Below are 41,926 nucleotides of genomic sequence, written 5' to 3' on the forward strand. Positions count from 1 at the left end.
AAATTCTATCGCTTTAGAGAATGGTTGACGTATAAATGCAATGAATATGGTATCGAATTAAGAATGGTACATCGTTTTTATCCTAGTTCGAAAACATGTTCTTGTTGTGGATATAAAAAAGTTGAACTACGTTTATCTGATAGAATTTTTAAATGTGACAACTGCGATGTTGAAATGGATAGAGACTTTAACGCAAGTCTAAATTTGAAATATGCAACAGAATATACGATCATCACATCTCGATAACGTATATATGTAGGGTGGGCTACATCCGAATTTACGCTTGTGGAGTGCTATATCAAATTGTGGTAGCGAGTAAGTGGCGAAGCGAGGCACATAGAAGCAAGAATGATCTAACGTAGATGATTATGTTTGTCTATGTTTTTAGTTGCAGATAGACATGAAGTATAATGTATTAATTGTTGATGATCATTTCGTTGTAAGAGAAGGTCTAAAATTAATAATAGAAACGAGTGATTCATTTCAAATCATAGGTGAGGCTGAAAATGGGGAAGAAGCTCTTTGTTTGATAGAGGAAAAGAAACCAGATGTCATTTTAATGGACTTAAATATGCCTAAAATGAATGGTTTAGACACAATTGAACATTTAAATAAAAAACAGGATAAAACTCCAATTATTATATTAACGACCTATAATGAAGACGAATTAATGATAAAGGGAATTGAATTAGGAGCAAAAGGATACTTATTAAAAGATACTGGTCGTGACAATTTATTTCGGACATTGGAGGCGGCTATTAGGGGCGAGACCTTACTACAACAAGAGGTTATGGAAAAAATCGTTAATTATAAAAGGAAACAGGTACATATAAATTCTTTTGAAAAGCCTAATTTGACAGAAAAAGAACTTTTTGTTCTAAAAGCCATCGCACGTGGATATAAGAACAAAGAAATTGCATTTGATATGGGAATAGCAGAACGAACAGTAAAAGCGTATTTAACCAATATTTATAATAAACTAGGTGTAAATTCACGATCAGAAGCGGTAGCTATATCTATTGAAAAGAAATTAATTCATCTTTAAAACATGAAATATTATAAATGCCCAATCGTACATGGAAGGCTTGCCCTTTTGTACGATTTTTTTATTTCTTCTTCATGCTATGCTCAGAAAGTATCGAAAAGTTACATGTTTGATAATGTTAATTTCACAAGTGAGCTTCAAGAAAGATTGAAACAATACAATCTCATTAGAAATACAGAAGCTTCTAATAGAGAAAGGAAATAGAATCATTAAATGATAACTTTGTTTTTGATTTCTACAGTCATTTTCTTTGTTTGGATTCAAATTAAGCCTCGAAAAATAAAATGGATAGATATTTTCATTTTCCAAATTGTTGCAGGGATTGTAATATACACGATGCCTTATCCAATGACCTGGGATTTACAAGCTGAGCTGTTGGCTATTTCACTCTTTGCTTTTGGTATTGGCGTTTGGCAAGGGAGTGTCATGGAAGTCTATTATGATGATGGGATTTTATATATCAAAAGTGGAAGACAGTATGTAATCTCTTGGATCTTCTTAATAATCGGCCAGATGGTTATTATGGATGTATTTGAAGGAGGACTTCCATCATTAGGGAATGTAGCATGGTTCCTTTTATTTAGCGTTGTTATTGCATCTGGAATAAAAAGCTGCATTATATATATGTTCTGTAAGATATGTAGTAAACAGTAATATATGAATTCGAAAAATATTCTATAAGCAATCAATGAGATTCCTTTTTGATTCAATAATCGTATTTATAGATGTAAATTCAGTTTGTTATATCGAGTTTAGGCGTGTAAGGACAGATTGTATACAATGCTGTAAATGAATTAAAAATGCTTGAAGAAGTGGAGGGGGAGTTAGCGCAAATGCTTCCATATGGTTTCATTGACATATTGTATAGGTTTGGTTGGCAGATAAATTTGAGTTTTAGTCCCCAAAAAGCTGATATGAATCGAGAATTTCCAGGAATTGAAGATGTAACGGAAAAGAATAATATTCAGTCTGTTGATTATATTGATACAAAAATAACGGTAGATTCTGTCACACATAATGATAAATATGTAACAGGCTATGCGAAACCGTATTCAACAATCGTATTAATGAATGGTGATGTACTTATTGGAAGTGGTCGAGTTGATAAATATGGGAAGTTTCGTATACATACGTATCATCACTTAAAAGAACATTCAATTATAACAGCTCAAGTGATATTCGATGGTTCTTATCAAGAGAGCGTAATGATTCATGTTAATTGATTACGAAAATCCTACTTATTGCGTCGTAGAAAAGTAAAATAAAAAAGAAGCAACGTAAATAAATGTTGCTTCTTTTTATTTATTAAGCCGATTCCCTCTGAACTCTCTCAAGCAAACTAGCCAACACATGCGTACGATATGATTCTAATTTTCTACCTTCGTAAGTACGGATACCTAATTTTTTTAGTTCTTTTACATACCAACCTTTGCTTCCGAAATACATGTAATCGCTCCCCTTCATTTTTTGGTGTAGTTTATTGGTTCTGATTGTTACTTGGAGGTACGGGAAATAGATGAAGGAAATGAATTTCGTATGAAAATGGTTAACTTTGATGCAAAAGACATATATACTAAAGGTAGTATATAACGAGGTGGGCACGACGTGATTATAGAGAAGCACGAAATTCAAATTGACCAAATTACGAGCGGAAAGGTGAATATATTTACTTTCTACCGAAATCGAAAGCAAATTGACGATCCGTTTTTAAAATTGCAAGAGCCATCGCTTACGGCGAACTACTATTTCCATTTTCATTTGGATATAGAAGGCCTTCATCTTCTGCAGGAAGAGTTCCAGGGCGTATATCCGTACGACGGGAATGGAAGCATTCACGACTGGACGGAAAAGATGAAAGATGAACTGCAGCGCCAAATTCAAACTGGAAAGTGGAATAGACGCGTGCGTATTGGTAACCGGATTCTAGATGTGGTATTTACGTGGTGTGATGAAGATATAGTATAAAAAAGAAGCGGATGACGCTTCTTTTTTAGCGCTGGAATAAAACGAGCTTTCCTGCGGAAGATGTGCAGCGATGTGTTTTTTCATACAATCCTTTTTCTCGTAAAATGGATTCGCCTTTTGACTTCGCTTCTGCTTCTGTCGCTACCTCAAATGATTCGTCTAGCACTTTTGAACCATCTTTTTCAAAGACTGTTAGAACGTATACTCCCATGAAAATTCCCCTCCAAAGATTAAAATCAGAATCTTATAACTATTTTGTCATAAATCGCTAGAATATGCAAAGAAATATGTGACATTGCGTGGTAAAATAAAGTGAAACTTTGGTCAGTGGTTTGTACTGACCATTAGTCTTCACCAATCGGGCTTTTACGGGCAGTTTATCTCCTGTTTAACTTCTTTGTTTTTGTTAGACTTTGAAGTAGGAGTATTACTGCCCGTTAAAGCGGGGTAAAGTGAAACTTTTATCGGATAAGGAAAGGATCGTTTATTTGTGAAACAAGTGAAGTTTATACATGCGGCGGATTTACATTTGGATAGTCCGTTTAAAGGAATGGAAATGAATGTGCCGTCATCTGTTTGGGAAAGAATGAAGCAAAGTACGTTTCAGTCGTTTGAGCGTATTATCGATAAAGCAATTCAAGAACGCGTTGATTTTGTGCTACTCGCGGGAGATTTATATGATGCGGAAACGAGAAGTTTGCGTGCGCAAGTGTTTGTGAGAGAGCAAATGAAGCGCCTTTCGCAGTATGAGGTTCCAGTTTATATCATTCATGGTAACCACGATCATTTAGGCGGAAGCTGGGCGGCCATTGAGTTTCCTGAAAATGTTCATGTGTTTACAGAACCATATGTAGAAGCGAAGCCATTTTATAAAGATGGTGAACTGCTTGCATCTATTTATGGGTTTAGTTATCTCCAGCAAGCTGTCACAGATAATATGACAGCGCAGTATGAAAAAATGAGCGATGCGCCTTTTCATATTGGGATGCTTCACGGGAGTGTAGAAGGCGATGCGGAACATAATCGTTATGCACCGTTTCAAATTCGTGAGCTGAAGGAAAAAGGGTTTGATTATTGGGCTCTTGGTCATATACATAAGCGCGAGATTTTAGCAGAGGAGCCTTATATTATTTATCCAGGCAATATACAAGGGCGTCACCGGAAGGAAACGGGAGAAAAGGGGGCATACCTCGTTACGATTACAGAGCGAGGTACGGATTGTTCGTTTTTTGGTACGGCGGATGTAGTTTGGGGAGAAATAGAAATTCCTATCGATGGACTACAAACAGTTGATGACCTTATGACAGTTTGTACGGAAGCGTTGAATGAGGGACGCAAGGGAGAGGAAGGAACTCTTTTGACAGTCGTGTTTACTGGGCAAGGACCACTCGCTTCTTATTTGCGCGATGAAAAACGAGTGGAAGAGATTTTTCATATTTTAGCAGCGGGAGAAGAGCGCAGGGATTTCGTGTATGTGATGAAGTGGAAGAATGCGACGATTTCATTTGTGGAAACGGAGCGGTTAAAAGAGGAGAATCATTTTGTTGGTAGTGTACTGCAAGAACTAGAATCTTTTACAAATATGGATGCGGTGCTTAGGTCAATTTGGACCTCTCCTGTCGCGCGTAATGTGGTTGAGTCTTTTTCAGAAGAGGAGAAAGCAGAGATTCAAAAGGAAGCGGAAAATATTATATTAGAGCAATTATTCCAGCAAGAGAGGGATAAAAAATGAGAATTGAAAAACTCCATATTTACGGTTATGGGAAATTAGAAAATGTGGAAATGGATCTTTCATTGCTGACAGTGTTGTACGGTGAAAATGAAGCGGGAAAATCAACGATTCGTTCGTTTATGAAGAGTATTTTATTTGGATTCCCAACGAGAGGACAACGGCGGTATGAGCCGAAAGAAGGCGGGAAGTATGGCGGCGCCATAACGGTGCTGACGGAGCAGCATGGGAGACTCAAAATCGAGCGCCTTCCGAAAACGGCTGCTGGGGAAGTAACGGTCTACTTTGAAGATGGAAAAACAGCTGGAGAAGAAGTACTGCAGACTGTGCTGAGCGGGATGAATGAGCACTTGTTTGATTCTGTCTTTTCGTTTGATATGCATGGCCTTCAAAATATTCATCATATTGGAGAAGCTGAAATCGGAAATTATTTATTTTCAGCGAGTGCAGTTGGAAGTGACGCACTTCTGCAGCTAGATAAAAAGTTAGAAAAAGAAATGGAGCAGCGTTTTAAGCCAAATGGTCGTAAGCCCGAGATTAATGCGCTGCTGCAAGAAATAAAGAAACTCCAGGAAAAGCTTCATGCGTGGCAAGGGAAGATTGGTACGTATGAAAAGGTGATGGGGCAGTTAAAAGAAAGTGAAGGGCGCCTTGCTCATATTCGGAATGAAAAAGAGATGGCAGAAAGGCGTAAGCAAGACTATGAAGTATTGGCCACGCTGCAACCGCTTGTCATTGAAAAGCGTGCATATGAAAAAGCGTTAGAAGAGCAGAAGAATCCGTTTCCAGTTCGAGGTGTGGAGCGTTATGAAACGATCAAAGCAAAGCTTGAGCCGCTCGGCGTGCAACTGGATTCAATCCAAAAAAGAATGGAAATGGTGCAATCGGAACTAGATGGGATAGAAGTACAAGAAGAGCTACTGCAAAAAGATAGTTATGTAGAAGAACTTCTTATGCAGCATATGTCATATGAAAATGCGCGCCAAGAAATGCGTGATATTACAGTAAGTACCCGAAATATGAAAGAAGAGATAGAAGAGCTTGAGCAACAAATTGGTGCTACTTTTGAAAAGGAAAGTATACTGTCATTTGACACAAGCCTTGCCGCAAAAGAAATGATAACGCAAACGGTGCAAAAGGCGAGAGAATTAGACAAGCGGAAAGAGCAGCTTGATGAGCGTTTTAAAGTAGCCCAAGAGCAATTAGAAGAACAAGAGGAGAATGTAAGGCACATTCAAAAGCAAATGTTAGCGGATGAAGAGCGGCAGAAACTTGTAGAAAAGGAAAAGGCGTTTCAAGGTACAAGTTTTATTGGGACTAGTAGTCAATATGAAGAAAGAATGAAAAGTGCGCAGGAAAAGAAAAAGCGTTGGCAGAAAGTCTGTTTCTTTTTGTTAGCTATTAATACAGTGATTTTGCTGACAAGTGTATTGTTAGATAACCGTACATTGTTATTTACGAGCGTTATTGTTTTTGTTCTTATTGTACTTGCCCTTGTTTTATATAAAGATAATGCTTCAGATAGCTTACAAGCGGAACTGCTTACATTGCAGCAAAGTGCAGGGGGAAGGCAAAATGAAGAGGCGCTATCCATTCGTTATCAATTAGAAAAAGATGAAGAAATGCGTAAATTATTTGAGCGCGAGTCTTATAAGTTGCAACAAATAGAACGGGCCTATGATAAAGTGGTTTCTGCATATGAAGAATGGGAGCAGGATACGTTTCATGTGGGAGAGCAAGTAGAGACATATCATGCACGCTATTCTTTCCCGCGCTTTTATACATATGCACATATATTGCCGGCATTTGAACGTATGGAAAAGATGCAGCAGTTATATCGTGAAGTAGGAAAGTTGTTGGAGCGAAAAGGAATTTTATATGAAATGATTTCGCAGTTTGAACATAAACTAGAGAACGTTATGAAAAATACAGATTTTGATCATCTTCATATGATTCGTGATCGTATTCAAAAGGAAAAAGAAAAAGGGCAAAAGAAGGAACAACTTTTAGGAAAGCTTGCTGATTGGAAAGAAGAACGAGAAGTACTGCAACATCAAGTACATCAGCTCATACTAGAAAGAGATGCGCTATGGAGAGTGGCGGAAGCTACTGATGAAGAAACGTTTTTAGAAGCTGGCAAGAGAGCAGAAAAGCGTGAAGAGGCAGAGAAGCAAGTAGAGCGGTTATCACCTCAAATTGATATGCTAGAAAAGCGTTTAACAAGTTTATCATTAGTGGAACACTACCAAGTGGAAGGGTATGAAGAAAACTTAAATCAAGAAGTGCTTCATATACGAGACTTCCTTTCAGAAGAGAAGAAATTGACGGAGCGCATTGCGGAGTACCGCGTAGAGATTGCGAATTTAGAAGAAGGCAGTACGTACGGTGATTTATTACATGAATGGGAAATGAAAAAATCACAAGTACGTGAGCAAGTGAAGAAATGGGCTGCATATGCCACGGCAAAAACAGTGTTAACAAAAACGAAGCAATACTATCATGAAGTACAGCTGCCACGTATTTTACAAAAGGCCGAGGAATATTTTATATACTTAACAGGCGAAAAGTATAGTAAAATATTTTCACCATCTGAAGCAGAGCCGTTTATTGTAGAGCGGAGTGATGGGATTCGTTTTTACAGTCATGAACTCAGTCAAGCGACAGCGGAACAACTCTATTTATCACTAAGATTTGCGTTAGCGCGGACGTTTGAACATGATTATCCATTTATTATTGATGATAGCTTTGTGCATTTTGATGCGATAAGAACAGAACGAACAATCCAGTTAATAAAAGAAATTGCGAAGGATAGACAAGTGATTTTCTTTACATGTCATGCCCATCTATTATCATTCTTTACGGAAAAACAGATTATAAAATTATCACGTGAGCGTAAAGAAAATAAGGTGTAGTGTGCTATACTAAAAGTACTTAAGTTGGTGGAGGAATCAGAATGAAAAAGAAAATTGCAGAGTATGAAGTTGGTGAACAAGTCGATATCTTCCTGCTAATTAAAACGGCGACAAAAGGTATCGCGAGTAATGGGAAGCCATTTTTAACAGTAATCTTACAAGACCAAAGCGGCGATATTGAAGCGAAGCTATGGGATGTATCACCTGAAGTAGAGAAGCAATATGTAGCGGAAACGATTGTGAAAGTAGCTGGGGATATTCAAAATTATAAAGGGCGCATTCAACTTCGTGTGAAGCAAATCCGCGTTGCAAATGCGAATGAAGTAACAGATATCTCAGACTTTGTTGAAAAAGCACCAGTGAAAAAAGAAGATATGGTAGAAAAGATTACACAGTACATATTTGAAATGAGAAACCCAAACATTCAGCGTCTTACAAGACACTTACTGAATAAACATCAAAATGAATTTTTAGACTATCCAGCAGCGACGAAAAATCATCACGAGTTCGTATCAGGACTTGCGTATCACGTTGTATCGATGCTTGATTTAGCGAAAGCAATTGCAACGCTATATCCATCTTTAGATAAAGACTTACTGTATGCAGGCGTTATTTTACATGACCTTGGAAAAGTAATTGAATTATCTGGTCCAATTTCAACAACATATACACTAGAAGGAAACCTGCTCGGTCACATTTCCATCATGGTAAACGAAATTGGAAAAGCAGCCGATGAACTGAAAATTGAAGGAGAAGAAGTATTAATCCTTCAGCATATCGTCCTATCTCATCACGGGAAAGCAGAATGGGGGAGTCCGAAACCACCATTAGTAAAAGAAGCAGAAATTCTGCATTACATCGATAATTTAGATGCGAAAATGAACATGATGGATCGTGCCCTAGGACGTGCGAAACCAGGTGAATACACAGAGCGTGTCTTTGCCCTTGATAATCGTTCGTTCTATAAGCCTTCTTTTCATAACTAAATAAAGTGAAACTTTAATCAGTGGTTGGGGGCTTCATCCTCCCACCACTGATTATTAGTGATCACCAATCGGGCTTTTACGGACAGTTAATCCCTCACCTCATTTCTTTGTTTTTGCTGATTTTTGAGCTGGGGATCTTACTGCCCGTTAATGTGAGAGAATACTTATTAGGCAAGTGATTTTAGCGTAAAGCTGAGGTCGCTTGCCTTTTTTATTTTTTAAAGTGGGGGAATAGGAAAGCTATCTCTTATGAGTCGGGTTTTAATTGTGTCTTAAAAGGAGAATATTCTGATAATTATTTTTCAATTAACGGAAGGGGAGGATTTGATATACAATTTATGTAATTGTGTTAATATTCAGAGTATTCGAGGTGAAACATAAGAGGGAGGAATCATTATGAGTGCACATATAGTTACGAAAGATCAAATTAAGCATTCATTAGATATTTGGTATCAGTCAATGTTGCAACAGCAAGTGGAGAAAGCGACACGATGTAAAGAAGAGATTGATAATAAAATTAATCATGTAGAAACAGATCAGGACGTATTATTGTATTATGCATTACTAAATTTTAGATATCATACTCTAATTGACTGGGGGGCAGTTAAAGAAGATAGTTTTGACCAGGTAGAATTTTTTGAGGTTCCAAAAGAGGGGTTTCTGGCATATTATTATCATTTTTTGAAAGGCTTTCATTGTACTTTAACTTCAAATTATAAAGAAGGAAAAGAACATTATGAACAAGCTGAAAAACTTTTAATGTACGTTCCTGATGAGATTGAAAAGGCAGAATTTAATTATAAACTAGGGGTACTAAACTACCACATTCACCAACCTTTATTAACAATTAAGCATGTACTTAAGGCAAAAGAATTGTATGAGAAGCGGTTAAGTTATAAACTTAATCAGTTAGAATGTGATGTCACTTTAGGACTAGCAAGTATTACCTTAAAACAGTTTGAACAAGCTGAAGAATATTTTGTAAAAAGTTTAGAATTGGCCAAGAAACAGAATCATGAAAATTTAATTATATTGCTTCGCTACAATCTAGGTTTTCTCTATGCAAAACAAAATTTATCAGAAACGGCTATACGTTACTTAACAGATGTTTATAACAATGAGGAACCATACCATAAGACATTATTTTTGTTAGCGCAGGAACACTACAAGATAAATCAAATTGAGAAAGCTAAAGCATTTTTAGAAGAAGGTATTGAGATAGCTGATATTGAATATGCACATCATTTTCGCATAATACAAGCTTTATATGATATAGAATATAAGCAGAACCTAGAATCTGCTATTATTGCAGGTATTAATTATTTTGAAACACAACAACTATATGGTTTTATTGAAGAGTACGCAGGGTATCTTGCAAAACGCTTTTATGATGAAGGTAATCACGAAAAGGCTAGTAAGTATTTTAATACTGCATATGAAGCAAGACAAACACTTATACAAAGGAGTGCATTGAAATGAAAAAATTATTAATGGGTACTGTTAGTTTTATAGCTGTTTTAGGTATAGGTACTTTTACGGATTCATATTCATCACAAGCAGATCACGGACGTCCGCCAGCACTGCAAATACCTGATTATGCACCTACATACAGTGTTGACGATTATAATAACATGCCTAATTTTGACCACGGTAGACCACCTATGGTGAACAATCACGCAGACCTATAATAAAAAAGAAGAACGTTTACCCTCACAAATAAGCGTTCTTCTTTTATTTTGCGCTTTATCTCCAGCGCCATGCGATCGTTGTATCTTCTATGTAAATAGCCGGTATATCGATCCCTAAGTATTTACTTTCATTTTCATCTAAAATAGACCAATTACTTTCCGCTAAAAATTCTGGATCTGCGCTGTTAAAATCAAATTCAGTGTCTTCATCAACCATCCCGCGAAAATATTCATGAAATGGCTTACTATTTTCATTTAAGTGAATCGTCCCATACATCCACGGTGTATCTGCGGATACTTCTGTAATATCACCTAATTCAATATCTTTAAAATATAGTTTCATATGGACACCCGCTTGTCTGTGAATTTTATGTAATTCTCTAGTATTTTCTTCTTTAATTCCATACTTATTACCTATTTTATTATAGATAGTTCATTTAACTTTCATTAACAATAATTTTACTAATTCTCCATTTGCATCAAGAGGATCAATAATGTGTAAAATTTCACCTTTTCTCATCGTACTTTTATGATGCTATCCTCCAGCAGCTCCTGCTCTATTTATATTCCCGTGAAACATATGTTCAACGGTGCCATTGTTATTATAAATAGAATGAGGATGAGATTTAAAACGGATTAAAGAATAAGAAAGTATCTTTAGCTTGTCTAAAATCAGGCGTATCAAATTTAGGTCGCAAATCACTTCCGTCAGCAAAAGCAAATCGGTCTTTCAATGGTAATTGGCTCGAGTTTGTCCGTAACGAATAGCATGATTATAAATTTAAAAATAAATGTTATAATCACCAAAAATAAAAGGCGTGAGCTATCTGGCTCACGCTTAAGAAGGATTGTAATTTAAATGTTGTTGTAAAAGTTAATTTTTTTAGTTGTTATCTTTATACATTTTTTGTGCTTGTCCCCAAACCTCAATTAAATTTCTAAGTTCAGTTGTTTCGATTTTACATACATTAGGATCATGGATAGAATATAAATCTACAAGTATAGTTTCATCCTTTTTTACTTGAATTGCACATAATGTACCTTGAAATTCATTATATTCTTTTAGGTTATTTAATACTTCATCGATTTGTTGTAACCACCATTTAATTGGAATCCCTTGGATATCGTTTTCTAAAAATGTTGCTACAATTTCTAGTTCTTTTGGTAATTCTATTTTTAAAGAATCTAAGCCTTGATTTTTTGTTACTTTATATATGTATTTCACTTTTTGTTACCTCATAATCTTTAATACATTGGATAAACAGTTATAATCTTACCATTTCTTATAAGACTACTGAATGATGTTTGATAGAATCATCTCAAGCTTTTAGTAGAGTAGAATTTAAATTTCTCTGAAAAGAATTGACTTACTTTTTGTTTGTAACTATAATGATTACAAGTAAATTAAATAGTATGAAAGAAATTAAATAAAAGAAATATTCCAGGTGCATTCTCATTTAGAGAGAGAGCGTGTTTTTTTATTATTGTTGTAACTTATTTAGTTACAACAGTGTAGCTATAAAATGCTGACAAAAAGTGAAAGCTTATGTTAAGTGTATTTTTTTATGACTCAAAGTAGCGGAAAGGAGACAATCAACTTGAAACGATTAAAGTTCTATATTATTAGTGGCATTGCGCTTCTATTATTAGTAATTGTTAATATTGTCGAAAAGCCAACAGCAAAGGTAGAAGAAGTAAAGGATACAGTGGTAACAAAACTAAATACAGAAGAAAAAATGGCGGAAATCGACGGACAAACGATCTATTTTAAACAGATTAGTGAAGGAAAACCGCCGCTGCTTATGCTTCATGGCTTTGGAGGTTCTTCTGATGGATTCCGTGATATTTATCCGGAACTCGCGAAAGATCATACGATTATTGCGGTTGATATTTTAGGATTCGGACGTTCTTCGAAGCCGATGGATTTTCAGTATTCATTCCCGGTGCAAGCAAATTTATATTATAAGTTAATGAAAAAACTAGGCTATGATCAGTTTGCGGTGCTCGGTCATTCGATGGGGGGAGAGATTTCTCTTAATTTAACGTATTTATATCCTGAGGCGATTACGCATCTTATTTTAGCGGACTCGACAGGAATCGAATCTTTCCGGCAAAAAGGAGATACTCAAAAGCCAAAATTATCAGCTGATATAAATACGGTATCTACTATTACGGATTATGATAAAAATGAAGTGAAAAATAGAAGAGATGATAAAGAACATTATCGTGAACTAACGAAAATGAGAGAGCGCCGCATTGTGATGGATGCAGATGCGATTCAAGTGCCCACATTAATTATTTGGGGGAGAAATGATAAAAGCGTGCCATGGAAAAATGGTGAGACCTATCACCAATTATTCAAAAATAGTACATTCCATATAATCGAAAAAGGATACCATGCGCCGTTTCGTCAAGAGCCGGAAGAGTTTATGGGATATGTCCAAGCTTTTTTCGAAAAACATGCGAATCATTAACCAGTGTTTCAGTATGAAAAAGGGAAGGTAATAGATTCTTGTTTATGTCGTTATTTGCTGAATGGTCGATATCCTTTGTCGAATCGCTGATATATTTCAATTTGCGCCGATATATGGTGAGAAACGGTCGATATATTTGAAAAATCGCCGATAAAATTTCTCTACACCCTGAAAAAGGTTCTACTGAAGCAAGCAGAGCCTTTTTTGTATGTGTAATTGTCAGAAAAATATTTCTCAATATTTTTTATGTCGTAATTTTTAAAATATATTGAAAATTAAATAACCAAACAATATTATTTAAATATCGACAAAAAACGATAATTCGCAGGACATAGGGAGGGAATGGATTGAAAAAGAATAAGAAGTTAAAACCTTTATCAGTATTAGCAACAGCGGCAGTGCTAAGTAGTACGTTTGCATTTGGAAGTCAGGCAGCGGCTGAAACGCCATCATCATCGTTGCCGATTGATGAGCATTTAATACCGGAGGAACGTTTGGCGAAAGCGTTGAAAGAGCGCGGAGTCATTGATAAATCAGCATCACAAGCTGAGACATCAAAAGCTGTAGAAAAGTATGTTGAGAAAAAGAAAGGGGAAAACCCTGGAAAAGAGATTGTTACAGGAGATAGTTTGACGCAAGAAGCTTCTGATTTTATGAAAAAAGTAAAAGATGCAAAGATGCAAGAAAAGGAACAAGCAGATAAGCCAGCAGTAGGACCAGTAGCTGGTCAAGATGCAGGAATGAATCCTAGGAAGTTAAACGGGAAAGTTCCGACTACACCAGCAAAACAAGAAGAATATAATGGGGCAGTTCGCACAGATAAAGTGCTTGTTTTACTTGTAGAATTTAGCGATTTCAAACATAACAATATTGATCAAGAACCAGGATATATGTATTCGAAAGACTTTAATCGTGAGCACTATCAAAAAATGTTATTTGGTGATGAGCCGTTTACGTTATTTGACGGATCAAAAATTAACACATTTAAGCAATATTATGAAGAGCAATCAGGTGGTAGCTACACAGTTGATGGAACTGTAACGGAATGGTTAACTGTTCCAGGAAAAGCTTCCGATTACGGTTCAGATGCTGGAACTGGTCATGATAATAAAGGGCCTTTAGGACCACGTGATTTTGTGAAGGAAGCATTAAAAGCAGCGGTAGCAAAAGGGATTAACTTAGCGGACTTTGACCAATTTGATCAGTACGATCAAGATGGTGATGGAAATAAAAATGAGCCAGACGGCATTATTGATCATTTAATGGTTGTGCATGCGGGTGTTGGACAAGAAGCTGGCGGCGGTAAATTGAAAGATGATGCGATTTGGTCTCATCGTTCAAAACTTGGATCAAAACCATATGCGATTGATGGAACAAAATCTTCTGTTTCAAATTGGGGCGGAAAGATGGCGGCATACGACTATACAATCGAACCTGAAGATGGAGCGGTTGGTGTGTTTGCTCATGAGTACGGTCATGATTTAGGTTTACCAGATGAGTACGATACAAAGTATACAGGGAACGGTGAGCCAGTTGAATCTTGGTCTCTTATGAGTGGCGGTAGCTGGTCTGGGAAAATTGCCGGAACAGAGCCAACAAGTTTCTCACCACAAAATAAAGAGTTTTTCCAAAAAAATATGGGTGGCAACTGGGCGAATATTTTAGAAGTAGATTATGATAAACTTCGTAAAGGTATTGGGGCTGCAACATATATCGACCAAAGTGTTACGAAGTCAAAACGACCAGGGATTGTTCGCGTGAACTTACCTGACAAAAATATTAAAAATATCGAAGCAGCATTCGGTAAGCAGTTTTATTACAGTACAAAAGGGAATGACATGCATACATCACTTGAAACACCAGTATTCGATTTAACAAATGCGACAAATGCGAAGTTTGATTACAAGGCATTTTATGAGCTTGAAGCGAAGTATGATTTCCTTGAAGTGAATGCAATTACGGAAGATGGAACAAAAGTGCGTATTGATAGAATTGGTGAAAAAGATGTAAAAGGCGGTATGGATACAACTGAAGGGAAATGGGTTGATAAGTCATACGATTTAAGCCAATTCAAAGGAAAGAAAGTAAAACTACAGTTTGAATATGTAACAGATATTGCAGTGTCTTACAAAGGGTTTGCTCTAGATAATGCAGCATTAACTGTAGATGGTAAAGTTGCGTTTTCAGATGATGCAGAAGGACAATCAACAATGATGTTAAAAGGATTTACTGTATCTAACGGATTTGAACAGAAAAAACATAATTACTATTTAGAGTGGAGAAATTATGCTGGTTCTGACACGGCATTAAAACATGCGCGTGGTCCAGTATTTAACACAGGAATGGTTGTATGGTATGCGGATCAAAGCTTTACAGATAACTGGGTAGGCGTGCATCCAGGTGAAGGATTCTTAGGAGTAGTAGATTCTCATCCAGAGGCAATTGTAGGAACGTTAAACGGACAACCAACTGTGAAGAGCAGTACACGTTATCAAATTGCAGATGCGGCATTCTCATTTGACCAAACGCCGGCATGGAAAGTAGATTCACCAACTCGCGGAATTTTTGATTATAAAGGATTGCCAGGGGTTGCGAAATTTGATGATTCTAAGCAATACATCAACAGCATTATTCCAGATGCAGGACGTAAGTTACCAAAACTAGGATTAAAGTTTGAAGTAGTAGGTCAAGCGGAAGACAACTCTGCAGGTGCAGTTTGGATTCATCGTTAAAATGAAGCTAGGAGCAGTACTCTTAATGGGTACTGCTCTTAGAGTTTGAAAAAGAATGTATGGAAAAGAGTCATAATCTTGTCCTTCCTCTCATACAGTGAAACTAACAAGGCTTGTCTTAGGAAAGGAAGGAAATCAAGTGGAAACTTTACCATGGTGGATTTATCTTGTTATTATCGGGATTGTCGTAAGTGGCTACATGGTTTTATATACTTCTAAAAAAGAGCAAGAGATGGATAATGAGTTTATTGAAAAAGAAGGCGAAGTATATATGAAGCGTTTAGAAGAAGAGCGCGAGAGACGTAATCAAGAAAGTGATAAGGATTCTGTGTTGCTTTAATTGAAAAATATATATCAATAGCAGCTGCCCCTAAATTAGGGGCAGTTTTTTATATCGGCGGAAAGTACGAATATATCAGCGATTTTTCAAATATATCGACCGTTTCTCATCCTATATCGTCGATTCGACATAGGATATCGACCATTCGACGCCGCGCGACAAGAAAGGGAGCTAAAAATTTCTCCTACTCGCTTTTCTTTTTACTTAAATTGTGTACTATAAGAGGTAGAATGACGTAAAGAAGGGGATTTTTAGAATGGAATTTCATGAACAAAAGATTTTGCCAGCTGTTCGGCAGATTAAAGATTTAGAAAAGTTATTACATAGCTCGTATGAGTATATTGTTATTTTAGATATTCATATCGGTCAATTGAAGAGTGTTGTGGCACTGGCGAAGCAGCATGGTAAAAAAGTATTTTTACATGTTGATTTAATTCACGGATTGCAAAGTGATGGACATGCGACAGAGTTTTTATGCCAAGAATATAAGCCGTATGGATTATTGTCGACAAAGGCAAGTGTCATTATGAAGGCGAAGCAAAAGGGCGTTGTCGCGATTCAGCGTATCTTTTTAATTGATTCGAGTGCGATGGAGAAAAGTTGCAATCTGTTAGAAAAAACGAAACCGGATTATATTGAGGTACTTCCGGGCGCTTTAACAGGTGTGATTGCTGAAGTGAAAGAACGAACCGGTGTGCCGATTTTAGCAGGCGGATTTATCCGTACGGTGGATGATGTAGAAAGAGCGTTAGAGGCTGGTGCGACAGCGATTACAACGTCGAAAAAAGAACTATGGAAACATTTCCAAAAATAGTGTCGAAAATGTGAAAAAATTTTATTGACACCGCTTTCATTTGAGGTTAACATTATAGACAAGTTAATAAACGTGACGGAGAAAAGAAGAGATCCACATTTCATTGTTTCTATATTGTTATATAGAAACGTGTTAGCTGTGGGTCTTTTTCTTTCGAAAAAAACGAATGGCCATTCATTTTCTCTCTATCACATTGGAATCATTTAAATTGATTGTGGAGGGATTTTATGTCAGCATTTTTAGGGGAGTTAATAGGGACAGCGTTGTTAATCGTTCTTGGTGGTGGCGTTTGTGCTGGTGTAAGTTTAAAGAAGTCGTTTGCTAAGGATTCTGGTTGGATTGTTATTACGATGGGATGGGGCTTGGCAGTTGCCATCGCAGCATATGCAGTAGGATCAATTAGTGGAGCACATTTAAACCCAGCATTAACAATTGGACTCGCATTTAAGGGAGCGTTCCCATGGAATGATGTACCAGGTTACATTGTAGCGCAAATGATTGGGGCAATCATCGGTGCAATTATCGTATATTTACATTACTTACCGCATTGGAAAGAAACAGAAGATCCATCTGCAAAGTTAGGCGTTTTTGCAACAGGACCAGCAATTCCGAACACATTTGCAAACCTTTTAAGTGAAATGATTGGAACATTCGTTTTAGTATTTGGTATATTAGCAATTGGTGCAAATAAATTTGCGGATGGTTTAAATCCATTCGTTGTTGGTTTCTTAATTGTAAGTATCGGTTTATCATTAGGTGGAACAACAGGGTATGCAATCAACCCAGCTCGTGACTTAGGTCCGCGTATTGCACACTTCTTCCTTCCGATTGCAGGAAAGGGCGGATCAAACTGGAAGTATGCATGGATTCCGGTAGTAGGACCGATTTTAGGTGGATCACTTGCAGGTTTATTCCATCAAGTTGTATTTGAAGGAAAACAAAATGCAGCACTTATTTATGTGATAATTGCAACTGTGATTGTACTAGCAATCTCTTATATGACAAGCAAAAAGAGCGGAAGCAATACAAATAGTAGAAAAGTAGCATAAGGGGGAACTAATTATGAAAAAATATATTCTTTCATTAGACCAAGGAACAACAAGCTCACGTGCAATCCTTTTTAATAAAGAAGGTAAAATTGTTCATTCAGCTCAAAAAGAATTTACACAACATTTTCCAAAGCCAGGCTGGGTAGAACATAATGCGCAAGAAATTTGGGGATCTATCTTAGCAGTTATTGCAACTTGCTTAAGTGAAGCAGATGTAAAACCAGAGCAAATCGCTGGTATCGGGATTACAAACCAACGTGAAACAGCGGTTGTATGGGATAAAGAAACTGGTAAACCAGTTTATAACGCAATCGTATGGCAATCACGCCAAACAGCTGAAATTTGTGATGAGTTAAAAGAAAAAGGCTATAGCGATATGGTTCGCGAAAAAACAGGTCTTTTAATTGATGCATACTTCTCAGGTACGAAAGTAAAATGGATTCTAGATAACGTTGAAGGTGCAAGAGAAAAAGCGGAACGCGGCGAATTATTATTCGGAACAATTGATACATGGCTTGTATGGAAATTGTCTGGTGGGAAAGCGCACGTAACAGACTATTCAAACGCATCACGTACATTAATGTTTAATATTCATGACCTAGAGTGGGATGATGAGCTTTTAGACATGTTAACAGTACCGAAAAGCATGCTTCCAGAAGTACGTCAATCTTCTGAAGTATACGGTCATACAATTGATTATCATTTCTTCGGTCAAAATGTACCGATTGCAGGTATCGCTGGTGACCAACAAGCAGCGTTATTTGGACAAGCTTGCTTCGGTGAAGGTATGGCGAAAAACACGTACGGAACTGGTTGCTTCATGTTAATGAACACAGGTGAAAAAGCAGTTGCGTCTGAGCATGGTCTATTAACAACAATTGCATGGGGTTTAAATGGTAAAGTTGAATATGCATTAGAAGGAAGTATTTTCGTAGCAGGTTCAGCAATCCAGTGGTTACGTGACGGCATGCGCATGTTTAAAGATGCAAGTGAAAGTGAAGAATACGCAAATCGCGTAGAATCAACAGACGGCGTATATGTTGTTCCAGCATTCGTAGGGCTTGGAACACCGTACTGGGATAGTGAAGTACGCGGAGCGGTATTTGGCGTAACGCGCGGTACAACGAAAGAACACTTTATCCGTGCAACGCTAGAGTCATTAGCATACCAAACGAAAGATGTATTATGCGCAATGGAAGCAGATTCTGGTATTAAACTGAAAACATTACGCGTGGACGGCGGAGCTGTTAAGAATAACTTCTTAATGCAGTTCCAAAGTGATATGTTAGATGTGCCAGTAGAGCGCCCAGAAGTAAATGAAACAACGGCTTTAGGGGCAGCATATTTAGCAGGTCTTGCAGTTGGATATTGGGAAAACCAAGAAGAAATTAAATCGCAGTGGAATATGGATAGAAGCTTTGCACCAGCAATGGAAGCAGAAACAAGTGAAGAGCTATATGCTGGCTGGAAAAAAGCAATTGAAGCAACAAAAGCTTTTAAATAATCATAAACAGTGTTATAATGATGATAAGTTAATAATTCGGTAGGAGATATGGAGAGACCACAACGCGCTATAGAAGCGATTTCTATAGCGGAGTTTGTGGTCTCTTTTTTCGTATAAATAGGGAGGAATTACCATGAAATTTTCAAGTAAACAACGTAAAGACGTATTAAACGGAGTAAATAAACAAGAATTAGATGTGATCGTAATTGGTGGAGGTATTACTGGTTCTGGTATTGCATTAGACGGAGCAACACGCGGTTTATCAACGATTGTGTTTGAAATGCAAGACTTTGCAGCAGGTACATCAAGTCGTTCAACGAAACTTGTACACGGTGGTTTACGTTATTTAAAACAACTTGAAGTGAAAATGGTAGCAGAAGTTGGGAAAGAGCGTGCGATCGTATATGAGAACGGTCCCCATGTAACAACACCAGAGTGGATGTTACTTCCGTTCCATAAGGGCGGCACATTCGGTTCATTTAGTACATCAATTGGTCTTCGTGTATACGACTTCTTAGCAGGTGTAAAACGAAGCGAGCGTAGAAAAATGTTTAGCCGCGAAGAAACAATGAAGAAAGAACCGCTTGTAAAACAAGAAGGTCTAAAGGGCGGCGGTTACTACGTAGAATATCGTACAGATGATGCACGTTTAACAATTGAAGTAATGAAAGAAGCAATTGAGCACGGTGCAAAAGCAGTTAACTATGCAAAAGTAGACGGTTTCTTATATAAAGATGGAAAAGTATGTGGTGTACGCGTTATCGACTTATTAGACGGAGAAGTATATGAAGTGTACGGTAAGAAAATTGTAAATGCAGCTGGTCCTTGGGTAGATACACTTCGTGAAAAAGATAATTCGAAAAAAGGAAAAGTATTGCAATTATCAAAAGGTGTTCACTTAGTTATCGACCAAAAACGTTTCCCGCTTGGTCAAGCGATCTATTTTGATACACCAGACAAACGTATGGTCTTCGCGATTCCGCGCGGCGGGAAAACATATGTAGGTACAACAGATACGTTCTATGATAAAGACGCAGCAGTACCACAAATGACAACAGAAGATCGCACATACATCATCAATGCGATCAACTATATGTTCCCAAGCGTAAAAATTACTGAAAAAGATATTGAATCAAGCTGGGCTGGTGTTCGTCCATTAATTTATGAAGAAGGTAAGAGTGCATCTGAAATTTCTCGTAAAGATGAAATTTGGACTTCTGAATCTGGCTTAATTACAATTGCGGGCGGTAAATTAACAGGATATCGCAAAATGGCAGAGATGGTAGTAGATTATGTAACGTCTCTATTACAAAAAGAAGATCACAGTTCTTATCCGAAGAGCGAAACGAAACATATGCCAATCTCTGGTGGTCATGTAGGTGGTTCTAAACAATTACCAACATTCATTGCGAAAAAAGCTGGGGAAGGAACAAAGTACGGTTTAACAACGCAGCAAGCAGAAGAGTTTGCGAAATTCTATGGTTCTAACGTTGATATTCTCTTTAACTTAGCAAAAGAGCTAAAAGCAGATGCAAAAGAGTATAACATGCCGTTAGACGTACTTGTACCGCTTGTATACGCGATGGATTATGAAATGACAGTGAAGCCTGTTGACTTCTTCGTACGCCGCAGAGGGGCTGTATTCTTCAACATTCACTGGGTATACGATTGGAAAGAAAACGTAATTGCGTATATGGCAGCAAAATTAGGCTGGAGCAAAGAAGAACAAATGAAATATACAGCTGAACTAGAGAAAGCATTAAGAGACGCTGTAGTGCCTGTAGATCAGCAAGAGCAAGCGGCAGCATTAGCATAAGAAATGAGGAATAAAAGAGTGCGTGCCTAAGGGGAGAAAACGCCCTTCAGGCACTTTTTATAAAGTGAAACACATTTTTTATGTTTTTTTTTATGGTTTTTTTGTTATAATAACATACGGGTTAAGGGAAGACTTTTATCTTCCCTTGTGTTTTTATCTGCATCTAGCTTTTTGCTAGATGCTTTTTTTATAATATTTCATTTCTAAAAGAAATAAATCGTAAAACAAAAAAAGTCTACATAGAGATCTAATTTCCTCAAGATGTATGAAATGAGAGGGGACACGGATATGTGGAAGGAATGGATAAGAACGATTTCAAAAGAGTATGTGTTTCATGCGCCTGCTGATGTAAATAAGCTTGAAGAAATGAAGGCCATATTCAATCTAAAGCTTCTGGATGAATTACAGAGTTTGCTAGAAGAAACAGATGGTGTAACCGATCGATATGGATGTCATCTCGTTTGGTCGACAAGCCGAATGGTAAAGGAAAATGTAAATCTTAGAAGTTACGAGGAATTTAAAGACTTATATATGCCTTTTGATGGCTTATTATTCATTGCAGATGCAGGGAATGGTGATTTATTTGGGTATTCCATTTTAAACGGCTCTATACAAAAGGCCGATATTTATGTATGGAATCATGAAAATGATAGTCGTACTTGGGTTGCTCCTTCTTTAAAGAAATTCATTGAATGGTGGAGTAATGGAACAATTCGCATTTAGTAATACCCAACTAAAAAAGGGTAATAAAATAAGCTGTCAGGAAAGACCTGACAGCTTATTTCATAAGAATTATTTTTTCTCTTTTTCATCAGCTTTTGGAGTTTCAAAGATATCTTTTAAATCTTTATCGTTAACTTTCACGTCAGCTTTTTTCAATTCTTTCTCTTGAAGTTTAGCCATGAATTCGCCATCTTGCATCTTTTTCGCAACAAGTTCTTTTTTGATGTCAGCTTTTGCTTGATCAAATGTTTTTTCTTGTTCTTTAATATCAGTTACTTTAATGATGTGATAACCGAATTGTGATTTTACTGGCTCACTTACTTCGTCTTTTTTCATTTTATATGCAGCTTCTTCAAATTCTTTTACCATTTTACCAGGTCCGAAGAAACCTAAGTCGCCGCCTTTTTCTTTTGATCCTGTATCTTCTGAGTATTGTTTTGCAAGTTCTTCAAAAGATTTACCTTGTCCAAGTTCTTCTTTTACTTTTTTCGCAGTTGCTTCATCTTTTACAAGGATGTGGCTTGCCTTAATTTCAGGTTTATAATTTTCTTTTAGTTCTTTGTCAGTGATACTGCCTTCAATCGCTTTTGTCATTGCTAATTCAGCGCGAACGCTTTCTTTAAATGATTTATCCGTAAATCCTTGTTGTTTTAGAGCGGCATCAAATTGATCACCAAGTTGCTTCTTATACTCGTCGTATTTCTTGTCAACTTCTTTATCATCGATTTTATAGTTTGTAACAAGTACTTTTTCTAATACCATACCATTTAAAATTTGTTTACCAGCTCTGTCTTTCATCTTTTCATAAAATTCGTCTTTTGAAATGTCACCAGCTTTAGAGGTAACGATTTTATCAGCTGATCCACATGCTGATAAGGCAATCAAACTTGTTGCTGCTAAGGCAAGCATAGCTTTCTTCATTCAATAAACACTCCTACTATTATGTATTTTTAATTCATCCCGCACAAATAAACATTTTTGTTCATAAGAGCCCGATTAAGTCTCACTGGTTTGCTTTTTTATAAGGTAAAAAGCCTTGCTTAACAGGGCTTACCGAGGCTGAGGATGAAATCTAGCTGAAGGTAATTTTATTCTATAGTATAAGCAATATGTACAAAATTTAATATATCATATTTCGACGTCTTTTCCTATTGATAAAGAAAAATTGCCCATTTGTTTATGATGATTGTCAGATTAAGGAGAGAGTACCATATTGGGCGATTGTGCATATAAAGGAAAGAGGAGGGATGGGGGAATGAATTCATCACTTATTATTTTATTGCTTGTACTGTTTATTTTATTGGTTATAGTAGGTATAATTTGCTTATAGAGGAAAAAAGTGAGGAAGGGACTTCCCTTCCTCACTTTCCATGAAATATAATTTCTATATAACTAGAAATTAATAGAATCGTAATACATACATTAATCACTCGAAAAGCGCTCGTTTGGCGTCTCTCGGATAGTTGTTTTCGCACGCAGAGTGTATGCGTCAGGAAATTCGTGTAGAATAGAACAATAAGTGCAAATGTGACAAAAACAATTTCTATAAGAGTCACGAGGAGATACCTCCTTTTGGCCAAAATACATATACTTTTATATATTGTATCATACGATATTTTGTTCGTGTTATAAAATTCAGAAATAGAAGACATTGTGTTAGAAAGTGAGGGAGAAAATGGACGTTGTAAAGAGACTAGAACAAGCTGAATATTATGTAGAACTTCTTTTTCAAATGATCGACGAAGATAAGTGTCCATTTTATTCTTTAATTATAAAGAAAAAAGCTCGTAAAAAGGATATTGAACGTATACTGAATCTTTGTGAACAATTGAACGAACAATACATAGCAGAGAAACAAGAAGGCTTACTTTTATTTGATACTCTTTTGGAGCAGTTTGAAAAAGCGCTTCCACATCAGCTCGAAGTAAACGAGACTGCAGAAGCGCTCCATAGACAAGGCTTATTTCAGCCAATTATGCAAGAATTTTTACGCATGACAGCAAAAAAATAATCGATTTTATTTTTTAACTAATTTTTGATCGTGTTCCGTAAAATTTTCCTCAATATCTTCTAGTGATTTCTCAAAAATATCGATAAAATCCTGTCCATAAATGTTTCTTAAAATCGCGATTAATTCGATATTTTCTGGGAACTTACCGTAGAAGTTTCGAAGAGCAAGAGCGCCATTAAAGACCGAATTATTTTCAGGGTCATACTCCTCCATTAATTGCAGCAGCAATTCTTCCCCTTTTGGTGTAATTTCAATATACGTATTTCGCTTATCATCTTCTTTCTTTGAGAATACAAGATAGCCGCGCTCTTCAAGTTTTTTAGAAAAGTTAAATGCCGTCGATACGTGCATCACGCCAAACTTTGCAATCTCAGAAATAGAAGCCCCTTTCAAATGATAAGCAATGGTTAAAATATGGTGCTCATTAATGTTTAAATCGTATGGTTTAATCCACTGTTGCCAATCTTTTTCTACACATTTCCATAATGCTTTTGATAATTGAGCAATGCGTTGGCTAAAAATCATTGCTTCTTTGACCGAATAATCTTTTTCTCCACTTTTCATGTACTCACCCACTTTAACATTCTTTTTCATTAGTATCTATTATGCCAGTAAAATAAAAATTAATAAAGTCTTTTTGTGAGAATTGTGAAAATTTTTCGGAAAAATTATAATTTTGTACAAATCATGCATAGTTGTGGAAGCGTTTTAGGTGTCGTAACTATAAGTGTCATCTTCACATCGTAATGGATAACATATATTGTAAATGCATAAAAACACGACATATCTATGTGATATGTCGTGTTAGGACAAATATTTATAAAAAATATTTGTTATATGCAAAAACTAAGAATGGAACATCGTTTACGCTTTTTCTGGAACTGCTTGTTGCAATTTTTCAATTGATTTTTGAATGTCTAAAATCTCTTGTTCAATATGAAGTTTGTTTTGAGAAATATCTTGTTTCCATGTGGAAAGCGTATCTTGCATATCATCTTTTAATTCTTGAAACACTTCTTTACCTTCTGAAGCTGTTTCAACAATTTGGCGTTTTAATAATTTCGTATCAGCTGCAATATCTGATAACGTTTTTTTCACATCATTTCCTTTTTCTTTTAGCTTACTGCGCATATCTTTACCAGAAGAAGGAGTTGAAAAAAGAACGGCTAGTCCAGCGACAGCGCCACCGCAAATTAAACCTGTTACAAAAGATTTAGCTTTTGACATAAAAGGAAACCTCCTTATTTTTTGTTCATATTCATGATGTATAAAACGATGCATATGCTTAAGACAAGGGGGGATAAAAGTGAAACTCGTGACAACGATTTGCTTTATCGTAAGTCTTTTCTTTCTTGTACGTGCTATGCATTTACTGTTATTTGTAAAACAAAAAAGATCGTATCCTCCAGCATTTTGGGTGAAGAAACAAGCCATGCAGTATATGTCTTTTGGAGGAATAGGCTTGTTATGTACAATTTTATTTTATATGCTACTATAGTCTATTTTACACTATTTGCAATGGTACTTGCGATGTTTTGTAAATTTTCCGTCGTATATTCATTTTGGTGTGATTTCCAAACAGCGCCAAAACCATCGTTTTCACCGTAGCGTGGGATTAAATGGAGGTGGAAGTGGAATACAGTTTGTCCAGCTTTTTCACCGTTGTTATTTAGAAGGTTAAAGCCAACTGGGTTAAATTCAGATTTAATCGCATTTGAGATTTTCGGAACGACAGAAAAAATGTGTGATGCAATTTCTGGCGTTAAAGCAAAAATGTCTTGCTTATGTACCTTTGGAATAACAAGTGTATGTCCTTTTGTCACTTGACTAATATCTAGAAATGCAAGTACATGCTCATCTTCATATACTTTTGAGCAAGGAATTTGTCCTTCAATAATTTTACAAAAAATACAATTATCCGCTGTATGATTCATTGTCCTCATCCTTTCAAGTAGGTCTTAGCCGTATTTTACCATACTTACATAGGAGAACAAACACGAAAAACAGGAAGCTGACTCAGCTTCCTGTTTTCTGAAGAGGGATTGAAAAAGCATTTCATTTAATCTACCGTTCACAGACACCTCATTTATTTAGGAAATATGTGACAATTCGGCTTGTATTCTGCCGTAGACACCCCATTTACAATGAAATGATAATCCTTTATAAAATGAACTTGTTTATTTTATAAAACAGTATATACTCTCCTCGAGACACCCCGTTTCTAAAATAAAACAAATTATCTGGTTTCGTGTAAATTTTCTTTGTCCATTATGGACACCCCATTTCATGATGATTTCGCTAGGCTATATTCATCAACTTGGTGGCTGCTTTTTCAATGTGTTCCTTCTTCACTCATTATGATGTCCCGTTTCAGAAATGGTATGCAAAGAAATTAATTTTTTTGAAGAAATTTAGGTACTATGTAGTATCTTTTGTTTTTTGGTAAGATAAATATATACATTCGATTGAAGGATACGCTTTTCTAAGCGGATGAATATAAAGAAGAAAGTGGTGTCATATGGGACAGTTATTACATGTGGAAAATGTCACAGGAGGATATACGAAGCGGCCGGTGCTGCAAGACGTTTCATTTTCTGTGAAAAAAGGTGAACTTGTTGGCTTAATCGGTTTAAATGGAGCAGGTAAAAGTACGACCATCAAACATATTATCGGGTTAATGGAACCGAAAAAAGGAAGCGTTACAATTAACGGAAAAACAATTCGAGAAGATATGACTGCATATCGATCTAGTTTTTCATTCATTCCAGAAACACCTGTATTATATGATGAGTTAACGTTAGAAGAACATTTGAAGTTAACAGCGATGGCATATGGTGTTGATGAACAACAATATGAAGAACGTGTTCAGCAACTATTAAAAGAATTTCGAATGACGAATCGTTTAAAATGGTTCCCGGCTCATTTTTCAAAAGGGATGAAGCAAAAAGTAATGATTATGAGTGCGTTTCTTGTTGAACCATCGCTTTATATTGTCGATGAACCTTTCGTTGGACTTGATCCGTTAGCGATTCAATCACTCCTTCAAATGATGGACAAGATGAAAAAGAGTGGTGCTGGCATTTTAATGAGTACCCATATTTTAGCGACAGCAGAACGTTACTGTGATTCCTTTATTATTTTACATCAAGGTGAAATCCGTGCGAAAGGAACACTATCTGAGTTGCAGTCACAATTTAACATGCCAGGTGCAACGCTAGACGATATTTATATTGCGTTAACAAAGGAAGAAGATTATGAATAGCAAAGCGTTATGGAAAGAACGGTTCAAGTATTTCTTAAAAGAAGTTCGTACATATAGTAAGTATGTTTTTAACGATCATTTAAAATTTATTTTTGTATTTATCATTGGAGCAGGTGCGTATTATTATCAGCAATGGCTGCAAACACTGACTCCAGCATTTCCGACCGCGCTTGTTATGGCGGTGCTACTCGGGCTTGTATTAACGGCAGGATCGATTCAAACGTTATTAAAAGAAGCAGATCTTGTGTATTTGCTTCCAGTTGAAGAAAAATTAAAGCCGTATTTTACAAAGGCGTTTCTCTTTACATTTATGATTCAGCTGTATGTAATCGCAATCGTATCAGCTGCACTTGCTCCGCTATATTTCCAGCAGATGAAGCAAACAGGCGGTGCTTACATATGGATTGTGGTCGCACTTGTGTTAGTTAAAGCATGGAATTTATTTGTAGCATGGGAAAAATCGTTTTTAACAGATCAAGGCATGCAGCGCGCGGATTGGTTCATTCGCTTTTTATGTAATGGATTATTTGTGTACTTTCTTGTCGAGCGTACTTCAGTGATTTACACCGGAGTCATCCTCTTTGTAATGGTTATCTATCTTGCCTTCATGTATCAAAAGGTAAAAGGAAAACCGCTAAACTGGGAATATTTAATTGCAGAAGAAGGCAAGAAAATGATGTTTTTATACCGCATTGCCAACATGTTTGTTGATGTACCAGCATTAAAGGAGCGAGTATCACGCCGAAAATGGCTTGATTTTGTGCTTTCAATAATTGGTGAAAAACGTACATATTTATATTTGTATACACGTACATTTTTAAGATCTGGGAATTACTTTGGTCTATATATTCGCTTGCTTGCGATTGGCGGTGTGATTCTTTACTTTATACCGTTTTTATATGGACGTTTTATTGTAAGTATCGTATTTCTATACTTAATTGGTTATCAACTATTAAGCCTTTGGAAACACCATCGTTTAAAGCTTTGGCTTGATTTATATCCGGTGACCCATGAAGAAAAGAAAAAGGATTTTCTGAAATTGCTCAGTGCAATTTTATGTGTTGGCAGTATTGTATTTACAATCATATTTGCTTTCGCAACAAAAGATATCATCATGACTTGTGTTGTACTTGCCATTAGCATAGCTTTTAGTATCGGTTTTGTTTATCAATATGGCGTAAAACGTATCGAACGTTTAAATTGAAAGGAATGAACTTATGACTGAATATGAAGAGAAGGTCATAAAAGAATTGCAGCAGTGGAAACATACAATCATGAAAGATTCTTCTATGATGACTCGTTTTTCAAAAAAGGTACAAACGAAAGTACAACAGTTAATCCCAGAAAAAGTGCAAAACGTGCTAACGGAAACAATAAAAAAGATGGTACAAGGGATTAGTGCTGGATCTCATTTTATAAAACCGAAGTTAAAAGAAACAGACTGGTCCTTGCAAAGAAGAGATGAAGAAGTGTTAAAGAAAATGGATGAGTACAAAAAGATTGCCGCAGCAGAAGGCGCTGGAACAGGAGCGGGCGGCTTTCTTTTAGGGCTTGCCGATTTTCCGCTTTTACTCAGCATTAAAATTAAATTTTTATTTGATGCCGCGACTCTATATGGATTTGATACGAGCAAAGAAGAAGAGCGTCTTTTTATCCTGCATGTATTTCAACTTGCTTTCTCAAGTGATGACCATCGCAAGGAAATATGGAAAGCAATTGAAACGTGGGACACAGAGAAAGAAAATCATATGGACTGGGAGAAATTTCAGAAAGAGTACCGCGATTATATCGATTTAGCGAAGATGCTACAGCTTGTGCCGGTCATTGGTGCGCCGGTTGGGGCGTATGCGAATTATCAATTGTTGCAACGCCTTGGCGAAGTGACGATGAATTGTTATCGTTTGCGGTTGCTTCAGGAGAAGAGAATATCGATTTGATGTATGGTTTTGAAATAAAGTTGTATGCTTTCCCCTTTGGTTATGCTTACCAAAGGGGATTTTTATGTGTAAAAGAAGAATATCTGAAGTGGGAACGTGGATGAGGCTTTCGTTTAAAAGAGTATTATCTCAATCATTCAAACTGAACAAATGATTTCTATCTATAAAAATTTATTAGAAATTTATTTTTGTATCGTATCCTTTCAATATAGCTTGAAAGGAGAATTCTATGAGACAATTATGTAAAGTGTTAAAGCGTCTATTTGTTATATGTATTGGGGTTATCTTACTTGTGTCAGTATCTGTTTTTCTATACCATAACTATCAATTAAGTAAGGAATCAGCATTCATAAAAAATAAGGGAACATTCGTTAATTTGAATCCTAAAAAAATGAATGTATATAGTGAAGGCAGCGGTGAGGATACATATGTATTTATGTCTGGATCTGGGATAGCTGCTCCTGTTTATGAATTAAAGGGACTATATAGTAAGTTTTCAAAAGAAAACAAAATTGCTGTTATTGAAAGAGCTGGTTATGGATACAGTGATGTTTCTCACGATGACAGAGATATTGATACAATATTAGAACAAAGTAGAAAAGCGCTCATACAAAGTGGAAATAAACCTCCGTATATATTAGTGCCACACTCTATCTCAGGTATCGAAGCGATTTACTGGGCACAAAAATACCCAAATGAAGTAAAAGGAATTATTGCTGTAGATATTGGTTTACCTAAGCAGTACGTAATTCATAAAACGGGGCTAGTGGATTCATTAAAAATAAGAGGAATAAATATTTTAACGAAACTAGGTGTACACCGTCTTATTCCTTCTGTTACTTATAATCCCGAAGTGATTCGGCAATCTTTTTTAACTGAACATGAAAAAGAAATATATAAAGCGCTATCATATAAACAATTTTTTAATGATGATATGGAGCAAGAGTTTTTACAGAGCTACAATAATGGTAAAAAATCAGTTAACCTACCGTTACCAAAAGAAACACCTATTTTATTTTTAGATGCGATCGCTGAGCAAAATAAAAATTCGAAATATACAAAACAAAAAAACAAGGATTATGAGGAGTTTGCAGGCCAATTATTAATCGCAGATGTAATGAAAATTCAAGGTACGCACAGCATTTATTTATACGAGCCTGATGAGATATATAAGCTTGCTATGGATTTTATCAATAAAAAAGTAGAAAAAAATTAAGAGATTTTTATTTTAAAAATGAAAGGTCTATGTGATGAATGGATATAAAATTTTAATTGTTGAAGACGATTTAATGATTGGAGATGTATTACAAAAAATTTTGCGACGCGAAGGGTATAATGTATGTTGGAAGAAAGATGGGAAAGAAGTTATTGATATCATCCATGAGATAGATTTAGTCATAATGGATATTATGTTGCCAGGTGAAGATGGCTATCAAATTACAAAGAAAATAAAGAATCTGGGATTAAATATTCCAATTATTTTTTTATCCGCTCGAAGTGATATGGACAGCAAACTTCAAGGTTTGACAATTGGAGAGGATTATATGATAAAACCATTTGACCCTAGAGAACTATTATTAAGAATGCAGAAAATGCTAGATAATCGATATGGTACTTTTACACAAATCAAACATTTATATATTGATTCTGAGCATAAAAAAGTTTTCAATCATAACTTGCATCATGAAGTTGCTTTTACTGCGATTGAGCGTAAAATATTTTTCTATTTATATGAAAATAGGGATCGTATTTTGACCAAAGAACATTTCTTTGATTATTTATGGCAACTTGAAGATCGGAATCAAAATATCGTGAATGTGCACATAAAAAAAATAAGAACAAAGATTAATGATAACACAGGTGAAATTATTCAAAATATATATGGAGAAGGGTATAGATTAAATACCTATATAAAGAAATGAAATTAAAGAAAAAATACCAGTTTTTGTTGTTCTCAGCTGTTATAAGCGTACCATTTTTATTACTATTGATTAGTATCTTGATGTCAGTCATTTATAATATTGCTTTTAAAACGAAAAATAATGACATTCCTTTTCATGAATCTTTTGCATATCCTACAATGCTTGTCGTATTTTTTTTATCACTATTATTGTTAGCCGTTTTATTTTCGAAATCCATTCATTCACTATTAAATAAAATAAATATATTGAATAAAACCATTCGAAATTTAGCCAGTGATGAAAAAATTCCGAATAAATTAGATGTTAAAAACAACGATGAAATAGGGGAACTCATTAGGTCGGTAAATTTATTAATTGAAAGAACTACATATCGAGAATTAGAACTTAAACAACAAGAGGAAATAAAAAAGGAACTTTTAAATAAATTAAGACATGATATTAATACACCTTTAACAGCTGTTAGGTTACAATTATTCTATTTAGAAGGTCAATATCATGATCAATCGCCAATACTAGAGTCATTATATCAACAAATACAGTATATTGCTGAATTAACCAATGAATTTAACTTACAATCTACTGATAAATTAGAGAGTTCTTATGTTGTAAATCATGAGGTGAATATACATCATTTATTAGAAGCGATGGTTAAAAAGTGGGACTATTTGTACAGTATTCATGATATTGAATTAATATATAATCCAATAAATAACGATTTAATATGGACGAGTAACGATTTATGGATTCAAAGGTTATTTGATAACATTTTTCAGAACACGTTAAATCATTCAAAAGCTAAAAAACTTGAGATAACCATTGAAAATCATGTTGTTTCTATTAGGGATAATGGAATTGGTTTCGATATGAATGAGAAAAGTGCAGGGCTAGGGTTAAAAATCATTCAAGATATATCTAGAATGCTCGATATAAAATATACGTTACAATCAAGTGAAGACGGGACTATATTTTGTTTTACAACAAGTGAGAAAAATATATAGAGTTTAACAATATTATTTCGAATCTACATGAAGAAAGCTTTCGCATTTTGTGAAAGCTGTTCTTTCGTTGCAAAGTCTATTTTTTTATTTTATAATTTACTTACCGACCGTTAAGTAAAAAAGGAGTAGCTATGGCAAAAAATTTACAAACATCAAAAAATATAGTAGAAGCAGCTTTTAAACTGCTGGCAGAGCAGGGCATTGAAAAGATGAGCCTGTCTATGATTGCAAAGGAAGTTGGAATATCAAAACCAGCTATTTATTATCATTTTCCATCTAAAGAAGCGTTAATTGATTTTTTATTTGAAGCAATTTTTGCAGATTATTATTTCTCAGCGTACTTTGCAAAAGAGCAGTACACAAAGAAGAATTTTGAAGAGCGATTAATAGAAGATGGTCTGCATATGTTATCAGAATACGAAGAAGATCCAGGGACACTCCGCGTGCTAAATGAATTTATTTTAACCGCAGTACGAAATGAAAAGTATCAGAAGAGATTATTTGAAGTGCAGGAAGATTTCTTAAACGGTTTTGCAGATTTACTAAAGAAAGGTGCAGACTTAGGCGTTGTTTCAAAAGAAAAAACGGAAGAGAAGGCCCATATGTTAGCATTAGTGATTGATAATATGAGCAATTCGATGTTAATGGGATTCAAATTAAATTATAAAGATATTTGGACTGAGAGTGTGAAAAGTGTGCGAGTAAGTAGATAAGCACAAATTGAAAAACTGATAAAAAGCTTTCTTTTTAGGGGGAAGAGAGGATCCGCCCATGGCTAGAAGCGGTCAGAGCCCTTTTTGACCCCATGCTGAGTGAGAACAGAAGGAGATCTCTTTTGTTTTCGAAGTCGCGATGTGGATGCTCGGAAATCAATGAATTGGTAGAGAGGAGCGAGAAATATGAAATTTCGAAAAGATTGGTGGCTTGGTTTTCTTGGGTTCATTGGAGTGTATAAACTGCCGAATGTAATTGATGCGTTTCAAGGCGAGAAGGATTGGACGTCATTGATTGGACTCATTTGGTTTATTTGGTTCGGTTATTTCATCCCAGAGAAGAAAGAGGATAAAAAGAAAGAAATGTAAAGGAATGTTTCTCTTTTCCTGTAAAGTTTTGTAAACTTATAGAGTAAGATAATTTGTATATTCGATTTTTAGATTTGGAGTGATTAGATGCAGCCATTGGAAAATGAAATTCATCCTGATATGGTCAAAGTTTGGAAAGCTCGTGTTTTAATTGAGCTAGGTATAAGTATATTAGTCATCCTTGCTTATCTCTTTTTCATGATTAAGTTCAATTGGTGGGCTTGGATCTTGTATGTTCTTATTGGATTGACGGTTGTGTATACACCGTTTGACTATTTTATCTTTCCGAAAATACGTCAGCGTTACTATAGCTATCGGTTAAATGATGAAGAATTAGAAATTCAGCACGGTATGTTTACAGTTAAGCGTGTATTAGTTCCAATGATTCGTGTACAACACGTTACAATTGAACAAGGACCAATTATGAGAAAACATGGTCTAGCAGAATTACAAATTTCAACAGCAGCTACTTCTCATAGTATTCCAGGTTTAAAGATGAGAGAAGCGGAACAGTTGAAGCGTCAAATTGGAGAACTTGCGAAGGTGAGTGATGAGGATGTATAAGAGGCAGCATCCGATCACGATGTTATTGGAATTAAAAATAAAAGACTTTATACCATTTATTATTTTTCTGTTTAGTTTAAAAGGGAAATTCCCGTTTTGGTATTTAGTGCCGTTAGGCTTTTTAGGGATTTCTATTATCTCAGTTATTGTGAATTGGTACTATAAAGTATACTGGATCGAAAATGATGTGCTGCACATTAAACAAGGATTGTTTGTGAAAAAAGAAAGCTATTTGAATAAAGAACGTGTTCAGACGATTAATACAAGTTCAAGTATATTGTATCAAGTATTAGGTTTAACAAAGCTAAAAATTGAAACAGCTGGCGGTGGTGACGAGCCTGAAGTAAGTTTAGCTGGTATTACAACTGATGAGGCAAAAACATTAATTGCGATGTTAAATGAACCGGCAGAAGGTCCTATAGAAATAGAAGAGAACCCTTCACAAATTCATGTGGAAGAGGAAAATAAAACGGAATATAAGTTGACTTGGAAAGAGATTTTATTAGCTTCTGTGACATCTGGGCAATTTGGTTTGTTATTTTCTCTATTGTTCTTTGTTTATTCCCAAGTAGATGAATATATCCCAAAATGGGTTGAAAAAAGGGTAGAAACATATGTAATGGATAATGATGTTTTTGGTTGGATTTATATGGTTGCGATATTACTTGTTGTTTCTTGGATCGTCTCCACGATAGGTTACGCTTTAAAGCATGCGAATTTTACCGTGCATCGGAAAAATGATGAAGTTCGCATTTCACAAGGGCTTCTAGAAAGAAAAGAACTTGTGTTAAAATTGCATCGTATTCAAGGGATTACGATAAAAGAAGGGATATTCCGTCAACCATTTGGTTACTGTTCTGTTCATGTGGAAGTCATTCAAAACAATGAAAAAGGTGAGGAGAATGTTACACTCCACCCGGTTATTCGAAAAGATCGCGTCGCAGAATTGCTTGCTCACCTGCAGTTGCCATATGAACTAAACTCTAATATTACAGCCTTGCCAAAAACGGCACTGCGCCGCTATTTGTTAGATGGTTTTCTTTTCTTTTGTATATTAGCAGTTCCGATTACGGGCGCAAGTATATATTTTGAAAAATACTTTATGATTTGGACACTGTTACCTTTGTTTGTACTACTGATGTCACTTGGTTATGCGACATTCCGTGCAGGTGGTTACAGGGTAGAAGAGGAACAGTTAACGCTTGTGTATCGTAATATTGCTAAATATACAGGATTAGTACGAAGAAGACATGTACAGTCAATCGAGAAAACGCAGTCTTATTTTCAGCGGGAAGCTCATTTATGTTCGCAGACGTTCTCTAGTGCATCCACAAATTATAAATTAGAGCATACGCGTTTAGAAGATGCAGAGCGTATGGTGGATTGGTATAAGAATAAATAGGATACAAGGGAAAAGTAGCACAGACGATTTTTTGTCTGTGCTACTTTTGGTTTTGCTTGGTAAATGATTGATTTGATAACTATATAAATCAGAATATTCATTTATTTGATTGTGATTATTATAATGATATGGGATAATTTAGTAAAACGAGATAGGATGAAGAGAATTGGGGTGATATCATTATGCTTATTTTTGTTGTATTGAAAGTGGTATTGAATTTTCTATTAATTGGATTGATTGTTTTACTTAGTATTACATGGACAAAAATAGAGAGGTTTTTGAATGAAACTCTATTGAAAGGTGTTTCTAAAAAAGCTAAAAATTTAATGCAAATGGTATTTGTGATGCTAATCGAACTTATGATTATATGTATCATTTCATTCAATTGGAGTATTTCGTTTCTTGATGCGTTGTTTGTGGGAAGCCTTGTCCTATTATGCTATGTATGGTTAGTACCTTATTCTATTCACTACAGGCAAAATATTGCTAGAGTAACTGACAAGCATTTTAGTGGAGGAGTAGAATTAGGTGAAGTGACCCCATATCGGATGAATTTTTCTGCATTCAATTTGGCGAGTTTAGGTTTTTCTGTAATTGGGATTATTGTTAATGTTTGTTATTATTATAAATATTTTTTATAGAAACAATTGTATTTAGAGTGTTAGTTTGTAAATATAGGCGTGAATAGAATGATTACTTTTATTCCAACTTATTTTTATGTAATATTACATAAAAATAAGTTGGAATTTTTGCTATAATATCATAATTGTATATTTCTAATCTTAATTAAGATGTTTCATAAGCAGAATACCTTTTAACTTGTTATTTGCAACGAGTAAATCTCCGTATCATATTGAGTATTTATTTTAGTTTTGCAGCGCCCTCGATGTGAATGCTTGATAGATAAATAGGTCAAGAGAAGGGGAATACTAGATTTATGAAACAGAATATAAAAGCTTTAGCTATGGCAGTTGGTCTAACAGTTATGGGATCAACAGTAGCTACTTATGCAAGCGCTGATACAGGTTGGAAACAAACTGGATCAGTATGGAATTACTATAATGGAAACGGCGTGAAACAAACAGGCTGGCAACAGGTAAATGGAGTGTGGTACTACTTTGGTGGAAGCGGAGCAATGCAAACAGGCTGGCAGCAGGTAAGCGGAGCATGGTACTACTTTAACGGAAGCGGAGCAATGCAAACAGGCTGGCAGCAGGTAAACGGAGCATGGTATTACTTTAACGGAAGTGGAGCGATGCAAACAGGCTGGCAGCAGGTAAATGGAGCATGGTACTACTTTAACGGAAGTGGAGCGATGCAAACAGGCTGGCAGCAGGTAAATGGAGCATGGTACTACTTTAACGGAAGTGGAGCGATGCAAACAGGCTGGCAGCAAGTAAACGGAGCATGGTACTACTTTAACGGAAGTGGAGCGATGCAAACAGGCTGGCAGCAGGTAAATGGAGCATGGTACTACTTTAACGGAAGTGGAGCAATGCAAACAGGTTGGATTCAAGATAATGGTAAAAAATACTATTTGGAAAGTAATGGTGTTTGGAACCCAAATGCTACATCTGTAAATAATAGTTCACGACCTGACGGGCGACTATTAGACGCATTTCAAAATGAAATAAAAACTCATATTAATAATCAAGAAGAAAATATAACGATGACATACAAATCCAAAAACTCTAATATTAATGAGGTTATGGATGCACTTATTAAAGAATACGATAAGGCAGTCGAATCTAACGAATACTTGAATTATAATATTGCGCGTGCGCAATATTATGTTCGTGGTATCCCAGGGAATTATACGTTTACAGTACAGATTACATACCGTGAATCCAAAGAACAAACGAATTATGTAAAGGCACAAGCGAAATCAATCGTCAAGTCCATTATCAAAGCTGGCATGGATGAACACGAAAAAGTAAAAGCAATTCATGATTATGTCGTAAAACACGTTTCTTATGATACTTCTTTTCAAGCTTATACAGCGTATGAAGCTTTAGCGAACCGCTCTGCGGTTTGTCAAGGATATGCATTATTAACGTATCAATTGTTAAAAGAGGCTGGAATAGAAAATCATATTGTAACAGGAACTGGAAATGGACAACCACATGCTTGGAATCAAGTGAAAATTGAAGGGAAATGGTACCATCTTGATACAACTTTTGATGATCCAATTCCTGATGTACAAGGACGAGTGGTGTATTCATACTATAACTTGTCTGATGAACAAATCGCTAGAAATCATCAATGGGATCGTAATAAATTTGCGGTAGCAAAAACAAACTATGCGAATGAATTGGCAAGTAAAATCCAGTCGGGTAGCCCTAAATCAGGGAAATATCAGGAGATTTTAAAAGTTATTAAACATTAAAGTTTAAGTTTTGATACAAACGCTTTAAAACACGTGCTTAGACATACGGATAGTATGAACCTGTAAAGATAAGGAATATCCGTATGAAAGAGTACATGTATTCACGTAGAGGGTGTTGCAAAACCCAAATAAATATTCTTACCAATAAAACTAGCTAAATATAAAATATATAGTGATTCAGTTTTTACGATAGTAGCGGCTGTTGGAGCTGCAATTAAGAAGTCAAATCATTACTCCAAAAACAAAAAACACTATTCTTTCTGTATCACGATAGAAAGTGTTGAACGATAATCCTTTATGTTTTATTTGTTATGAGAATAACAAATAAAACATAAAGGAATATTGGAATCAGTAACGAAATGTTCAATGAATGACGACGGTATTGGCTCTTCGATAATATTTTTCAGGAGATGATTGATTTGAAGTTGTTGCAAATAAGACTTTTGGTCAAAGATTTTAAGAAAAGTGCCATGTTTTACAGAGATATATTGGAATTTCCAGTGAGTTGGTACGAGGAAAATATGGAATATGCTCTTTTCAATAATGGGGAAACGAAAATTGAACTTGTATCTCGAAAAGTGATGACCGAATTGGTCAGAGAAAGAAATAAACCTTTAGAAGCTGAGCATCAATCAAAATTTTTGTTGCAATGTGAAGTTGAAGATGTCGATAAAACGTATAACCGTTTAAGAGAAAAAGGAATTGAATTTGTTAATGAACCGCATGATCGTAAAGAATGGCGAGCGCGTGTTGCGCATTTTCGGGACCCTGACGATAATTTAATTGAAATATATAAAATGCTGTAATTTGATTTGTCAAAATGGGGTTAGGTTAAACGATATTAAATAATCTTAGTAGCACAGTTCAATTTATTTGAACTGTGCTACTTGTGTTTGAAGTGGGAGATGCATATATTCAGTACGGTTTCAATTCTATGAAAAGAGGACCAGCTAAGAATAGCAGGTCCTCTCCACGATGGCAAAGAATAGTTCTTACTCTACTCTTTAGTTAAAATAATACACGATTATTAATGAGAATTCTAGGTTTTGTATATTGAGAAATAAAGAAAATGAATTTTAATAAAAATTCATTTTGTGGAAAAATAAAGCCCTAGTTTCCTAGGGAAATGGGTATACCTGCTCTTTTGTTGGTAAGGGAAGAAATGGGGTATTTGTGTTATTAACGGAATATTTAGTTTTATCGAGATGGAGAAGAGAGAAATTTATATTATATATTTGATGAAAAATTCTTTTATTAACAGTACCATTCCCAGAAAAAACAAGACTTCAAGTGAGAACCAGAACATACTTTTTTGTGGATTTTTAAATTCCATCATGACAGAGAAAAATAAATAAATTGCAATGAGCATGATAATAAAGAGACGGATTATATCAGCCATTTATAGCACTCCTAATATTTTAATGAGTTTTGTTATATAGTTATTTCCAACGTGATGGAATTTAAGAAGTGTCTTATCAGAATTTAAACAAAATAAAATAGAAAGCGTGGAATAACAATGGGCTTAAGAAGCCGAGGACTGGCATTTGAAATGCTTATTAATCTGTCTAATGAAATGTACCAAAGAGAGGGGAGGCACTTCACCTATAAACTAAGGATCCGACTTTTCAAGGAGGGGCTTGTTGAACTAAGCCCCATTATATGAATAGGCAAATATTAATTAACGAATTTTAGCCTTGCGGATACCATCAAATACATTGATTGCCGCAGATAATAGAAAGATGAAAATTGCGCCGCCAATTATCCGCGATTCAAATTGTTTAGCAGTAATATGAAACAAATCTGCTGTATACGTAAAAAAATCTTGATTCCATACACTTGGATTCGCCACGATTACAATGAATATAATGGTTCCAATAAGCTGGAGAGCGGTATTAAATATTGCGATTCCTTTTGTCCATTGCCTCTTCATTAATTTATAAATAGACAATGCGATTTCCAAAACGATCACAACAAGAACGAGTGGCCAATATTGAAGCAATACATCCTGATTAAAAGCTGAGGTTACAAAGTCGAGTCCATTTGTACTACCTCTATACATGCCTACAAGCTGATTTGCGTAAAAATAAACGGTTGCCCAAATAGCAGTCCATAATAAACTTCCAAATACTTCACATTTCGTAATAGCTTTTTTCTTAGGAATATAAGATATATTTTTCAAATTGTCCGCAGTCCATTTTGTAATCCTTGTTGTGAATGCGTGACTTGTTTTTGAATGATCGACCCGTTCTATAAGCGCGAAAACAAGTGTAAGCCAGAAAAAGACCTGCATACCTACCTCAATGATTTTCCATATACCAAAACTAATAATATCTAAAACTACATTTATTACTGCTTCTTCCCCACGATACCCTACAAAATACTCGGCAATGAGCGAAATTAGAGCAATAGTAGCAGCAATTGGTACAATCATTTTTAATAACGTGACATATGCTTCAAAATAGTGAGGGCCAATCAGATGCATTGGTCGATCGCGGTATTTACTAGCTAATATAGCGGGACTCCCTAATGTTTCAAGGACCACTTTTATATTTTCTTCACTGTAATCATCAAGTAACATATCTTCAATAGTTGATTTTAACTCGAGAGCGATATCTTCACGACTTTCTTCAGGCAGTCTTCGAGTCACTTCTTGTATATAAATCTCAATTAGATTCATCATCTTCCTCCTTTAACACCTTTAAGAGTTTTTTAGAATTGTCCATCCATTCCTTTTTTAACTGTAAAAAAATTTCTAAACCATATTCACTTAGAACATAGTACTTACGCGGCCTACTTTCAGAGGTATCCCAGCTACTTGTTACTAATTCTTGTTTTTCTAAGCGCCGTAGCAATGGATATAAAGTACTTTGATCAATATGAATACCTGACTGTTCTAACAATTGAACAAGTGAATATCCGTACTGGGGTTTTTGTAATTGACTTAAAACAGCTAACGTCAAAGTTCCTCTTCTAAGCTCTGTCGTTAATGAACTCAATAAAGTATTCATTCATCCACCTCTTTTCTTGGTGTATGTTATACAGTATCTGTTTTATACTATGCGTCACACACCATTATTGTTCCAACATCAATGTAAAAAATAATTTAGTGCGAAATACATATTCTCTGAGCGACATCGTTGTATTCTACATACTAAGAAAAATAACAATCTATAAATTTACATAAAATGTTTGTTTTACCTTGTTTTGTGTGATTGTGACATATTACAATTAAGGGGAAATAATATACATATTTCATAGATTTTTTAATTTGGAGTGATTACATGCAGCCACTAGAAAATGAAATTCATCCGAATATGCTCAAGGTATGGAGGATTCATGCTTTGATTGAGGCAGGGGTACTGGTAAGTATTGTTTTAGCATATCTCTTTTTTATGATTCAATTTCATTGGTGGGGCTGGTTGTTTGGTGTATTGGTTACCGTAACGATTGTATATGCACCGCTCGATTATTTTACCTTTCCGGCACTGCGTCAGCGTTATTATAGCTACCGGTTAGATGAAGAAGAGATTGAAATTCAAAAAGGGATGTTTGTTGTAAAGCGTGTGCTCGTTCCGATGATTCGCGTACAGCACGTAACAATTGAGCAAGGGCCAATTATGAGGAAATATGAGCTAGCAGAATTGCAAATTTCAACGGCAGCGACTGCTCATAGTATCCCAGGTTTAACAAAGAGAGAAGCAGAAGAGTTAAAACGAAGAATTGGGGAACTGGCGAAAGTGAGTGATGAGGATGTATAAGAGGCAACATCCGATTACGATCTTATTTGATATAAGAATTTCTAGTTTAATTCCTCTTATTATCATTGTGCTGCTTGATGAAGATGGGGTAGAGCCTTGGTATTGGTTTCCTATTTTTATTGTAGGATTTGTGTTAATTTTAGCCTTATTTTCATGTGTGAAATGGTACTTTAAAGTATATTGGATTGAAAATAATATTTTACATATAAAACAAGGAGTATTTGTTAAAAAGGAAAGCTATTTAAATAAAGAGCGTGTGCAAACCATTAGCACAGCTTCCAATATCATCTATCAGCTTTTTGAATTGACGAAACTCAAAATTGAAACGGCTGGTGGCGGCAGTGAGCCAGAGGTCACGTTAGCTGGTATTAAGGAAGAAGAGGCAAAAGAATTAATCGCCTTATTAAATAAAGTAGAAGCTGAGGAACCTTTAAAAGAAGAGGAGAGCTTGCCACAAGAAACAAACACAGCGATTTATCAGCTAACAGCGAAAGAAATTTTGCTAGCGTCTCTTACATCTGGTCAGTTTGGCTTATTATTTTCAGGGTTGTTTTTCCTCTATACACAGTTTGATAACGTTCTTCCTAAGTGGTTAATAGATAAGATAGAATCGTATGTGAAGGACAATAGTGTATATGAGTTGTTATACATGGGTGCTATTTTAATCGTCATCTCATGGGTCATTTCTACAATCGGCTATGCTTTAAAACATGCGAATTTTACCGTGCAGCGAAACGGAAATGAAATTCGTATTTCACAAGGGCTGTTTGAGAAGAAAGAAATGGTTTTAAAACTGCACCGAATTCAAGCGCTAACAATGAAAGAAG

General features: G+C 35.6%; 46 protein-coding genes and 2 pseudogenes (1 of these 48 only partly in view). 36 read left to right on the forward strand and 12 right to left on the reverse strand.

The window, feature by feature from the left end; all coding sequences use genetic code 11:
* The 4 genes and pseudogenes from KFD70_RS07130 to KFD70_RS07145 all read left to right on the forward strand — a co-directional run.
* A pseudogene (locus tag KFD70_RS07130) lies at positions 1–246 on the forward strand (RNA-guided endonuclease InsQ/TnpB family protein) (it extends 918 nt beyond the left edge of the window).
* Positions 247–400: 154 nt separating this feature from the next.
* Complete coding sequence (locus KFD70_RS07135) at positions 401–1,045, forward strand: response regulator (RefSeq protein ID WP_336450841.1); 645 nt, start codon at positions 401–403, stop codon at positions 1,043–1,045.
* A gap of 213 nt (positions 1,046–1,258) precedes the next feature.
* On the forward strand, positions 1,259–1,699 hold the full coding sequence (locus tag KFD70_RS07140; RefSeq protein ID WP_431613065.1) for a hypothetical protein: 441 nt from the start codon (positions 1,259–1,261) through the stop codon (positions 1,697–1,699).
* Positions 1,700–1,878: 179 nt separating this feature from the next.
* A complete protein-coding gene (locus KFD70_RS07145; RefSeq protein WP_431613066.1) occupies positions 1,879–2,268 on the forward strand; it encodes an Ig-like domain-containing protein in 390 nt (129 codons plus the stop codon).
* A gap of 82 nt (positions 2,269–2,350) precedes the next feature.
* Here KFD70_RS07145 and KFD70_RS07150 read toward each other — a convergent pair whose 3' ends face one another.
* Positions 2,351–2,491, reverse strand: a complete 141-nt coding sequence (locus KFD70_RS07150) for a YflJ family protein (protein WP_336450844.1) — start codon at positions 2,489–2,491, stop codon at positions 2,351–2,353.
* 159 nt (positions 2,492–2,650) lie between these two features.
* Between KFD70_RS07150 and KFD70_RS07155 the strand changes: the two genes are divergently transcribed.
* The gene (locus KFD70_RS07155; protein WP_336450845.1) at positions 2,651–3,010 is read left to right on the forward strand and encodes a hypothetical protein; all 360 of its coding nucleotides are present in this window, start codon (positions 2,651–2,653) and stop codon (positions 3,008–3,010) included.
* Between the two features lie 25 nt (positions 3,011–3,035).
* Here the strand turns inward: KFD70_RS07155 and KFD70_RS07160 are convergent, their stop codons facing one another.
* Positions 3,036–3,221 carry a YhzD family protein gene (locus KFD70_RS07160; protein ID WP_174101553.1) on the reverse strand — a complete coding sequence of 62 codons (186 nt, stop codon included), beginning with the start codon at positions 3,219–3,221 and terminating at the stop codon, positions 3,036–3,038.
* A 279-nt stretch (positions 3,222–3,500) separates the two neighbouring features.
* Here KFD70_RS07160 and KFD70_RS07165 point away from each other — a divergent pair, with 279 nt between their 5' ends.
* From KFD70_RS07165 to KFD70_RS07185, 5 genes are all read left to right on the forward strand, one after another.
* Positions 3,501–4,742 (forward strand): metallophosphoesterase family protein, encoded by a 1,242-nt coding sequence (locus KFD70_RS07165; protein WP_336450846.1) that lies wholly within the window; start codon positions 3,501–3,503, stop codon positions 4,740–4,742.
* Entirely contained in the window at positions 4,739–7,651 is a 2,913-nt protein-coding gene (locus tag KFD70_RS07170) for an ATP-binding protein (RefSeq protein WP_336450847.1), read from the forward strand. The genes KFD70_RS07165 and KFD70_RS07170 overlap by 4 nt, the downstream gene beginning before the upstream one ends.
* A 41-nt stretch (positions 7,652–7,692) precedes the next feature.
* The gene (gene yhaM / locus KFD70_RS07175; RefSeq protein WP_336450848.1) at positions 7,693–8,637 is read left to right on the forward strand and encodes a 3'-5' exoribonuclease YhaM; all 945 of its coding nucleotides are present in this window, start codon (positions 7,693–7,695) and stop codon (positions 8,635–8,637) included.
* A gap of 396 nt (positions 8,638–9,033) precedes the next feature.
* Positions 9,034–10,116, forward strand: a complete 1,083-nt coding sequence (locus tag KFD70_RS07180; protein WP_431613067.1) for a response regulator aspartate phosphatase — start codon at positions 9,034–9,036, stop codon at positions 10,114–10,116.
* Positions 10,113–10,325 (forward strand): hypothetical protein, encoded by a 213-nt coding sequence (locus tag KFD70_RS07185; RefSeq protein WP_336450850.1) that lies wholly within the window; start codon positions 10,113–10,115, stop codon positions 10,323–10,325. Before KFD70_RS07180 ends, KFD70_RS07185 begins: the two co-directional genes overlap by 4 nt.
* A 55-nt stretch (positions 10,326–10,380) precedes the next feature.
* Here KFD70_RS07185 and KFD70_RS07190 read toward each other — a convergent pair whose 3' ends face one another.
* Positions 10,381–10,668: a hypothetical protein gene (locus tag KFD70_RS07190; protein ID WP_336450851.1), complete on the reverse strand. Its 288-nt coding sequence runs from the start codon at positions 10,666–10,668 to the stop codon at positions 10,381–10,383.
* A 540-nt stretch (positions 10,669–11,208) separates the two neighbouring features.
* Complete coding sequence (locus tag KFD70_RS07195; RefSeq protein ID WP_336450852.1) at positions 11,209–11,550, reverse strand: hypothetical protein; 342 nt, start codon at positions 11,548–11,550, stop codon at positions 11,209–11,211.
* Between the two features lie 373 nt (positions 11,551–11,923).
* On the opposite strand from KFD70_RS07195, the gene KFD70_RS07200 reads away from it, so the two are divergent.
* From KFD70_RS07200 to KFD70_RS07235, 8 genes are all read left to right on the forward strand, one after another.
* Positions 11,924–12,799, forward strand: coding sequence for an alpha/beta fold hydrolase (locus tag KFD70_RS07200; protein WP_336450853.1), 876 nt, complete (start codon positions 11,924–11,926; stop codon positions 12,797–12,799).
* 347 nt (positions 12,800–13,146) lie between these two features.
* Positions 13,147–15,531, forward strand: coding sequence for an immune inhibitor A domain-containing protein (locus tag KFD70_RS07205; protein WP_431613068.1), 2,385 nt, complete (start codon positions 13,147–13,149; stop codon positions 15,529–15,531).
* A gap of 139 nt (positions 15,532–15,670) precedes the next feature.
* The gene (locus tag KFD70_RS07210) at positions 15,671–15,871 is read left to right on the forward strand and encodes a sporulation YhaL family protein (protein WP_016113651.1); all 201 of its coding nucleotides are present in this window, start codon (positions 15,671–15,673) and stop codon (positions 15,869–15,871) included.
* A 256-nt stretch (positions 15,872–16,127) separates the two neighbouring features.
* Positions 16,128–16,685 (forward strand): glycerol-3-phosphate responsive antiterminator, encoded by a 558-nt coding sequence (locus KFD70_RS07215; RefSeq protein ID WP_336450855.1) that lies wholly within the window; start codon positions 16,128–16,130, stop codon positions 16,683–16,685.
* A 227-nt stretch (positions 16,686–16,912) separates the two neighbouring features.
* Positions 16,913–17,734, forward strand: a complete 822-nt coding sequence (gene glpF / locus KFD70_RS07220; RefSeq protein WP_336450856.1) for a glycerol uptake facilitator protein GlpF — start codon at positions 16,913–16,915, stop codon at positions 17,732–17,734.
* A gap of 13 nt (positions 17,735–17,747) precedes the next feature.
* The gene (gene glpK, locus KFD70_RS07225; protein WP_336450857.1) at positions 17,748–19,238 is read left to right on the forward strand and encodes a glycerol kinase GlpK; all 1,491 of its coding nucleotides are present in this window, start codon (positions 17,748–17,750) and stop codon (positions 19,236–19,238) included.
* Between the two features lie 133 nt (positions 19,239–19,371).
* On the forward strand, positions 19,372–21,054 hold the full coding sequence (glpD, locus tag KFD70_RS07230) for an aerobic glycerol-3-phosphate dehydrogenase (RefSeq protein WP_431613069.1): 1,683 nt from the start codon (positions 19,372–19,374) through the stop codon (positions 21,052–21,054).
* 288 nt (positions 21,055–21,342) lie between these two features.
* Complete coding sequence (locus KFD70_RS07235; RefSeq protein ID WP_336450859.1) at positions 21,343–21,777, forward strand: SMI1/KNR4 family protein; 435 nt, start codon at positions 21,343–21,345, stop codon at positions 21,775–21,777.
* 69 nt (positions 21,778–21,846) lie between these two features.
* Here the strand turns inward: KFD70_RS07235 and prsA are convergent, their stop codons facing one another.
* Positions 21,847–22,698 (reverse strand): peptidylprolyl isomerase PrsA, encoded by an 852-nt coding sequence (gene prsA, locus KFD70_RS07240; protein ID WP_336450860.1) that lies wholly within the window; start codon positions 22,696–22,698, stop codon positions 21,847–21,849.
* A gap of 440 nt (positions 22,699–23,138) precedes the next feature.
* Complete coding sequence (locus KFD70_RS07245) at positions 23,139–23,333, reverse strand: hypothetical protein (RefSeq protein WP_098338972.1); 195 nt, start codon at positions 23,331–23,333, stop codon at positions 23,139–23,141.
* 119 nt (positions 23,334–23,452) lie between these two features.
* Between KFD70_RS07245 and KFD70_RS07250 the strand changes: the two genes are divergently transcribed.
* Complete coding sequence (locus KFD70_RS07250) at positions 23,453–23,788, forward strand: DUF1878 family protein (protein WP_336450861.1); 336 nt, start codon at positions 23,453–23,455, stop codon at positions 23,786–23,788.
* A 6-nt stretch (positions 23,789–23,794) separates the two neighbouring features.
* On the opposite strand, the gene KFD70_RS07255 is transcribed toward KFD70_RS07250, so the two are convergent.
* Both KFD70_RS07255 and KFD70_RS07260 read right to left on the reverse strand, forming a co-directional pair.
* Positions 23,795–24,352, reverse strand: a complete 558-nt coding sequence (locus KFD70_RS07255) for an HTH-type transcriptional regulator Hpr (protein ID WP_336450862.1) — start codon at positions 24,350–24,352, stop codon at positions 23,795–23,797.
* A 300-nt stretch (positions 24,353–24,652) separates the two neighbouring features.
* A complete protein-coding gene (locus KFD70_RS07260; RefSeq protein ID WP_336450863.1) occupies positions 24,653–25,015 on the reverse strand; it encodes a YtxH domain-containing protein in 363 nt (120 codons plus the stop codon).
* A 79-nt stretch (positions 25,016–25,094) separates the two neighbouring features.
* Here KFD70_RS07260 and yhzF point away from each other — a divergent pair, with 79 nt between their 5' ends.
* A complete protein-coding gene (yhzF, locus tag KFD70_RS07265; RefSeq protein WP_336450864.1) occupies positions 25,095–25,286 on the forward strand; it encodes a membrane protein YhzF in 192 nt (63 codons plus the stop codon).
* A gap of 1 nt (position 25,287) precedes the next feature.
* Here the strand turns inward: yhzF and KFD70_RS07270 are convergent, their stop codons facing one another.
* Positions 25,288–25,722 carry an HIT family protein gene (locus tag KFD70_RS07270; RefSeq protein ID WP_003195737.1) on the reverse strand — a complete coding sequence of 145 codons (435 nt, stop codon included), beginning with the start codon at positions 25,720–25,722 and terminating at the stop codon, positions 25,288–25,290.
* Between the two features lie 584 nt (positions 25,723–26,306).
* Here KFD70_RS07270 and KFD70_RS07275 point away from each other — a divergent pair.
* From KFD70_RS07275 to KFD70_RS07335, 13 genes are all read left to right on the forward strand, one after another.
* Positions 26,307–27,050 (forward strand): ABC transporter ATP-binding protein, encoded by a 744-nt coding sequence (locus KFD70_RS07275; protein WP_336450865.1) that lies wholly within the window; start codon positions 26,307–26,309, stop codon positions 27,048–27,050.
* Positions 27,043–28,254, forward strand: coding sequence for an ABC transporter permease (locus KFD70_RS07280; protein ID WP_431613070.1), 1,212 nt, complete (start codon positions 27,043–27,045; stop codon positions 28,252–28,254). Before KFD70_RS07275 ends, KFD70_RS07280 begins: the two co-directional genes overlap by 8 nt.
* Before the next feature lie 13 nt (positions 28,255–28,267).
* Positions 28,268–28,987, forward strand: coding sequence for an EcsC family protein (locus KFD70_RS07285; protein WP_336450867.1), 720 nt, complete (start codon positions 28,268–28,270; stop codon positions 28,985–28,987).
* A 229-nt stretch (positions 28,988–29,216) separates the two neighbouring features.
* Positions 29,217–30,203, forward strand: coding sequence for an alpha/beta fold hydrolase (locus KFD70_RS07290; protein ID WP_431613071.1), 987 nt, complete (start codon positions 29,217–29,219; stop codon positions 30,201–30,203).
* 34 nt (positions 30,204–30,237) lie between these two features.
* Positions 30,238–30,909: a response regulator transcription factor gene (locus KFD70_RS07295; RefSeq protein WP_431613072.1), complete on the forward strand. Its 672-nt coding sequence runs from the start codon at positions 30,238–30,240 to the stop codon at positions 30,907–30,909.
* Positions 30,906–31,907, forward strand: coding sequence for a sensor histidine kinase (locus tag KFD70_RS07300; RefSeq protein ID WP_336450870.1), 1,002 nt, complete (start codon positions 30,906–30,908; stop codon positions 31,905–31,907). The genes KFD70_RS07295 and KFD70_RS07300 overlap by 4 nt, the downstream gene beginning before the upstream one ends.
* Positions 31,908–32,038: 131 nt before the next feature.
* The gene (locus tag KFD70_RS07305; protein ID WP_336450871.1) at positions 32,039–32,620 is read left to right on the forward strand and encodes a TetR/AcrR family transcriptional regulator; all 582 of its coding nucleotides are present in this window, start codon (positions 32,039–32,041) and stop codon (positions 32,618–32,620) included.
* 186 nt (positions 32,621–32,806) lie between these two features.
* Complete coding sequence (locus KFD70_RS07310; RefSeq protein WP_336450872.1) at positions 32,807–32,989, forward strand: hypothetical protein; 183 nt, start codon at positions 32,807–32,809, stop codon at positions 32,987–32,989.
* A gap of 87 nt (positions 32,990–33,076) precedes the next feature.
* Positions 33,077–33,553, forward strand: coding sequence for a PH domain-containing protein (locus KFD70_RS07315; RefSeq protein WP_336450873.1), 477 nt, complete (start codon positions 33,077–33,079; stop codon positions 33,551–33,553).
* Positions 33,546–34,955, forward strand: coding sequence for a PH domain-containing protein (locus KFD70_RS07320; protein ID WP_431613073.1), 1,410 nt, complete (start codon positions 33,546–33,548; stop codon positions 34,953–34,955). Before KFD70_RS07315 ends, KFD70_RS07320 begins: the two co-directional genes overlap by 8 nt.
* A 182-nt stretch (positions 34,956–35,137) precedes the next feature.
* The gene (locus KFD70_RS07325) at positions 35,138–35,596 is read left to right on the forward strand and encodes a hypothetical protein (protein ID WP_431613074.1); all 459 of its coding nucleotides are present in this window, start codon (positions 35,138–35,140) and stop codon (positions 35,594–35,596) included.
* A 296-nt stretch (positions 35,597–35,892) separates the two neighbouring features.
* Positions 35,893–37,341 carry a transglutaminase domain-containing protein gene (locus KFD70_RS07330; RefSeq protein WP_336450876.1) on the forward strand — a complete coding sequence of 483 codons (1,449 nt, stop codon included), beginning with the start codon at positions 35,893–35,895 and terminating at the stop codon, positions 37,339–37,341.
* Positions 37,342–37,760: 419 nt separating this feature from the next.
* Positions 37,761–38,147, forward strand: a complete 387-nt coding sequence (locus tag KFD70_RS07335; RefSeq protein ID WP_336450877.1) for a VOC family protein — start codon at positions 37,761–37,763, stop codon at positions 38,145–38,147.
* Between the two features lie 416 nt (positions 38,148–38,563).
* On the opposite strand, the gene KFD70_RS07340 is transcribed toward KFD70_RS07335, so the two are convergent.
* Entirely contained in the window at positions 38,564–38,740 is a 177-nt protein-coding gene (locus KFD70_RS07340; RefSeq protein ID WP_336450878.1) for a hypothetical protein, read from the reverse strand.
* A 117-nt stretch (positions 38,741–38,857) separates the two neighbouring features.
* On the opposite strand from KFD70_RS07340, the pseudogene KFD70_RS07345 reads away from it, so the two are divergent.
* Positions 38,858–38,932, forward strand: a pseudogene (locus KFD70_RS07345) (Holliday junction resolvase RecU); the annotation flags it as partial.
* An 87-nt stretch (positions 38,933–39,019) separates the two neighbouring features.
* Here KFD70_RS07345 and KFD70_RS07350 read toward each other — a convergent pair.
* Both KFD70_RS07350 and KFD70_RS07355 read right to left on the reverse strand, forming a co-directional pair.
* Positions 39,020–40,018, reverse strand: coding sequence for an HAAS signaling domain-containing protein (locus KFD70_RS07350; RefSeq protein WP_431613075.1), 999 nt, complete (start codon positions 40,016–40,018; stop codon positions 39,020–39,022).
* Positions 40,005–40,349 carry a PadR family transcriptional regulator gene (locus KFD70_RS07355; protein WP_336450880.1) on the reverse strand — a complete coding sequence of 115 codons (345 nt, stop codon included), beginning with the start codon at positions 40,347–40,349 and terminating at the stop codon, positions 40,005–40,007. Before KFD70_RS07355 ends, KFD70_RS07350 begins: the two co-directional genes overlap by 14 nt.
* A 273-nt stretch (positions 40,350–40,622) precedes the next feature.
* Here KFD70_RS07355 and KFD70_RS07360 point away from each other — a divergent pair, with 273 nt between their 5' ends.
* Positions 40,623–41,099: a PH domain-containing protein gene (locus KFD70_RS07360; protein WP_336450881.1), complete on the forward strand. Its 477-nt coding sequence runs from the start codon at positions 40,623–40,625 to the stop codon at positions 41,097–41,099.
* Positions 41,092–41,926 (forward strand): PH domain-containing protein (locus KFD70_RS07365; RefSeq protein ID WP_431613076.1); only part of this gene is annotated, 835 nt, incomplete at its 3' end. The genes KFD70_RS07360 and KFD70_RS07365, both read left to right, overlap by 8 nt.

The sequence above is a fragment of the Bacillus pfraonensis genome, assembly GCF_050768835.1.
GTDB classification, from domain to species: domain Bacteria; phylum Bacillota; class Bacilli; order Bacillales; family Bacillaceae_G; genus Bacillus_A; species Bacillus_A pfraonensis.

Coding starts and splice junctions, on each gene's coding strand:
- KFD70_RS07355 (WP_336450880.1), bottom strand. CDS start 40,349: ATGAATACTTTATTGAGTTCATTAACGACAGAGCTTAGAAGAGGAACT.
- KFD70_RS07320 (WP_431613073.1), top strand. CDS start 33,546: ATGTATAAGAGGCAGCATCCGATCACGATGTTATTGGAATTAAAAATA.
- KFD70_RS07190 (WP_336450851.1), bottom strand. CDS start 10,668: ATGAAACTATATTTTAAAGATATTGAATTAGGTGATATTACAGAAGTA.
- KFD70_RS07290 (WP_431613071.1), top strand. CDS start 29,217: ATGAGACAATTATGTAAAGTGTTAAAGCGTCTATTTGTTATATGTATT.
- glpK (WP_336450857.1), top strand. CDS start 17,748: ATGAAAAAATATATTCTTTCATTAGACCAAGGAACAACAAGCTCACGT.
- KFD70_RS07300 (WP_336450870.1), top strand. CDS start 30,906: ATGAAATTAAAGAAAAAATACCAGTTTTTGTTGTTCTCAGCTGTTATA.
- KFD70_RS07235 (WP_336450859.1), top strand. CDS start 21,343: ATGTGGAAGGAATGGATAAGAACGATTTCAAAAGAGTATGTGTTTCAT.
- KFD70_RS07270 (WP_003195737.1), bottom strand. CDS start 25,722: ATGAATCATACAGCGGATAATTGTATTTTTTGTAAAATTATTGAAGGA.
- KFD70_RS07135 (WP_336450841.1), top strand. CDS start 401: ATGAAGTATAATGTATTAATTGTTGATGATCATTTCGTTGTAAGAGAA.
- KFD70_RS07295 (WP_431613072.1), top strand. CDS start 30,238: ATGAATGGATATAAAATTTTAATTGTTGAAGACGATTTAATGATTGGA.
- KFD70_RS07140 (WP_431613065.1), top strand. CDS start 1,259: ATGATAACTTTGTTTTTGATTTCTACAGTCATTTTCTTTGTTTGGATT.
- KFD70_RS07315 (WP_336450873.1), top strand. CDS start 33,077: ATGCAGCCATTGGAAAATGAAATTCATCCTGATATGGTCAAAGTTTGG.
- KFD70_RS07325 (WP_431613074.1), top strand. CDS start 35,138: ATGCTTATTTTTGTTGTATTGAAAGTGGTATTGAATTTTCTATTAATT.
- KFD70_RS07145 (WP_431613066.1), top strand. CDS start 1,879: ATGCTTCCATATGGTTTCATTGACATATTGTATAGGTTTGGTTGGCAG.
- KFD70_RS07150 (WP_336450844.1), bottom strand. CDS start 2,491: ATGTATTTCGGAAGCAAAGGTTGGTATGTAAAAGAACTAAAAAAATTA.
- glpF (WP_336450856.1), top strand. CDS start 16,913: ATGTCAGCATTTTTAGGGGAGTTAATAGGGACAGCGTTGTTAATCGTT.
- KFD70_RS07310 (WP_336450872.1), top strand. CDS start 32,807: ATGAAATTTCGAAAAGATTGGTGGCTTGGTTTTCTTGGGTTCATTGGA.
- KFD70_RS07285 (WP_336450867.1), top strand. CDS start 28,268: ATGACTGAATATGAAGAGAAGGTCATAAAAGAATTGCAGCAGTGGAAA.
- KFD70_RS07350 (WP_431613075.1), bottom strand. CDS start 40,018: ATGAATCTAATTGAGATTTATATACAAGAAGTGACTCGAAGACTGCCT.
- yhaM (WP_336450848.1), top strand. CDS start 7,693: ATGAAAAAGAAAATTGCAGAGTATGAAGTTGGTGAACAAGTCGATATC.
- KFD70_RS07250 (WP_336450861.1), top strand. CDS start 23,453: ATGGACGTTGTAAAGAGACTAGAACAAGCTGAATATTATGTAGAACTT.
- KFD70_RS07305 (WP_336450871.1), top strand. CDS start 32,039: ATGGCAAAAAATTTACAAACATCAAAAAATATAGTAGAAGCAGCTTTT.
- KFD70_RS07340 (WP_336450878.1), bottom strand. CDS start 38,740: ATGGCTGATATAATCCGTCTCTTTATTATCATGCTCATTGCAATTTAT.
- KFD70_RS07260 (WP_336450863.1), bottom strand. CDS start 25,015: ATGTCAAAAGCTAAATCTTTTGTAACAGGTTTAATTTGCGGTGGCGCT.
- KFD70_RS07170 (WP_336450847.1), top strand. CDS start 4,739: ATGAGAATTGAAAAACTCCATATTTACGGTTATGGGAAATTAGAAAAT.
- prsA (WP_336450860.1), bottom strand. CDS start 22,698: ATGAAGAAAGCTATGCTTGCCTTAGCAGCAACAAGTTTGATTGCCTTA.
- KFD70_RS07180 (WP_431613067.1), top strand. CDS start 9,034: ATGAGTGCACATATAGTTACGAAAGATCAAATTAAGCATTCATTAGAT.
- KFD70_RS07330 (WP_336450876.1), top strand. CDS start 35,893: ATGAAACAGAATATAAAAGCTTTAGCTATGGCAGTTGGTCTAACAGTT.
- KFD70_RS07280 (WP_431613070.1), top strand. CDS start 27,043: ATGAATAGCAAAGCGTTATGGAAAGAACGGTTCAAGTATTTCTTAAAA.
- KFD70_RS07185 (WP_336450850.1), top strand. CDS start 10,113: ATGAAAAAATTATTAATGGGTACTGTTAGTTTTATAGCTGTTTTAGGT.
- KFD70_RS07215 (WP_336450855.1), top strand. CDS start 16,128: ATGGAATTTCATGAACAAAAGATTTTGCCAGCTGTTCGGCAGATTAAA.
- KFD70_RS07275 (WP_336450865.1), top strand. CDS start 26,307: ATGGGACAGTTATTACATGTGGAAAATGTCACAGGAGGATATACGAAG.
- KFD70_RS07160 (WP_174101553.1), bottom strand. CDS start 3,221: ATGGGAGTATACGTTCTAACAGTCTTTGAAAAAGATGGTTCAAAAGTG.
- glpD (WP_431613069.1), top strand. CDS start 19,372: ATGAAATTTTCAAGTAAACAACGTAAAGACGTATTAAACGGAGTAAAT.
- KFD70_RS07360 (WP_336450881.1), top strand. CDS start 40,623: ATGCAGCCACTAGAAAATGAAATTCATCCGAATATGCTCAAGGTATGG.
- KFD70_RS07255 (WP_336450862.1), bottom strand. CDS start 24,352: ATGAAAAGTGGAGAAAAAGATTATTCGGTCAAAGAAGCAATGATTTTT.